This is a genomic window from Streptococcus sp. ELY_125 (assembly GCF_058314535.1).
Window position 1 is genome coordinate 1 of the sequence record NZ_JBZFUM010000020.1, and the last position, 43739, is coordinate 43739.

General features: G+C 41.5%; 41 protein-coding genes and 6 pseudogenes. 7 read left to right on the forward strand and 40 right to left on the reverse strand.

Annotation, left to right across the window (positions count from 1 at the left end; all coding sequences use genetic code 11):
• Nucleotides 1–113: pseudogene (locus AC4HAL_RS08270) on the forward strand (IS982 family transposase); the annotation flags it as partial.
• A 400-nt stretch (nucleotides 114–513) separates the two neighbouring features.
• Here the strand turns inward: AC4HAL_RS08270 and AC4HAL_RS08275 are convergent.
• The 16 genes and pseudogenes from AC4HAL_RS08275 to AC4HAL_RS08350 form a co-directional block, all read right to left on the reverse strand.
• A pseudogene (locus AC4HAL_RS08275) lies at nucleotides 514–1376 on the reverse strand (XRE/MutR family transcriptional regulator).
• A gap of 316 nt (nucleotides 1377–1692) precedes the next feature.
• Entirely contained in the window at nucleotides 1693–2046 is a 354-nt protein-coding gene (locus AC4HAL_RS08280; RefSeq protein WP_491093771.1) for an arsenate reductase family protein, read from the reverse strand.
• 13 nt (nucleotides 2047–2059) lie between these two features.
• Nucleotides 2060–2554 carry a methylated-DNA--[protein]-cysteine S-methyltransferase gene (locus AC4HAL_RS08285; RefSeq protein WP_491093772.1) on the reverse strand — a complete coding sequence of 165 codons (495 nt, stop codon included), beginning with the start codon at nucleotides 2552–2554 and terminating at the stop codon, nucleotides 2060–2062.
• Nucleotides 2551–2765 (reverse strand): annotated as a pseudogene (locus AC4HAL_RS08290) (DUF6440 family protein). The gene AC4HAL_RS08285 and the pseudogene AC4HAL_RS08290 overlap by 4 nt, the downstream one beginning before the upstream one ends.
• Before the next feature lie 99 nt (nucleotides 2766–2864).
• The gene (locus tag AC4HAL_RS08295) at nucleotides 2865–4046 is read right to left on the reverse strand and encodes a phosphoglycerate dehydrogenase (RefSeq protein WP_491093773.1); all 1182 of its coding nucleotides are present in this window, start codon (nucleotides 4044–4046) and stop codon (nucleotides 2865–2867) included.
• Nucleotides 4047–4078: 32 nt separating this feature from the next.
• A complete protein-coding gene (locus tag AC4HAL_RS08300; protein ID WP_491093774.1) occupies nucleotides 4079–4627 on the reverse strand; it encodes a GNAT family N-acetyltransferase in 549 nt (182 codons plus the stop codon).
• Between the two features lie 26 nt (nucleotides 4628–4653).
• A complete protein-coding gene (gene serC, locus AC4HAL_RS08305) occupies nucleotides 4654–5748 on the reverse strand; it encodes a 3-phosphoserine/phosphohydroxythreonine transaminase (protein ID WP_491093775.1) in 1095 nt (364 codons plus the stop codon).
• Between the two features lie 369 nt (nucleotides 5749–6117).
• A complete protein-coding gene (gene rsmI, locus AC4HAL_RS08310) occupies nucleotides 6118–6981 on the reverse strand; it encodes a 16S rRNA (cytidine(1402)-2'-O)-methyltransferase (RefSeq protein WP_491093776.1) in 864 nt (287 codons plus the stop codon).
• Nucleotides 6982–6984: 3 nt separating this feature from the next.
• Nucleotides 6985–7305, reverse strand: coding sequence for a DNA replication initiation control protein YabA (gene yabA / locus AC4HAL_RS08315; protein WP_447451955.1), 321 nt, complete (start codon nucleotides 7303–7305; stop codon nucleotides 6985–6987).
• Entirely contained in the window at nucleotides 7298–8098 is an 801-nt protein-coding gene (locus AC4HAL_RS08320) for a PSP1 domain-containing protein (RefSeq protein ID WP_491093777.1), read from the reverse strand. Before AC4HAL_RS08320 ends, yabA begins: the two co-directional genes overlap by 8 nt.
• Nucleotides 8095–8958 carry a DNA polymerase III subunit delta' gene (locus AC4HAL_RS08325; RefSeq protein ID WP_491093778.1) on the reverse strand — a complete coding sequence of 288 codons (864 nt, stop codon included), beginning with the start codon at nucleotides 8956–8958 and terminating at the stop codon, nucleotides 8095–8097. The genes AC4HAL_RS08320 and AC4HAL_RS08325 overlap by 4 nt, the downstream gene beginning before the upstream one ends.
• 1 nt (nucleotide 8959) lies before the next feature.
• Nucleotides 8960–9610, reverse strand: coding sequence for a dTMP kinase (gene tmk, locus AC4HAL_RS08330; protein WP_491093779.1), 651 nt, complete (start codon nucleotides 9608–9610; stop codon nucleotides 8960–8962).
• Nucleotides 9611–9691: 81 nt separating this feature from the next.
• A complete protein-coding gene (locus tag AC4HAL_RS08335; RefSeq protein WP_447451951.1) occupies nucleotides 9692–10351 on the reverse strand; it encodes a CBS domain-containing protein in 660 nt (219 codons plus the stop codon).
• 413 nt (nucleotides 10352–10764) lie between these two features.
• A complete protein-coding gene (locus AC4HAL_RS08340; RefSeq protein ID WP_447451950.1) occupies nucleotides 10765–11481 on the reverse strand; it encodes a YebC/PmpR family DNA-binding transcriptional regulator in 717 nt (238 codons plus the stop codon).
• A 468-nt stretch (nucleotides 11482–11949) separates the two neighbouring features.
• Nucleotides 11950–12789: an SDR family oxidoreductase gene (locus AC4HAL_RS08345; RefSeq protein WP_491093780.1), complete on the reverse strand. Its 840-nt coding sequence runs from the start codon at nucleotides 12787–12789 to the stop codon at nucleotides 11950–11952.
• Between the two features lie 213 nt (nucleotides 12790–13002).
• A complete protein-coding gene (locus tag AC4HAL_RS08350) occupies nucleotides 13003–15105 on the reverse strand; it encodes an AAA family ATPase (RefSeq protein ID WP_491093781.1) in 2103 nt (700 codons plus the stop codon).
• An 886-nt stretch (nucleotides 15106–15991) separates the two neighbouring features.
• Here AC4HAL_RS08350 and AC4HAL_RS08355 point away from each other — a divergent pair.
• From AC4HAL_RS08355 to AC4HAL_RS08375, 5 genes are all read left to right on the forward strand, one after another.
• Nucleotides 15992–16831, forward strand: coding sequence for a PRD domain-containing protein (locus tag AC4HAL_RS08355; protein WP_491093782.1), 840 nt, complete (start codon nucleotides 15992–15994; stop codon nucleotides 16829–16831).
• Between the two features lie 26 nt (nucleotides 16832–16857).
• A complete protein-coding gene (locus AC4HAL_RS08360; RefSeq protein ID WP_491093783.1) occupies nucleotides 16858–18447 on the forward strand; it encodes an alpha-glucoside-specific PTS transporter subunit IIBC in 1590 nt (529 codons plus the stop codon).
• A gap of 10 nt (nucleotides 18448–18457) precedes the next feature.
• Nucleotides 18458–20140 (forward strand): alpha-glucosidase, encoded by a 1683-nt coding sequence (locus AC4HAL_RS08365; protein ID WP_491093784.1) that lies wholly within the window; start codon nucleotides 18458–18460, stop codon nucleotides 20138–20140.
• An 11-nt stretch (nucleotides 20141–20151) separates the two neighbouring features.
• Nucleotides 20152–21513 (forward strand): SLC45 family MFS transporter, encoded by a 1362-nt coding sequence (locus AC4HAL_RS08370; protein ID WP_491093785.1) that lies wholly within the window; start codon nucleotides 20152–20154, stop codon nucleotides 21511–21513.
• 430 nt (nucleotides 21514–21943) lie between these two features.
• Nucleotides 21944–24814, forward strand: coding sequence for a KxYKxGKxW signal peptide domain-containing protein (locus AC4HAL_RS08375; protein WP_491093786.1), 2871 nt, complete (start codon nucleotides 21944–21946; stop codon nucleotides 24812–24814).
• Between the two features lie 471 nt (nucleotides 24815–25285).
• Here AC4HAL_RS08375 and AC4HAL_RS08380 read toward each other — a convergent pair.
• The 24 genes and pseudogenes from AC4HAL_RS08380 to gatC form a co-directional block, all read right to left on the reverse strand.
• Nucleotides 25286–26001, reverse strand: a pseudogene (locus tag AC4HAL_RS08380) (MerR family transcriptional regulator).
• A gap of 207 nt (nucleotides 26002–26208) precedes the next feature.
• Nucleotides 26209–26463: a Txe/YoeB family addiction module toxin gene (locus AC4HAL_RS08385; RefSeq protein WP_491093787.1), complete on the reverse strand. Its 255-nt coding sequence runs from the start codon at nucleotides 26461–26463 to the stop codon at nucleotides 26209–26211.
• A gap of 2 nt (nucleotides 26464–26465) precedes the next feature.
• A complete protein-coding gene (locus AC4HAL_RS08390) occupies nucleotides 26466–26720 on the reverse strand; it encodes a type II toxin-antitoxin system Phd/YefM family antitoxin (RefSeq protein ID WP_165329227.1) in 255 nt (84 codons plus the stop codon).
• Nucleotides 26721–26981: 261 nt separating this feature from the next.
• Nucleotides 26982–27350 carry a PH domain-containing protein gene (locus tag AC4HAL_RS08395; protein WP_491093788.1) on the reverse strand — a complete coding sequence of 123 codons (369 nt, stop codon included), beginning with the start codon at nucleotides 27348–27350 and terminating at the stop codon, nucleotides 26982–26984.
• A gap of 83 nt (nucleotides 27351–27433) precedes the next feature.
• On the reverse strand, nucleotides 27434–28531 hold the full coding sequence (locus tag AC4HAL_RS08400; RefSeq protein ID WP_491093789.1) for a nucleotidyltransferase: 1098 nt from the start codon (nucleotides 28529–28531) through the stop codon (nucleotides 27434–27436).
• A 420-nt stretch (nucleotides 28532–28951) separates the two neighbouring features.
• A pseudogene (locus AC4HAL_RS08405) lies at nucleotides 28952–29161 on the reverse strand (hypothetical protein); the annotation flags it as partial.
• Between the two features lie 69 nt (nucleotides 29162–29230).
• Nucleotides 29231–29968, reverse strand: a complete 738-nt coding sequence (locus AC4HAL_RS08410) for a class I SAM-dependent DNA methyltransferase (protein WP_491093790.1) — start codon at nucleotides 29966–29968, stop codon at nucleotides 29231–29233.
• Between the two features lie 47 nt (nucleotides 29969–30015).
• Nucleotides 30016–30369 (reverse strand): ribosome silencing factor, encoded by a 354-nt coding sequence (rsfS, locus tag AC4HAL_RS08415; protein ID WP_491093791.1) that lies wholly within the window; start codon nucleotides 30367–30369, stop codon nucleotides 30016–30018.
• A 15-nt stretch (nucleotides 30370–30384) separates the two neighbouring features.
• Nucleotides 30385–30891, reverse strand: a complete 507-nt coding sequence (locus AC4HAL_RS08420) for a cysteine hydrolase family protein (protein ID WP_491093807.1) — start codon at nucleotides 30889–30891, stop codon at nucleotides 30385–30387.
• Nucleotides 30892–31488, reverse strand: coding sequence for a bis(5'-nucleosyl)-tetraphosphatase (symmetrical) YqeK (gene yqeK, locus AC4HAL_RS08425; RefSeq protein WP_491093792.1), 597 nt, complete (start codon nucleotides 31486–31488; stop codon nucleotides 30892–30894).
• Nucleotides 31488–32120, reverse strand: coding sequence for a nicotinate-nucleotide adenylyltransferase (locus AC4HAL_RS08430; RefSeq protein WP_491093793.1), 633 nt, complete (start codon nucleotides 32118–32120; stop codon nucleotides 31488–31490). Before AC4HAL_RS08430 ends, yqeK begins: the two co-directional genes overlap by 1 nt.
• 163 nt (nucleotides 32121–32283) lie before the next feature.
• Entirely contained in the window at nucleotides 32284–32592 is a 309-nt protein-coding gene (gene yhbY, locus AC4HAL_RS08435) for a ribosome assembly RNA-binding protein YhbY (protein WP_491093794.1), read from the reverse strand.
• 23 nt (nucleotides 32593–32615) lie between these two features.
• On the reverse strand, nucleotides 32616–33737 hold the full coding sequence (yqeH, locus tag AC4HAL_RS08440) for a ribosome biogenesis GTPase YqeH (RefSeq protein WP_491093795.1): 1122 nt from the start codon (nucleotides 33735–33737) through the stop codon (nucleotides 32616–32618).
• Nucleotides 33737–34264, reverse strand: a complete 528-nt coding sequence (locus AC4HAL_RS08445) for a YqeG family HAD IIIA-type phosphatase (RefSeq protein WP_491093796.1) — start codon at nucleotides 34262–34264, stop codon at nucleotides 33737–33739. Before AC4HAL_RS08445 ends, yqeH begins: the two co-directional genes overlap by 1 nt.
• Before the next feature lie 152 nt (nucleotides 34265–34416).
• A complete protein-coding gene (locus AC4HAL_RS08450) occupies nucleotides 34417–35079 on the reverse strand; it encodes a DUF4230 domain-containing protein (RefSeq protein WP_491093797.1) in 663 nt (220 codons plus the stop codon).
• A gap of 143 nt (nucleotides 35080–35222) precedes the next feature.
• Nucleotides 35223–35972, reverse strand: a complete 750-nt coding sequence (locus AC4HAL_RS08455; RefSeq protein WP_491093798.1) for an immunity protein — start codon at nucleotides 35970–35972, stop codon at nucleotides 35223–35225.
• Nucleotides 35973–36104: 132 nt separating this feature from the next.
• Nucleotides 36105–36977: a DUF3114 domain-containing protein gene (locus AC4HAL_RS08460; RefSeq protein WP_491093799.1), complete on the reverse strand. Its 873-nt coding sequence runs from the start codon at nucleotides 36975–36977 to the stop codon at nucleotides 36105–36107.
• Between the two features lie 37 nt (nucleotides 36978–37014).
• A complete protein-coding gene (locus AC4HAL_RS08465; protein ID WP_491093800.1) occupies nucleotides 37015–37413 on the reverse strand; it encodes a hypothetical protein in 399 nt (132 codons plus the stop codon).
• Nucleotides 37406–38062: a TetR/AcrR family transcriptional regulator gene (locus AC4HAL_RS08470; protein ID WP_491093801.1), complete on the reverse strand. Its 657-nt coding sequence runs from the start codon at nucleotides 38060–38062 to the stop codon at nucleotides 37406–37408. The genes AC4HAL_RS08465 and AC4HAL_RS08470 overlap by 8 nt, the downstream gene beginning before the upstream one ends.
• A 236-nt stretch (nucleotides 38063–38298) precedes the next feature.
• A complete protein-coding gene (locus AC4HAL_RS08475) occupies nucleotides 38299–39414 on the reverse strand; it encodes a 5-methyltetrahydropteroyltriglutamate--homocysteine S-methyltransferase (protein WP_491093802.1) in 1116 nt (371 codons plus the stop codon).
• 139 nt (nucleotides 39415–39553) lie between these two features.
• Entirely contained in the window at nucleotides 39554–39772 is a 219-nt protein-coding gene (locus AC4HAL_RS08480; protein WP_491093803.1) for a hypothetical protein, read from the reverse strand.
• A gap of 219 nt (nucleotides 39773–39991) precedes the next feature.
• The gene (gatB, locus tag AC4HAL_RS08485) at nucleotides 39992–41434 is read right to left on the reverse strand and encodes an Asp-tRNA(Asn)/Glu-tRNA(Gln) amidotransferase subunit GatB (RefSeq protein ID WP_491093804.1); all 1443 of its coding nucleotides are present in this window, start codon (nucleotides 41432–41434) and stop codon (nucleotides 39992–39994) included.
• The gene (gatA, locus tag AC4HAL_RS08490; RefSeq protein ID WP_491093805.1) at nucleotides 41434–42900 is read right to left on the reverse strand and encodes an Asp-tRNA(Asn)/Glu-tRNA(Gln) amidotransferase subunit GatA; all 1467 of its coding nucleotides are present in this window, start codon (nucleotides 42898–42900) and stop codon (nucleotides 41434–41436) included. Before gatA ends, gatB begins: the two co-directional genes overlap by 1 nt.
• Nucleotides 42900–43202, reverse strand: a complete 303-nt coding sequence (gene gatC / locus AC4HAL_RS08495; RefSeq protein WP_165208940.1) for an Asp-tRNA(Asn)/Glu-tRNA(Gln) amidotransferase subunit GatC — start codon at nucleotides 43200–43202, stop codon at nucleotides 42900–42902. The genes gatA and gatC overlap by 1 nt, the downstream gene beginning before the upstream one ends.
• Before the next feature lie 131 nt (nucleotides 43203–43333).
• Here gatC and AC4HAL_RS08500 point away from each other — a divergent pair.
• Nucleotides 43334–43618 (forward strand): annotated as a pseudogene (locus AC4HAL_RS08500) (TraX family protein); the annotation flags it as partial.
• Nucleotides 43619–43739 lie beyond the last annotated feature (121 nt).

Consider the following 43739-nt stretch of genomic DNA (forward strand, 5'->3'; position numbering starts at 1 on the left):
CAGTTTTATGTTCTGAGTTTGATATCGAAAGACCATTGGTGAGAAGCTTAAAAGGTCTAGAACTATGGTTAGAGCAGGCAATCTTTACCTATAACTTAAGATTTTTTAACTAGCACCACGGGTAAAATTATCACCGTAGTATTGACTTTTAGCTAGCATAAATCAGTAGCCACAGTAAATAAGATGTATGTAAGATATCTAAACTAAATACCTTACAGCGTTATCTTACCATCACATTTTACGATTATTGAAAATTCGCAAATTTGATTTTATTTTTTTGAAAATTTTCATATTTACGAATTTTCTGTTTTGCTTACATTTGACAGTAAAATAAACGTGGAAGGAGGTTGAGGTTCCCTATGCTAAAAAGAATTATTTATTTCGCCATTTGCTTGCCATTTTTGCTTTTGCCATTGTTGTAATTAGCTATATGGTAAAATACTTTACTTTAAATTCTCCCAAAAGAAAGGCATCGACTACCTCAGTAGTTCGGTGCCTTTTATCATTCTTAGATTAACTTTTCATCATAATTTGTTCCAAATTAGTTCTTAAAAACATAGCTAGTGTAGGATTATCCAGCTGCTCAACTAGCTTAATATAGTCTTCAATATCCGATAAACCTGTACCTTTGCCATTCAGGTAAGCCATCACCTTTTTAAAAAATTTAAGAGAATCCTTGCGAACATGTCCTGATAAGTAAGCATATTTTCAAGCTTTTCAACAAAATATCGGGCATGGTAAAAACTATGATGCTCAATTAAAATTAAAATAAGATTTATTAATACCAGCTCAGCCCGTTTTTTATGCTCTGGAAGCTCCCTGTATAATTTATCTCGCTCCACAAAAGCTTTACCTAGGAAAACTAAATCGTCATCAGATATAATAAATAGAGTATTACCAAAAAGATAGAGTTCGTACTCCGTCCATTCCTCAATAGCATAGAGATAAGAAGTTAGAAACTCTTTTTCTTCAGTCGTAATTTCAAAGCTCGAATCGAGACTATAAACTGCCGCCTTAATAACAAGTTTATTAAGGCGATTATAAACATTATAAGTCTCTGTATCTCGGTAGTCTTTCAATATTTTCTTTAAACCCTCGACATCCTTTTTAGCCTGAAGTTCTACTAGTTTCCTACCAATCTTAAATAAACTATTTTCCTGATATTGGGTCAAAGCATAACTAAACTCTGAAAAAGTCATATGGATCCCCTGAATAGCTAAAATAAGCTTATCAGCTGCCAGCATGGTCTGACCGTTTTCAAACTTGGATAGCTGAGAAACCGATAGATTATCCCTTGCCACATCTTTCAGCTTCAGTCCTCTGGCCATTCTAAGTTCTTTATAGAGTTCACCAAGTTCAAGTGATTTACCTAACATTTAATCCCTCCTTAAACAAAATCTCACGATCATAGTAACGTAATTTTCAAATTGATCACTAACACTTTGCCTTAGTCAGCACAATAAATTATGAATTAGCAATGATTCTGCACTTTCTAATTTCTGACTAACTATAATGTCGCAACCAACTTACAAATTTACTTTCTCCAATAGCCAATTTTGTCATTACACTGACAAATCTATTATACCTATTTTTTAACTTTCTGATTATCTATGTCGTGAATGGTTGTTATTTTGTCGTGAACGGTTATTTTTTAGAAAAAACGGCCTCAAAAACAGAAGCAGTTTAGATATACTATAGATTCAAATCTATGTAAGGGGTTCGGTACCCGATTTGCAAGACTGTATTATCCTTAACCAGCATAGGCCGCTTAATCAGCATACCATCGGCTGCTAGTAAATCAGCGGCTTCCGACAGACTGATTTTATCAATCTTGTCCTTCAAATTAAGTGCTCGGTAAGATTGTCCTGAGGTGTTGAAAAATTTTTTGATAGCCACGCCGCTGGTACTAATCCATTCCCTAAGCACCTCAGCCTTGGGCGGTTCTTGCTTGATGTCAATAGATTCATAGTCCACACCTAGCTCATCAAGTTCTTTTTTAGCTCGTTTACAGGTTGAACATTTGGGATATTCATAGAAAGTAAGCATGATTTCCTCTTTTCTAGTAATTCGTTTGTAACTGGACACCTTCATGCTCTAAGAGCCAGATTTTACGTTCTAAACCTCCTGCATAGCCTGTCAGCTGGCCCTGACTGCCTAAGACACGATGGCAAGGTATAAAGATACTGATAGGATTTTTGCCAACAGCAGAACCAACAGCTCGAGCAGACCGACAGTTGAGAATTTTGGCAATCCGACCATAGGTCATGGTGGAGCCGGCAGGGATTGTGGTCAAGACCTGCCAGACCTGCTTCTGAAAAGCTGTACCCTGAGGAGCCAGAAAGTCAGCAACTGGCGGATTTTGACCAGCAAAATAAGTATCCAGCCAAACCTTAGCCTGCTCAAGAACAGAATTAGCCTTGAAGGTTAAATCAGTCTCTTCAAAACCTTTTTCACAGTATTTCTGACCGAGAAACCAAGCTCCTAAAAGAGTTCGGTCATCAGCAATCAAAGAAATGGGGCCCAAAGGAGACTGATAGATTTGTTTATAAATCATAATTCTCCATTTCGCCACTTTTCATTGATTTTTGGGCTGCCAGCAAAGGCATTAAACTGCCGCCAGAAACACCAGCAACAACAAAAAGATATTCTATACCTGTATACAGAATACCCGCTCCATAAATACCCTGTGCCTTAGGCGTAAAATTAAGTGCATAAGACTGCTCTCCTAGTGATTTCTGATAGTCTTTTAAATCTCTTTTATCCATGAGATCCTCCTAGCTGATAGTCAGTAGTCTTATTGTACCAAATTATAGAAAAAAACAATGCCTTCAAAGAGACACTGCTTTTGACGAAAGAACATGGTTTCACTTATGAGCCTTAATCAAGCGTACCTTGATGATATTGTCACTGGATTCAAAGGCCGCCACGAGAGCATTAATTTTATCTTTATCGGTTTCATCCAGATCCAGCAAGGTATAGGCAAAATCCCCCTTGGAACGGTTGAGAATATTAGCGATATTGATGTTGGCATCAGAAACTGCGGTCGAGATACGAGCCACAATATTGGGAACATTGCGGTTAATCAAAGTAATGCGGTAAGGAGCCTCGAGAGCCTGGTGCATATTGGGAAAATTAACCGAATTGGTGATTTCGCCAGTTTCCATAAACTGATGGATTTCCTGACTGGCCATGACAGCACAGTTGAGCTCTGCTTCCTCTGTTGAACCACCAACATGGGGAAAGACAGTTATTCCCTTCTTATTAAGCAACTCCTCTGTTCCAAAGTCCGTAATATAACGTTTAACTACACCTGTTTCAATAGCTTCAAAAAGAGCTTGATTGTTGACTAATTCTCCACGGGCAAAATTAATAATCGTTGTCCCCTTTTTCATAAGAGCAAAAGCCTCAGTACTGAAGGTTTCACGCGTTGCATCCGTCAACGGAACATGAATTGTAATGTAATCAGAGTTAGCAAAGATCTCCTTCAAATCCTGAACCCGCTTGACATGATGAGAGATATTCCACGCTGCCTCAATAGATACATAAGGATCGTAACCCAAAACAGACATGCCTAAGCGCCTGGCATCATTAGCAATACGGGCACCGATAGCTCCCAGACCGATAACACCCAGTGTCTTGCCCCGAATCTCAGTACCGGTAAATTGTTTTTTACCAGCTTCAATCTGTTTAGGGACATCAGCACCTGAAAGCCCATTAACCCAAGCGTTAGCAGCAATGTAATCACGCGCCGATAACAGAATAGATGCCGTCACAGCCTCCTTCACCGCATTGGCATTAGCACCAGGGGTATTAAAGACAACGATTCCCTGTTCCGTGGCAATATCAATAGGGATATTATTGGTTCCGGCACCTGCACGCGCAATTGCCTTAAGATTGCTCGGGAATACTGCATCATGAAGATTTTGGCTGCGGATAATATAGGCATCTGGATTTTCCGATAAATCACCATCTATTTGGAACTGATTGCCCAACTCTTGTAGTCCTACTTGATTGATATTATTAAAAGTTTTAACACTATAAACCATACATTCACTTCCTTACTGCTTTAATATTTCTTTTAAAGACTATGGTAATCGGCTTCATCTACCTCTTGGTAAAAGCCTTTTTCAGTTTTCCGCTTAATCTTCTGATAGGCCAAACGCTCACCCTCAAAGGTAACCTTTCCACAGTAGATGTAGCCTAGTTTTTCTAAAACATGACGCATTGCTAAATTTTTCTCATGTGTATCACAGCGAAAATCTGGCCCATCATACCCCTCAATTAATCCCTGCAAAAATGTCTGAGCTAAACCACGGCCGCGAACTTTAGCCGATACCGCAATGCGATGAAAGGTGATGTAGCGGTGATTATTGTGCGCCCAATGCCCGTCATAAATTGCATCATAAGCTGGTTCGCGGCCATCAATAACCGCAGCATATGCCACTATTTCTCCTTCTTCAAGACCGACCCAAGCCTGACCTTGAAGAATATCATTAAAAATATCAGCCTCTTGGGGATAAGCGCCTTGCCATTGATCACTGCCAGACTCCGCTAAGTAACGTCTAGCATCGTCAATAATAGTCATAATCTGGGATACTTCATTGGGAAAAGCTAAACGAATATTCATTGGATTCTCTCCTTTTGGGGATATTTTTATGCATTTTCAGCTTCAAATTTTTTCATAAAATCGATTAAGTCAAGAACACCTTGGAGCGGAAAAGCATTATAAAGGCTGGCCCGCATGCCACCAACGCTACGATGTCCTTTAATATTTTTAAAGCCTAGTTTATCGGCTTCAGCCACAAATTTAGCATCCAAATCTTTACTTGGTGTCACAAATGGAATATTAGTCACTGAGCGCTCAGCAATACGTTTCACTGGGCTAGTATAAAATGATGACTGATCTATGAAATCATAGAGGAGACCGGATTTTTCACGGTTAATCTCCACCATTTTATCAACACCACCAATAGTGTTTTTGACCCATTCAAAGACAAGTTTTGAAATGTAAATACTGTAAGCAGGTGGCGTATTGTACAGAGACCCTGCTTCCGCCTGAATACGATAATCCAGCATAGCAGATAATTGAGGCTGATCATTTAAGAAATCCTCTCGAATAATTACCACAGTAACACCTGCTGGTCCAATATTTTTTTGAGCGCCAGCATAAATCAAGGCAAAGTCCTCTACATTATAGCGAGCTGCCAAAATATTGGAGGACATATCTGCTACAATTGGAACACCATTAGTATCCGGCAGATCATAGATAGACGTCCCTTCAATCGTATTGTTCGTTGTGATGTGAACATAAGCTGCAGTCTCATCAATACTAGCTGGATCAAAGTCAGGAATGTGGTCATAAGTTGTATTTTCAGACGAAGCTAGTAAAAGGGGTTCAAAAGGAATTGTTTTAGCAAGTTTAACAGCTTCATTATAGGCCTTCTTCCCCCATGAGCCAGCTACTAAATAGTAAGCCTTTTTACCCTGTGCTAGGTTAAGCGGCAGCATTGAAAATTGCAGGGAGGCTCCCCCTTGCAAAAACATAACTTTGTAGTTATCAGGAATAGCCATCAATTCGCGCAGCAACTTCTCTGTGTCTTTAATAATCTTGTCGAATTCTGGAGAACGGTGGGACATCTCTAGTACCGACATACCGGAACCTTGATAATCAAGCATCTCATCACGCGCCTGTTCCAAAACTGGTTTTGGTAAGGTAGCAGGCCCTGCCGAAAAATTATAAACCGTCATAACGATACCTCCAAAATAAAGTTGGAAATATTATAGCACAATTATCTGAATTTTGTAATTTTTATCACAATATAGTGGTAAAAGTTTCTTAATAACCGAACCTTTTGGCATAAAGCCATTATTATAATCAGATTTTTAGGTAAATACATTTCCACCTTATCGGCACCTCAGCTATAATTTTGATAATGCACCGTAATCCTGATGGCTTCCTCCCCCTTCAAAATAGCAGACCCAGCTAAACCCTTCCAAACCATAGCTGATCAGCAGTATCAGCTGACTAAAGCTCAAAAAGATCACCTTACAGTTGACAAAGAGCCAAAAAAGAGGATCGCTTGATCCTCTCCCAGACGCTTAATGGTGGCTTCTGTTCTACAAATCATGGTAGATATTATAGACTTCCTGACGGTTGAGCTGATACTCTTTCGTGATTTCTTTGATAGCCTTATTAGGTTTCATACCACCAGCGACCAAATTGGCGACTAAAGCCTTAATATCCAAATCTTGTGCTTCAATAGCTACAGGTAAATTTTCATTACCAGCAACAATCAAGAGGCACTCTCCCTTAAGCGGATTTAATGCTATATAAGCTAACAGTTCAGAAATTTTTCCTCGCTGATATTCCTCATACAGCTTGGTCAGCTCTCTAACCAAAACAACCTGACGATCCCCATATACTTTCTGCATATTAGTCAGGGTATCAACTACCCGATAGGGCGACTCATAGAAAATCTGGGTTTCAGGATAGGCCACCTTTTCATGAAAGAAGGCTTCCTGCTGCCCCCTCTTGCGAGGCAGAAAACCGTAAAAGACATGAGGCTGGGGAGCTAGGCCACTGGCAATCAAACCAGTAATGCCCGCTGACGCTCCCGGCAAAGCAATGACAGGAATATCCTTATCAATCGCAGCCCGCACCAAGTCATGGCCTGGATCAGAAATACTAGGCAGGCCAGCATCAGAAACTTGAGCCAGAGACTTGCCAGATAAGAGTAACTCAGTCAAATCGGCAATTTTCTCATGGGCGTTATGTTCATGAAATGAAATCTGCCTTGTTTCAATTCCAAAATGCTTGAGCAAAAGACCAGTATTTCTGGTGTCTTCGGCACAAATACAATCCACATCCTTAAGCACCTGCACAGCACGATAGGTCATATCCTGTAAATTGCCAATAGGGGTGGGGACTAGATAGAGACTTCCCTTCCCAGTATCCGTCTTAAAGCTTTTTTGTACCTGCATGTTTTATTCCCTATTCAGCAATTCCATACAGAAGAGGCAGTCCTCATTATTATCACGGCGTTTACCATAATCATTATTGCAAACATGAAAACCATCTTCATAGATAGATTCTAAATTACCTCGCCCCTGCACAGATGACTTTACTGGTACTTCTGGCTCCATATCGGACAAGCGCTCTCTCAATTTCGCATTCTCCAATCGTAACTGCGAATTTTCCTCCATGATTTCATGAAGTTTTTTCTTCATTAATTCAACTTGGGCAAAATTTTCCATAAGGTTATTGGAGACATCCTCAAAAGCTTTAAAAAGCTCTCTTTTATCCATATAGACTAATTTCCTCCAAACTATAGGTCAACAAACTGGCCTTATCTTCAAAACGTACCTTAATGGTCTCTGCAAAAACATCCATACCAGCGACGATCCCCATTCCTTCTTGCGTTTTAACTCTACTGCCATAATCTGGAAATTTTTGCCTAGCTTCCTGATAAAAAGAATCCTCAAAGCTGAGACAACAGAGGAGACGGCCGCAAAGTCCCGTTGTCTTACCGGTATTGAGAGATAAGTTCTGATTTTTCACCATCTTAATAGACACGGGCGGAAAATCGCCTAAAAAGGTCGAGCAGCACAGGGGCCGACCACAGGGACCTAGTCCACCATATATTTTAGCTTCCTCACGTGTATTGATCTGACGAAGTTCAATACGCGCTCGAAAATAGCCAGCTAAATCCTTGAGCAACTGACGAAAATCGACGCGCTTTTCTGCCGTAAAAGAGATGAACACATGGCTGCGATCCAGCGGAAATGCGATTCTGACTAGCTTCATATCCAACTGGCGCTGGGCAATCATCTCCTTAACAAAAGAAAAATTCTCACGAGCAAAAGCTCGATTAGCCTCATGCCGCTCAATATCTTGAGGCCGAGCCAGCCCTAAGACCCTGTCCATCTGAGCTGGCAGTGTTTCACTGGCCAAGCTAACATTAGGGCGAACCACACACGCTAAGCGGTCTCCCTTTTGCAATCGAATAACGACCAGATCATCTTTCTTATACTGCTGGTCGGGCAAAACATAAGAAAGAGCCTCATTCTCTTCATATTTGATCCCTATTACTTCTGTCATCTTAACACCATATATTCTAAAGCATTTTGAAAGCTAACATTGCTTAGCCACATCTGCCTAGCCTGATAAACCTTAGTAGCAGCTTCTGGGTTCCTATCCTTAGCTAGTAATACTAGCATAATTTTAAAAGCTAGATCTTGCTCAAACTTCTCCCCAGCCACACTAGCAATATGAGTAGCCTGCAAAAAAGATTGCTCAGGAGACTTTAATAAACTGCCGACAAATCTATCCAGACTGCGCCATATATCATCAAATTTCCCCATATCTGCCAAAGCCTCAGCCATCTCTTCATCCTCAGCTACAGCTGCAATCAAACTGGCCTTGTCCTTTAAAAGTCCCTGACTTTCTAGTTTTTGTTGAAGATAAGCCTCATTTTTAGAAAAACGAAAAATCTGGCACCTACTCTTAATAGTAGGTAAAACTTTGCTGTCATCGGATGTTAAGAGAAACATATAAGAGGACGACTGGGGCTCCTCAATAAACTTAAGCAAGCTATTAGCTGCATTAGTATGCATCTTATCCGCATCGCGAATGATAAAAACCTGCGTTTGACCTTCAAAACCAGAGCGCGAAAAATCGCGTAACAGCTCCCTGACGGTATCCGTCTTAATCACATTTCCTTGCGGTTCTATCACCTTGACATCTGAAAAATCCCTCTCGGCAATCAAGCGACATTCACGACAGCTGCCGCAAGGTAAATAATCCTGTTTATTTTCGCAAAATTGGCTTTGAGCCAGAAAAAGTGCCATCTCAAAACTGCCAAAATTTCCAGAAAAGAGATAAGCATGGCTGAGCTTACCCTGACGCAAAATGTGATGAAATTCCTGAAAAATCTTAGGCTGCAACTCTGGTAAATTCATACTATCCTGCAAGCTCCTTGATAATAACTCGCACTGCATCAGCAACAACATCTGCTAATGGCTGACTGGCATCAACAACTTTAATGCGTTCGGGATTAGACTCAGCTAAATCCAAATAGCCTTGGCGCACTCGCTGATGCAACTCTAATTTTTCCAAATCTAAACGGTTGACCTCACGTAGATCAGCAGCTTCAATACGAGCTAGACCAAGTTCCGAAGGAACATCGAAAAGCAGGGTTAAATCAGGCTTAGTATTCTCAATGGCATAGTCATTAAGCCAAGTAACATCGCTGACTGACAGGCCGCGACCATAGCCCTGATAAGCCACCGAACTGTCTATAAACCGATCAACCAAGACAAGCTTACCTTCACTCAAAGCTGGCAGGACTTTCTCAATAAGATGCTGACGCCGAGCAGCAATATAAAGCAAAAGCTCTGTTTTTTTATCCATTGCCGTATTAGCAACATCAAGGATAACCTCACGAATGCTTTCAGCTATTGCAACACCACCAGGTTCACGGGTGGTCACTACCTCGTACCCCTTAGCTTCTAAAAGGGGGACTAACTGTTCAAGAACGCTGGTTTTACCAGCACCATCAGGTCCTTCCAGAGTGACCAATCGGCCTGTTTTATCCGTTTTTACATTTTTCATACTAAACTTATTTTACCAAAAAACTGGCAAGATTTCTCCCACCAGTCATGAAAATTTAAGATGGCTTTCCTGCCATTTCAGTTAAAATAACACCTTAGCTTTCGTTTCTTGAATATCGTCAACAAGCAGGCCAGCCGCTTCTAATTTGGCTTTGAGTGCAGCAACATCGGTCTTGCCATCGAGCTGTATTTCATTAACAACCTTACCATCCTTAGCACCTGCAAGCACTGTTCGACGAATGTTAAGACCTTCCTTGGCAATAGTGCTGACGATTTTTTCCAAAATACCGACGCTATCATCAGCTAGAATGCGCACCCGTATCCCTTCTTCTCCATAACCAGATACTTCAAGGAAGGTTCGAAAGATATCTTTATCAGTGATAATCCCTGAAACAACTCCATTCTCTTCGACCGGAAGGACACCAACCTTATGAGTCATCATGATATAAATAGCATCTTCTACACTGGCAAATGGCGAAACGCTCACTACATCCTTAATCATAATATCTTTAATTTTAGTCTTATTGAGCAGGTAGTTCATCTCATAGATCGATAAACTAGTCGCTTTTGACGGACTAGCTTCTGCCATAGTGCCCTCTGTCACCAAACCTACAAGTTTATCATTTTCAATGACCGGTAAACGGCGAAGCCCTTGTTCACGCATAACATCTGCAGCATGAGCTACTGTTGTATCAGGCGAAATATAGACGACCTTGCGCGTCATAAAATCTTTAACAGCCATAGTTGATCATCCTCACTTATTTTTTCTTAGCCTCATTATAACATTTTTTGATAACGGTTTCATCTTTTTTCAGCAAAAAAATCAGCTAGTTTACAGCAATTGACCTAGTTTACTAAGCTACCCTGCGCCATAGGAATTTTATATAAAGTCGAACCAGCACTGTGTCCCTTAGAGACTGAACACATGATTAATACTGCCTTAAGCAAAAAATAAATCACCTCAAAAAACAGAATTTTGAGATGACCCCTAATGAACTGTGCAAGAGTAAGACTTCTTGGTCTAGCCAACAAGTCTTACTCCCAACCACTGCGTCAAGAGTTTATTTCAAAAGAGGAATACTGGACGAGTTTTTGTCCAGACTCCTTTGCTATCAAGTGCGAAGCACTTAGATAACAAGCCTCTGTCGCATCTTATTACATATCAAGGACATTATGGTAGACTTTTTGCACGTCATCATCGTCCTCAAGAGCATCAATCAAACCTTCAAAAACATCAAGATCTTCACCTGAAAGCTCAACCTCTGATTGGGGAATCATTTCCAACTCAGTTACTTGGAACTCATCAGTACCATTAGCACGGAGAGCTTCCATTCCCTTATGAAGATCTGTCGGCGCTGTATAAACTGTGATGCTGCCATCTTCTGCCTCAACATCATCCACATCAACATCCGCTTCAAGTAACTGCTCGAAAACGCTGTCCGCATCGTCTCCTTTAAAGACAATAACCCCCTTGCGGTCAAACATGTAAGCTACTGAACCAGAGGCCCCCATGTTCCCGCCATTTTTACCAAAAGCAGCACGGACATTAGCCGCTGTACGATTAACATTTGAAGTGAGGGTATCAACAATAATCATCGAACCATTCGGGCCAAATCCCTCGTAACGACCTTCAACGAAGGTTTCATCGGTATTTCCTTTAGCCTTGTCGATAGCCTTATCAATAACGTGTTTTGGCACCTGCGCTTGCTTCGCACGCTCCAAAACAAACTTCAAAGCCGAATTTGATTCTGGATCAGGATCTCCCTGCTTAGCAGCTGCATAGATTTCAACGCCAAATTTAGCATAAATTTTTGAATTGGCTCCATCTTTAGCTGTCTTTTTAGCAACAATATTAGCCCATTTACGTCCCATGGGTTTCACCTCTTCATTTTCGATTTTTAAGAATGATAACATTCTGCATAACGTCCCCATTATAGCACGTTAGCTGGATTTCGTAAAATAGGAATTTTATATCTAAAAGTCAAAATTTTCAGTTCTTTTTCAGTTCTTTTTCAGTTCTCAAAGAGCATCAGTATCTCTTAATCAGCCTACAATCAGTTACTGATTTTGTACTCGGTAACTATAAAATTAAGAAAACTAGGGAGTGTTAGATTTTTATCCGTACTGCCTAAGTATTCTTTCTCAGTCTCTGGAATACCTCTATTATAATCCTCCACAAAGTCCCTCCAAGCAGTCACGTAGTAGTCGCCGTATAAACTTAAAAATATATATTCTTCCCCCCTCTTCCCAGTTTACATCGAGCTGTCTACCATTTTTCTCAATGCTAATCATCCCTTTTTCTTACAGCTAAACATCACCGTCAGTACGTTGAGTTCTAAGTTATTTATACGTTTTCAAGAAAGCCTGCAAAGTGGTGGCTGGCTGCCCCAAAACTCGCTCGACATCATTGGAAACACCTGCTTGCTCTCCTTTAGCAATGGCTGTATAAGTAGACACCCAAGCATCATATTCCCAGTCCTCTGCCGGCCAAGCTTTACGAGATTCATAGGCTTCTTCCACTGTTTCAGGGACATAAGCAACCTGCCAACCAAGCTCTTGACCGATCACATCTGCTATTTCTTGGATTGACAATTCTTCCGGACCAGTCATATCCAAAATTTGATTTTCCCAACTGCGAGGATCTTCTAAAATTTTAGCAACAACCTGAGCAACGTCAGATCGTATTACTGCAGATACCTTTCCTTGACCAGCCGGTCCCTTGATTTCATGATATTCCTTTGCCAAGTCGACAAAGAAATCCATATAAAAATTATCACGAATAAAGGTGTAAGTAAACCCTTTTTCCTTGATATAGTTTTCTGTTGCTGCATGCGTTTGAGCAAGTGTAAAGGTAGCCTGCAAATCAGCATGGTAAAAAGAAGTATAGATAATATGCCTAACACCCGCTGCTTTAGCACTATCAATAAAAGCTTTGTGCTCCTCTAAACGTGTTGGACTTTCTGAAGCCGATACCATAAAAAGTACATCGCTCCCCCTCAAAGCCTCAATGGCTTCCCTAGAATACTCATAGCTTGCCTGATAGACTGATACTCCCGCTGTCCGCGGAGCTCTCTCAGGCCGACGAGCCAGATAACGGATTTTTAAAGATTTGCCGTCTAATGCTTGGGCAACCAACCCTCCCAGATGACCTGTAACTCCTGTTAATGCAATAACTGTCATGATGTCCTCCTAGTTTTTCTTCATTATAGCACAGTAAGACTGTTCCAGCTGACTTATAATTCAGCAAAAAGTTCCCTAGTAGAAATCGAGCCTGCCGAAAAAGCACCCCAATCATTAGAGCTTTAATCTAACTTTTGAGGTGCCAATCATCGGTTCACATTTTAGTTTGATTTTTTGGGGTGTCATTCAACTAGTAGGGGTAAACAGCCAGACCTAAGCTGCTTCGATCAACAGTTCGCCATCTACCATATCGGCCTTAAGTGCTTTAACATCAAGGTGATCAAGATAGAAGTCTGTTACCTTATCACGAATTTGGCCTTCAATAACCCGACGCAGAGGCCGAGCCCCCATGGCTTCATCGTAACCTTCCTCAATCAGGTAGGCCTTGGCTGCTTCGCTCACTTCTAGTGTAATATTCTTTTTGGCTAGAGTACGATTGACTTCATCCAGCATAAGATCAACGATTTCTTTCAAATCTTCTTTCGAGAGGTGAGAGAACTCAATAACACCGTTGAAACGGTTGAGAAATTCTGGACGGAAGAATGGGGCCAATTTATCGCGCAGACTGAGTTCTTTACCATCCTCTTCTGAGGCAGCCCCAAAGCTATAACCAGCATTAGAGGTTGCGATAATAACCGTATTTTTGAAGTTGACGGTATTACCCTGACCATCAGTCAGACGGCCATCATCCAATACTTGCAAGAGCAGAGTAATGACTTGTGGATCAGCCTTTTCAATTTCATCGAGAAGGATAATGGAGTAGGGATTGCGGCGCACGCGCTCCGTCAAAGTATTAGAGTTATCATCGTAGCCGACATAGCCTGCTGTTGTCCCAATCAACTTAGAGACTGCTGTACGATCGCTGTATTCAGACATATCCAGACGAATGACGGCATCCTTGGTGCCAAACATATCCAAAGCCAATTGCTTAGCCAACTCAGTCTTACCGACACCAGTAGGTCCGACAAAAAGGAAGCTACCGATTGGGCGATTGCCTTCATCAAAACCAGCACGGTTTCGGCGAATGGCCTTACTAACAGCCTGCACCGCTTCATCTTGGCCGATGACTTTACCTTTCAGCCTTTGCCCCATTTCCTTGAGCCGTTCAATATCGGAAGCTCCCATTTGGGAAACAGGAATACCGGTCATACGTTCAACAGCCTGAGCTACATCGTTAATAGTAGCTACAACCTTTTGGTTTTCAGTATGGTTGTCAATTTGTTTTTGCAACTCATCAATCTTAACCTTTTCAGCCAAGGCTGCTTCATAGTCTTCCTTATCAGCTGCGGCTTGTTGGCGATCACGTGCCTTGGCAATATCTGCTTCCAAAGTCTTGACATCAGTCACTGGATGCTGGGCAGCCAAGTGGGCGGCTGTAACATCGACCAAATCAATAGCCTTATCAGGTAGAGCTCTCTGGGGCATGTACTGAATAGAATAATCGACAGCAGCCTTTAAAACTAAATCAGGTAATTCCACATTGTGATGCTGTTCGTAGAGAGGCTTAATCCCTTTTAAGATGGCTAAAGTATCTTCAGCCGAAGGGGCATTAACTTTGACTTCATTGAAACGACGAGCTAGCGCTGCATTTTTTAGAATCGTATTGCGGTATTCATCTTGGGTCGTTGCCCCAATAACAGTCAATTCCCCGCGTGAAAGGGCTGGTTTAATAATATCAGCCAATCCCTTTGAACCTTGACCATCACCAGTACTGCCTGCTCCTAGAATTTGGTGGATTTCATCAAAGAAAAGAATAACATTACCAGCACTCTTAACTTCATCCATCAGCTTTTGAATGTTTTCCTCAAAGGCTCCGCGATATTGAGTTCCAGCTTCCAAGCCAGAAATATCAATAGAAATGATCTCCTTATTCTTAATCGAGGCAGGAACATCGCCATTCACAATAGCCTGAGCTAAACCTTCGACAACAGCTGTTTTACCAACACCGGCGTCACCCACTAGGACGGGGTTATTTTTGGTACGGCGAGCGAGAATTTCTGCTGTATCTTGAATTTCCTGATTCCGACCAATGACAGGATCTAGCTGACCTTTGCGGGCTTCTTCCGTTAAGTTGCGACCTAATTTAGCCAAGATGCCATCCTGCTTTAACTGACCTTTGCCAGCTTGGGGGGATCCTTCTTGCACCGCTTCTTGATTAGGTAAGTGACCCGTTTGACGGAAATAAGCAAACTCCTCAGGACTAACCTCGCGTCCATTGATGCGGTAACGACGGGTTTCTGAATTAAAACCACCCATATTTCCCATCAGTTGGTTAAAAATATCATCCATGTTATTGAATTCAAAATTGTTGTTCATAATCTTACCTCTCTTCTTACAAATACTCAGTCACCAAGTGACTCAAAAATCAAATGCTTGCTTAACTAATGCTTCCTTTCATTTTTAAGCAATGAGCTTCAGCAAACCTTCTCCAGCCCATTGAACTCCGCAGGGATACAGACCTGTGCAGATATATGACACTAAACCACTAGACAACTCAAAGAATTAGGAAAGGATGACAAATCATTCTTATTTCTTTCTGCTGAACCCTAGGATCGGTCAAATACCATATCTTAAGTTTGACTATCACTGACCTTTCGTCGGAAAATTTTTGCCAGGCATCTAAGCTTCAAATAGCTATCGAAAACACTGACCTTTACTGACTATTTATCAAAAAATAAAATGCCTCTAAGACCGACAAGTAATGATAATCTTTAGCAAGGGCTCCTTTCATCCCTGTGACTCTAGTATACATCATTGATCAGCAAAGGTCAATAGTTTTTTTGACTTTTGCTGACCTTTTTGTGATCACTACAAAAACAGATAAAGTAAAATTTGACTTTTGGAAGCCCCTTTCTAAAAATCAAACCACTATGCCATTGTTCCAAATTGAAATACCAACATTTATGCTAATAATTAGCCACTATCAATTTCCCAGCAAAGTTGCTAAATCTTATTTGCTTAACCTTATAGTTTCTTTAATTTCTCTATTGACAATACTTTAGAAATCCATTATACTGGCACTGTAAACGTTATCATATTATAAGGATTGTTACTCAGCTCTTTGAGGCATTACCGTTTCTTCCTATTTTTGGAGGAGAGGTGTGCCTTGAAGAGTTTTTTGATGTTATAAAATTCAGAAGTTGCAGAACAATCCAACAGAAATAATCTTGTATTTTATAAGAGGCTAAATGGGAGGGCTGGCATGAAAGTCGTTAAAAAACTTAATAATAATGTTGCAGTCTGTATTGATGACAACGGCGAGCAGCTCGTTGCCTTCGGCAAGGGCCTAGGTTTTCCAAAAATGCCTTACGAACTGACTGATCTCAGCAAAATTTCAACGACCTTTTACAATCTAGATATCAAATACCTGCAGCTGTTAAAAGAGATCCCTACAGAAATATTTGACGTCTCAGAAAACATTGTCCACCAAGCAAAAGCTAGAATCAGAAACTCCTTTAACCGCAATCTGATTTTTACTTTAGCAGACCATATCAATTTTGCCATTCAAAGAGGCCAGCATTACAGTGAACTCCAGTTGCCTTTTACCTACGAAATCGAACAGTTTTACCCAGAAGAAACTGCTTTAGGTCATTTTGCAGTTGATCTGATTAAACAGGAGTTGGGGATTGAACTACCAAATACAGAAATTGCTGCAATTGCCATGCACCTTATTAATTCCCAATTGGAATCTAAAGAAAACATCACAGATATTGATGGACATAGTGATGGTTATCTGATTAATCAAATAACTATCATATTGGAACAAGAGTTTGACACCCATATCAATACCAAAAGTTTTGAATACAACCGTTTTGTGATGCACCTTCGCTATTACCTCAAACGAATCAAGAATAATGAGCAGGTCAGTCAGGGAGACTTCCGTTCATTCATAGATACTATCAGAGAGAAGGAACCTGAGGTTTATATCTGTACCAAACGTATTATTGGTTTTTTGGAAGACAGACTTGAAAAAATTTGTACTGACGATGAAATTTTCTATTTAATGATCTATATCAAGCGTATGGCTAGCCGGATACAATAGCTATACACAAAACAAGGAGGTTAAAAATGTTAAATAAATTACAGCGTTTTGGCGGGGCTATGATTGCCCCAGTCATGCTCTTTTCCTTTTTCGGTCTAGTCATTGGACTTGCCCTCCTATTCTCAAATCAGGTCATTATGGGAAACATTGCAGCCCCTAATACCACATGGACCAAATTTTGGATGGTTATAGCAGCAGGTGCTTGGACTCCTTTCCTTCAGCTACCTATTTTATTTGTCGTCGGTCTTCCAATCAGCCTAGCCAAAAAAAATGCTGCCCGCGCGGTAATGGAAGCCTTGGTTATCTACCTTGTTTTCAATTACTTTATCAATGAAATCTTAACACTATGGCCAGATTCCTTTGGCGTTCACATGACAAACAAGGTTACAGATGGATCTGGACTGGCTTCTGTTGCAGGAATCGTAACCTTGGACACTGGCATGTTGGGCTCCTTAATGGTGTCAGGAGTTGCAGTGTATTTACACAACCGCTATTACGACAAGGTCCTGCCTGAAATCCTCTCCATTTTTAGCGGTTCGGTATTTATCGTCAGTATCGGTTTCTTTGTGATGATACCTCTAGCTCTGGTAACATGCTTCGTTTGGCCTTTTTTACAAGATGGGATAAAAAATATGCAGGGGTTCTTTGTCCATTCAGGGAATCTGGGAGTGTTTATTTACGAGCTCCTGCAAAAATTGCTTATCCCAACCGGTTTGCACCATTTCGTTTATGCCCCATTTGCCTATGATGACGCTGTTGTAAAAGGAGGAATGTCGGCCTACTGGGCATCGCATATTTCTAACTTTCAAACCGACTCGGCCACCCTTAAAGAACTCTATCCCATTGGTGGTTTCGCCCTGTCAGGTATGTCCAAAGTATTCGGAACTCTAGGATTGGCGTTAGCACTTATCAAAACAGCCTATAAGGAGAAAAAGAAACAGACGATTGCTATTGTTGCGCCAGCTGCCCTAACAGCTATTTTAACAGGGATTACAGAGCCAATTGAATTTACTTTCTTATTCGCTGCTCCCGCCTTATGGTTTGTTCACGCTGGTTTAGATGCCATTTTAGCCACGGTCTCCTACTATTTCGGAGTCGTGGGAGACTTTGGCGGCGGCTTAATTAACTGGTTGGGACTGGATTGGTTGCCCTTGTGGAAATTTCACAGTGCAACCTATCTGACGCAGATTCTGATCGGTCTGGTAGCCACGGCGGTCTGGTACTTTGTTTTTACTTTTATGATCTTAAAATTTGACCTAAAAACACCGGGGCGAGAGAGCAGTGACCAAGCACCACAGTTATATGAAAAGAAAAAACAAGAAAATGCGACAAATTCGACATTAGAGCTGTCCAAGAATGCTTCTAGATTTGAACGACAAGCTTTTCGATACTTAGAACTAGTTGGCGGAAAAAATAACATTATTGACATTACTAACTGTACAACTAGACTACGGCTAACGGTAAAAGATTCAAGTATTGTAGCCAATGAGGCTGCTTTCAAAGAAGCTGGTGCTGCTGGTATCATTAATAATTCCAAAGGAGGCATTCAAATTATTGTTGGTTTAAACGTCCCCCAGATACGGGAAGCTTTTGAATATTTTATCCAAAAAAGTTAGGAGTTTAATTATGGAAAACAAACACTGGTGGAACAAGGCTGTCATTTATCAAATCTATCCTAAAAGTTTTGCAGATAGCAATAATGATGGTATCGGCGATCTTCAGGGAATTATCAACAAATTATCCTATTTGAAAAAGTTAGGAGTTGATATCCTCTGGCTCAGTCCAATTTATCAGTCACCTCAAGTTGATAATGGTTATGATATTTCTGATTACAGAGCCATTAACCCTGATTTTGGAACTATGGCAGATTTTGATGAATTGATTGCTAAGGCTCACGCTCTAAATCTTAAAATCATGATGGATCTGGTCGTTAATCACACATCAGACCAGCACCTATGGTTCCAAGAAGCTAAGAATAATCCCAGCAGTAAATACAGAGATTACTATATTTGGCGCGATGGTAAAAATAACAAAGAACCCACAAATTGGGGAGGTTTTTTCGGGGGATCTGCTTGGACATACGACCAAAAATCTCGGCAGTACTATCTTCACTTATTTGCTCCTGAACAGCCCGATTTAAATTGGGAAAATACCGAAGTCAGGGAATCAATTTATGACATGATGAATTGGTGGGCAGCTAAAGGAGTTGATGGCTTTAGGATGGATGTCATCAATTATATCTCTAAACCAGAGATCTTCTCTGATGGTGAAAAATTAGAACATGAATGGTATGCCAATTCAGAACCAATCATGGCCAACGGTCATAAGATTCATCACTTTCTCCAAGAAATGAACCGCGAGGTGATGAGTCATTATCGGATGGTCACCGTCGGAGAAACACCGGGGGTAACACCGGAAGAAGCTTTAAAATATGCTAGTCTTGATAGTAAAGAATTAAATATGGTTTTTCAATTTGAGCATATGGGACTAGATAGCAATGATAATCCTGTTTTGGGACGTTGGAGCAATAAAAAAACCAGTCTTAAAGATCTTAGAGATAATCTTACAAAATGGCAGCAAAAACTGGCAGGAAAAGCTTGGAACTCACTCTATTGGAATAACCACGACCAGCCCCGAGTCGTCTCCCGTTTTGGTGATGACTCAACAGAAGAATATCGAGTTCTCAGTGCTAAAATGTTAGCAACCATGCTCCACTTTATGCAAGGTACCCCGTTTATTTTCGAAGGAGAAGAGATTGGTATGCCTAATGCTAACTTTACCGATATCGATGATTATGAAGATCTTGATTCTATCAATCCCTACCACCAATTTGTCGATGAACAGCACTTAGTTGATGAGGAAACAATGATGACCTATATCGCAGCCCACTCTAGGGATAATGCTAGAACACCGATGCCGTGGAATAGTACTAAAAACGGAGGTTTTTCTGACCATGACCCTTGGTTTAAACTCAATCCAAGCTTTACAACGATCAATGTTGAGCAAGCCCTAGCAGATCCCCATTCAATTTTTTACTACTATCAACAGCTCATTCGTTTACGGCACACCCTGCCAGTTATAACAGATGGCCATTATTCGCTTGTGGAAGGCAACACAGATGATGATCAAGTATACGCTTATTACCGAAAAAACAATCAAACAACCTTGCTCGTCATTCTAAACTATACTAAAGAAACCTTGGTACGACAATACGATATTCCAGCTAATGCCAAACTGCTGATTAGCAATTATCCGGATGATCAAGGAAATAGCTTGCGTGCCTATGAAGCTAAAGTTTATCAATTTTAAGGAGGCCTAAAATGGCAGATTCAAAAAAATTAAAAAACGACAGCGTGGGAGTTGATACAGGCATGCCTGATCTCCCCATCAAAACTATTCTTGCAATAACCTTTGGCTATCTAGGTATCAACATGGCTTTCTCCATCCAAGGAGCGCAGATGAGCAGAATCACTCAAACTGTGGGAGCCAACCCAAATAGCTTAGGGTTCTTCTTCCTTCTACCCCCTCTAACAGGAATGATTGTCCAACCGATACTCGGAAAGTACTCAGATCGGACATGGACCAAACGATTCGGTAGACGAATGATTTACCTCCTTGTCGCAGCACCTCTTGCTGCCCTAATCATAGGCTTATTACCGTTTTCTGGGCACTTCGGTTTGACTTACGGTTCTGTAGGAGCACTGGTCTATGCTGCTTCTGCTATTGCTCTCATGGATATTTTGAGCAACGTTTGCATGGCTCCATTTCGGATGATTGTCGGCGATATGGTCAACAATAAACAAAAAAATTTCGCCTGGGCTTGGCAACAAGTCTTTGCTTACACAGGAGGAATTATCGCTGCCTTGCTTCCCTTCATTTTTACCCAAATTGGAATGGCTAATACGGCTCCAAAAGGTGAAGTCCCGCCTACTGTCATCTGGGCTTATCTTATTAGTGCAGCTGTCTTGCTAATTTGCAGTCTCATTACCGTTTTTAATGTTAAAGAATACGACCCAGAAACTTACGCTAAATATCAAGGTTTAGATGTAAGTAAAGAAACTGAAAAACAACCAGGAATCCTTGAACTCTTTATCAAAGCCCCCCGTGCCTTCTGGGAAATCTCCATCGTTCAATTCTTCTCTTGGATCGGTGTCATGTACACTTGGACGTATGCTACCGGTGCCATGGCTAAGAATATTTGGCATACCACAGACCCCACATCAGCTGGTTTCCAAGCTGCCGGTAACTGGTACGGCGTCATGTCAGCCGTCCTCAGCGTTGTTGCCTTGATTTGGGCACTTGCTTATTCCAAGGCTAAGGCTGGCAGCCGAAAAAAATGGTATTCTTTCGGTTTAGCTATGAATGTTATTGGTATCACAATGGTAGCCCTTACTGGTAATAAATGGATCGCTTTGGCTGCATTTTTATTCTATGGTATCGGTAACTTTACGATCAATGCTATCCCCTACTCCCTGTTGACTTCTTCTTTGAACGGCACCAACAAGGGTGCTTACATCGGACTTTTAAACGTCGCCATCTGTTTCCCTCAAATTGTCGGTTCTCTGCTTAGTTTTTGGATTTATCCGCTATTGGGGAATCAACAATCACACATGATGATTTTAGGGGCAGTTGCAACGGCAATCGCAGCTATCCTCGTTGCTATTATCCACGAAGGCAAATAACTGATAGCAATCACTACCTCTGCTTATCTGTTGCCTTAAAAGTAACAGAATTCCTTGGCAAAATAACCACGGCCACCCGTCAAAAGGGTGGTTTGTTTGCCTCACGGTGGACTAAAGTTTCATAACATAAAAACGTAATATCTGCTGTAGGAGAACATGAAAACCAAATCTTTTTCTATAAAAAATAAAAGACTGGCTATAGCCATGGGGTGCTGAATATTATAAGTAATTTTAAGAACCAGCCCCATCGTAAAGTGCACAGATATCAGCTTTGATATAGACTGATTTTTTCAACATTTCTAATAAAATTTAGTTTTATTAGTGTTGTATCTCAAAAATTACAATTAATTATCTTTTCTAAGATGGCAAAGAATAGCTGTAAAATTATGCTAAAATGAAGAAAAATTATTTTAAAGTGAGGGTATTTTCTATGGAAAATCAAAAACGCTTCAAACTGCATAAAGTCAAAAAACACTGGGTGACTATCGCGGTAACCGCAACAGCTGCTACAGCACTTTTTGCGGCTGGCAGTCAAGCCAGCGCTGACCAAGTGGCACCAGCTCCTCAAGAACAGGCAGCTGCTCAGCAAAATACCCCAGCTAATCAGGCTGGTGTCCCAAAAGCAGAACAGGCACCTGTTGTCCAAGAAGCTCCAGCTGCCCAACAAAAATCAGCCCAAGGCACCCCTGAAGTAGCCTCTGGTCAAGATGGATCAGGCGGTGATCAAGGACAAGCTGAAGAAGCTAAGCAAACGGCTGAACAAAACGACAAGGCAGCTGATAATCAAGATATCCAAGCTAACAATAAACAAGTCGATGCCCAAAATGGCCAAGCAGCTGAGAAGCAAGAGACACCAGCCAACAATCAGGCGGCTCAGCCTGCTGAGTTAACCATCCAAGCACCAAACAACAGCCAAGCGGCTAATTCATTCAACGAAGAAAACGGTCAGTGGTACTTCCTCGATGCCAATAAACAAAAGGTGTCTGGCTGGCAGACTATCAACGGTCAAAAACTGTACTTCGACAAAAATGGTAACCAAGCTAAAGGTAACATTGCTGAGAACAATGGCAAAACCTATTATCTTGATAAGGACAGCGGACAAGTCATTACTGAAAAGTTTGGGGTTACCCCTGATTCTAAGACCTATTACTTTGCTGAAGACGGCAGTCGACTAGAAGTCACTGGTTTACATCAAGTTAATGGGAGAACCTATTATTTCAACAATGATTTCAGTATTACCGATAGCAATGGTTTCACTGGCTGGCAGACCATCGATAACAAACAAGTTTACTTCAATAAGGGCTACCAAGTAAAAGATGGCTTTGCGGACATTGACGGGAAGACTTACTATTTTGATGAAAACGGTAATGTAAACCGCACAGGTGGACTCAAAAAAGTTCAGAGTTCCCGTTACTACTTCGACAGCCAAGATGGTGCACTCTTTAAGAAGCAATTTGTCCCTCACATTGATGAAGACTCAGGACAACTCGTTTACTACTATGCTGACGAAAACGGACGATTAGTTTATGGTTATCAGACGATTGACGGTCTGAATTACTACTTTAAACAAGACGGCCGTCAGCTCAAAGGAATCGGTTATGATAAGTATGGAAAAGCTATCGTCACAGATAAAGATACAGGTATTATCCTAGAAGGAGAAGCAGCCAGAACAGCTCAGTACCGTGACCAAGTCAGCAGAACCTTCACCAAAGGCCAGTCTGATATTATCTATTATGATGAAAACGGCAATACTGTCAGCAACCGTTTTGTCTATGATAAAGACTATCCAGCTAACATCAAACGAAGTGCCCATCAAACAGGCTGGCTCTATATTGGAGAAGATGGCAAAGCCGTCAAAGGCGATCAGCTTATCGACGGCGTGCTCTATCACTTTGACAAAAAGTACGGCGGACAATATAAAAATACCGTCTATCACCAGCAAGAACAAGGTTTAGACGGTAGTGCTGCCGGCTACTACTATCTTGACAGCAATGGCCGTCCTGTAAAAAATGCCTTTATTCAAGTGAATACCGAAGACTATCAGGGCTATTACTATGCTAACGAAGATGGACAACTGGCTGAAGGCTGGAAAACCATTGATGGTAAAACCTACTACTTCGCTAAACCAGAAGACACAACATACTATTATGATCACCGGACTAGATTTGGACAGATTAAGGGGCAAATGCTGATCATTGATGGTGCCAAATATTACTTTGACCCAAATACGGGTGAACTGGTGAAAAATAAAACAGTCACTATTGATAAAAACAATAATCCTTCAATGCCTCTGGGATATCCGAAGATAGAGACGGTAACTGTTGATGGAAAAGATTACACCCTAGGACAGGATGGCAAAGCCCAAGAAAGCTACGGTTTTATTACCAAGGAAGATGGCAAAACTTACTATCAACTGGAAGATGGTAACTATGCCAAGGGCTTGACCGTTATCGATCATAAAAATTATTATTTCGATAAAGAAACAGGGGAAATGGTAAAAAATAAAATTATTTTGGACGAAGACCACGCTCTCTACGGTTTCCAAGGTAGTCGCTATTACAGCACCTATTACTTTGGTAAAGATGGCTATGGGGTTGGAGGTTTCCAAACCATCGATGGCAAACGCTATTACTTTGGAGCTGGCGGTCAATCCGTTTCCAGCAATTATCCACGCCCTATCTATGTAGGAGATGATCTTTACTATATCAAGGATGACCAAGTTGTCACAGACACCCTAGCACCTTATAATCTCGCATCATTTGGCTATAATCCATCTTATAATAATCAGGTTGGCTACTTTGGTGCTGATGGTAAACTGCAACAGGGCTGGTATGAAAAAGATGGCAAAACCTACTATACTGTAGAACCCGAAAATGCAAGCATCTATCAGCCGTCATACACACGCGCAAACGGAGTTCAAGGCGTTGATCAGGATATTTATGGCTTTGATAAAGAAAACGGAGAACTCAAGCCAAGCGGCTGGTATCAAGCATACCCAGATCGAAATGAGTGGCGCTATTTGGATAGCGATGGAAAAGTCCTAACCGGCTGGCAGGTGATTGATGGCAAAACCTACTACTTCAGTCTTGGTCATATCGATAAAGGAGTCGGTGAAGAATATAAGCGCCAGCAATTTACAAACAGTATTGGCATCCAAGTCAAAGGGAAATTGATTGATATAGATGGCAATCAGTACTACTTCGACCCCGACTCTGGTGAACTTTGGACCAATCGAACATTGGATTATGAAGGGCACACCTACCAACTTGACGATAAGGGGAAGGCTACTTTAATTCATTAATCCTCACGAAAAAGAAAAGAGGCTGAGACAAAAGTTCTCAGCCTTATTTATTTGGTCAATTTTATTTGCTAGGCACAGTGGTTGGGAGTAAAACTTGTTGGCTGTGCCAGCTTAGTCTTACCCCTGCACAGTTCATTAGGTGCTTTAGCACCAATGAACCACTGCTGGTTGGATAGCCTTATCTTGGAGCGCCTGAAAATAAGAATATGCCCCCTTAAACAGTTCACTGGACTGTTTAACTACTCTACAAGTGATAGCTCCAACAGTTTGGGGAACTGTTGGAGGTTATCTAATATCATGAACTTTGTTCATCATATTTCCGGTCTCCCAGATCTTTGGAGCTATGCGGAGGTGGTAGTGAAACGGTCTGGCAGATCGTTTCAGGTCGAACGCCTAGAAATAAAAGAGCGGAGAGAAATCAAATTCTTGAAATGATTAATTTCTGTCCCACTCTCCTTTTTTATATACTCACTATAGGCAATACCGTTCAATAGCACGGCTAACAAAATCAGCAGTCCCTGCTTCGCCGGCTTGATCAATGGTTTGACTGAAACGATTATCAGTCGCATACATCTTCCCAAGTCCGGCTAAGATTTCTGGGCTACAAGGGTAGAAATGCTCTGAGATATAAGCCTGCAGGAGCTTAACTTGGGCTTGAACCTTGTCATCAGCAGCCTCCAAATCTTTCAGGCGTCCAAACTCAGCCATGATAGTCAACATCTCATCAGTCACTTGGGCAAAAGCTTCCTTATCCGTCTTGGCCTCAAAAGTTTGGTAAGCCTGAGTGTCACCCCAGCGCTCCTTGGCCTCAGTCTCAAGGGCTTGCAGCTGAGACTTATCATAAGCGGTAAATGTCATTTTATCTCCTCCTTCTTGCAGACGACAAGCATGCGCCAAAACGCCTTCCAAGTGTGCCTTCTTGGCCTCCAAAAGGGCTATCTGCTTGGTCAAAGCTACCTTACGGTCATAACTCGGACTGTCCACAATCTTCTTAATGGTTTTGAGAGGAAATTCCAGCTCCCGAAACAGCAAGATTTCCTGAAGGCGCTCTATCGCCTCATGATCATAATAGCGATAGCCATTCTCAGCCACCTGACTGGGCTTGAGCAGATCGATCTCATCATAATAATGCAGCGTGTGCGCACACTGACACCCGACAGCTGACTCATCTCCTTAACGGTCTTCATAGGAACCTCCTCTCTACTGAGGATACTAAGCTCTTACACTCCAAGATCTTAACAAGCCCGACAAAAGTAATCAAACACTTAGAAAGACTTAGCTATGTTCACAGAAGTGTAGGCTCTGTTCACCTCAACTATGAGTATAGACCATGACGTGACGTGAGGGTCAAGAGGGAAGAAGGAAAAATCTCCAAAAAAATTTGGAGATTAGATTTAGTAATGATCTCGTAGTGAAATGAAAGTGACACCATCATCTTCAATTAGATAAACGAGACGATTTTCAGCATCAATTCGTCTTGACCATGCTCCTTGATAGTCGTACCTTAAGGGTTCAGGCTTACCGATTCCTTCAAAAGGAGAACGTTGAACATCTTTTAAAATCCTATTAATGCGCTTGAGTGTCTTTTTATCCTGATTCTGCCAATAACAGTAATCTCTCCACGCAGAATCTGTAAATTTCATAGGCATAACTAATCCTCAATCTCATGAACTTCAACCTGACCCGCTCTTGCTTGAGCAAGCCCTTCAATAATCTTATCCGAAAGATATTTATTTTGTGAAATTCGAAGGGTCTCCTGAATACTGTCCCACTCACTTTTTGAAAGAACAACGATATCTTCATCAGGATTTTTATTAACAACTATAAGCGGTTCAAATTCATTATTGACCTTTTTCATATAGTCTTTGAGATTATTACGAAAAGTTGAATAAACGACTGCTTCCATGATAAAACCTCACTAATTCCTAATATTTAACCACAGTATAAAATAAAAGAAAAAACTTGTCAATAAATTGTACAAGTTTTCATATGTAAATCTTTAAGAAACCAAATCTATAAACTTAACCACCATCATTGATAAGGTAATTTGTTCTCTCACCACAAAATGGTTTATACTAAATCCCAAATGAGCTTTACGCTTCATAATATTGATATAAATCAATCGAAGCCTCTAAATAAGTTTCTATACGATAAAATGTAATAAAAATTAATTTAGCAAAGCCTCAGCTAAAATTTTATCAAATCTCCGAATATCAACACCTTTTTTCAAATTAATTTTGATATGTCCTGCACGTGTCCATAGTTCAACTTCTGAGTTAAAGTCCAATAGACCTGCATTCTCTGTAGACCACAGATTTATAGATGAATAGGGTAAAGAATAAATTTCAACCTTTTTACCAGTTAATCCTTGAGCATCACGGACAATTAAACGTTTATTTGTAAAAATTGCAATATCTCTGATTGTTTTGTAAGCAGCATAAGGTATTTCACCAGTCACAAGAGATGACGAAACATCTTCTGGAATTTGACATTCTGAAACAAAAGTCCACTCAAGTAAATTATTAATTAGTTCCATTATATTTCTCCTAATTCTTAAGGTTTACTATGTCAGTGTAGCTTTTTATACTTAAATATTTACTAATTAATCAGAAAACCAACTTAATCATTAGAATTTCTCACCGGCACCCGTCCCCAGTTTTGTTCCTGAATATCTGAGCCGCCTAGTTGATAGGCTTTGTCAGCTTGCTGGGTCATAGCATCCCACGGTTTAGCACCGATACGAGTGATAATCTCCACGGATTTTTTCACGGACTTGAGGTGTTGCTGGCCCTTTGGCGTGAAGCCTAGCACATGGACAACATTTGGCAGGACAGATTCCCTAGCATTGACGAGGATATAAGTTAGAATCCGTCGCACGCGCGCCTTGGTGTAGCGTTTTGTCGCCACCTTATCAACCAAATCATCAAAATCAACCGCCGTCTTAATAGACTCTTTGATTCGGCTAACCAGCTCCTCATTGACCTGAAAAATAGCAGTCAAATCAAGATTTGTCAGGATTTGATACTTGAGCAAGGAAAAATAATCTGTCCAGCTGACCGTAGTTGCCCGCTCCAACAGCTGAAGGCTAGGCATAGTTTGCTCTAAAAATTCTTGATCCCCCAGATGTTTACGAATAGCAGTGGCTGAGGCAATTTGCTCTCGCTTGCTGTCGGAATGATAGCCTGCTCCAATACGCGAAATAGGCGTTAGTTTGATACCATAGGCTGCGCAAGCCTTGGCATAACTGAGTCCCAGAATATGATTGGGCGTATTTCCAGAAAAATCTACACCTGCAAACCTTTCCCACATTTTCTGGGTCTTCTGAGGATAAGACAGACTGTCAGGTAACTGGGAAAGAAAGGTCTCCATCTCAGTCCCCCTAGCTGCATAAGTATCTGAAATAGCTTGGTAATCCAGAGCTTCCTCGGTTCCAAAGACCAGCTGATCAATGCCCAATCGTGCCAATATATCCACAGCACCGCTAGCAAAATAATCAGCTGACTGAACCGACACCAAAAAAGGAAGCTCAACGACTAAGTCAGCACCGTTTTCTAAGGCCATCTGCGCCCTTGTCCACTTATCCACAAGGGCAGGCTCACCCCGCTGGACAAAATTACCAGACATAGCTATGATCTTGACACCTTCTACTTGATCGAGCAGATATTTGTGCCCATTGTGAAAAGGATTGAATTCAGCGATGATGCCAGTTGTGGTCATGGGGTTCCCTCCATTTTAGCCTAAAAGCCAGCTATCTAAAAAACAATAAGAAGATAGATCAACTATCAAAATAATAGCTGATAAAAAGATAATTCCTGTGACACCATATCTGATAGGTTGCCGATATCTTTTATAGAAAGCATTAAATTTATCAATAAAGACATGATGTTTGTTGCACATAACAGCTAAAATCAGCAAGAAGAGCGGACTTTGGCTGATAAATACCCAGAGAAAATTGTAAAGCAGCGATAAGAAAGTATCATTTACTTGACCGGACAAAGCTAGCACGGCTAAAAAAGTTGGATCCACGATGGCTGTATAAATCATGAAGACCGCTGCTGCATAGATTCCCTTACTGCTCTTTGGGCTATTTTGACGGTCCAGATCTTCTACTGCCAGCAGACGTTTGACTCCCCAAGCTATTAAGACAGCAATAAGCACCAAATAAATCCAAACCCATACTCTATCAGGAAGTTGACCAAGGACTTGCGCTAGATTCGATATCTCATTACCCAGTATGAGTGATAAAATGAAACCCAGCAAAGCCGTACCAAAAAGGACTAAACCACCAAAAAGATAGACTTTTTTAAGGGATAAACCCACTGCCTGCATGGTCATCAGCAATATCATGCCAACAGGATCAATGCCCGCTAGCGCCAAGCCTATGACAAAAGCCAAATTCTTCATAACTGTTCCTTCCTACTTCGCACACACAAAGAACCATCTTTTGCTTGTTTCTGTCGGCTCTTTATCTTCAAAGTCAGCATAGACCTTGACCGTTTTAAAACCAGCTTGTTCCAATAATATATCGTAGGTGAGAAGTTCGTAGGTTCGCTCTTCATGAACTTCGTCAAAGCGTGTAAAGCGTCCATCCTCATCTTGAATGAAGAAAGTCAGCTCATGGACCACTGAATGTGGAACTTCATCTTCGTAGCTGTCCCAGACCATAGCAAAATCTTCCGCATTTTCATGGTAAGCGTAGCTAGGGAAAACCTCATCTGTCTGATAGGTAGAATGCACATCAAAGATAAAGACTCCACCATCATTGAGATGCTGGTAAACCTGCGCAAAAACATCACCCACATCTACCTCATCTTCCATGTAGCAGATAGAGTCCGAATAGCAGGTCACCATATCAAAGGTTCCGACAGGCGATAAATCCAGCATATTGCCCTGCACAAAAGGAATGTCTAAGTGCGCTGCCTCGGCACGTTTGCAGGCCAAGTTCAGCATCTCTTCACTTAAGTCCAGCCCTGTCACATCGAATCCTGCCTGCTTAAAACGAATGGACTGAATCCCCGTCCCACAAGCCAACTCTAGGAGTTTGGCATTTTTTGTTTTTGGAAAATGGCGCAGCGAAAAGTCCGTCCATTGATCATAAAGTGAATCGTCCATGATACTGTCATAGACTCTCGCAAAAGTTTCATAAGTTGTCATATCTCTTATCCCTATTCTAAAAAAGCAGTCTCAGCGACTGCTCATTATTATCCAAGATAGGCCGTCACATCCACCAGTGGTGCTTCGTGCCAGAGTTTTTCCAGATTATAGTGGTCGCGTGCTTCTTCGGTAAAGATATGGACGACCACATCATTGAGATCAAGGAGAACCCAACCGGTCTTGCTATCCCCTTCAATGTGACTAACATCACCGCCTGCTTCTTTAACCTTCTCACGGATATTATCCGAAACAGCTTCCAACTGACGGCTGTTCATAGCACTCATGATGGCGAAATAATCTGTCAAACTGCTTAAACCAGCTAAATCAAGAACAACAATATCTTCAGCCCGCTTTTCATCAGCAGCTTTAACAACCAATTCTAAAAGTTCGTCTTTAGTCATTAATCTTTATTTCCTTTAATTAAATAGTCTCTCCAGAGGCAAAACCTGAGCAAAGCGGTCATGCCAAATCGTCTCATAGTAGTCAATCAAGATATTTGCTGGGATATCTGATGTCCCAAAGGTCGTCGTACCATGTTCCACCACAGCAACTTCATAACCCATCTCAAAAGCCACCTTGACCGTCGTATCGATGCAGTGATCAGTTGCCATCCCTACAATAATCAACCGCTCCACACCCTTGTTTGCTAAATAAGCCCGCAAGCCTGTCTCTTTAAAAGCCGAATTGTAGGCTTTATCAATAATCAACTCATTTGCTTGGGGTGCTACTGAATCAGATATCTTCCAATCACTGCTGCCCATTGGCAACTCATCATCATGATGGCAGACATAAATCACCTCAATTTGACGAGCACGCGCTTGTTTTATGGCTTGCCCTACAGTTTCCAAGAAAAGCGACACTTGATAAGGCTGCTCCTTAATTAATCCAGTCTGGACATCTACAACCAATAAAGCTGTCACTATCTAGGTCTCCTTCAAATAATTGACATAAGCATTGTAGGTTTCAATAGTCTGTGGATAGATGGGCATAGCTTGGTGGGCCAAATGCTCAATGGTATGGGCCGTTTCATAGGCGACAGCCTTATCCAAGGATACCTCAGCCAGTCGACGCGCTTCCTCAACACCTAGAAAATGACGATTGTCCTCGATATAATCAGCCACATAGACAATCTTATCTAAGACTGTCATAACCCTGCTTCCTGTCGTATGATCTGCAATGGCAGCTAGGATTTCAGAATCTGTTACTCCTAGATCTTCTTGGATCTTATAAATACCAACCTTGCCATGCCAAATATTATTGCCCCAGTTTTTCAAGTCTGGATCCAGACCATACTTGTCAATCAGATCCAGAAACTCCTCATCAGAGAGCTCCTTGGCATAGTCATGGAGTAGACCAGCGAGTCCAGCTTTTTCAGGCGAATAATGATTGAGCTCTGCCAAATGTCTGGCAGCTGCTTCGACCCCCAAACAGTGCTGAAACCGCTTATCACTCAGCGTCATTTTCATTTGCTCCAGCAGGCGGTCTCTGTCGTAACCATGTCTTAAAAATTCTTCATACATCAGCGATAGAGCCCCGCTTTCTTGATATAGGCTAAAACTGACTGAGGCACCATAAAATTGGGAGTATGGCCAGTCTTAATCAAATCGCGCACATCCGATGATGAAATATCCATTAGGGGCACATCAACCCAGATGACAGGATAGGACGTTCCAACTTTATACTTGGGACGTTGAACCCCAACAAACTGCACCAGCTCAACCAGCTCGTCAATGCGATGCCACTTGGGCAGGTATTCCACCATATCCGCCCCAATGATAAAGTAATAATCGGTATCAGGATTGTTTTCTGTCAGGTACTTCATCGTATCATAAGTGTAACTAATGCCTTGACGCTCCAGCTCAATCGTCTCAATATCCAAACCTTCGATACCATTGATAGCCAGCATAAGCATATTGAGACGGTGCTGCTCAGCAATGGTCTCCTTTTTATCAATGTGAGGAGGAATAAATTCCGGCATCAGAAAAACTTCATCCAAGCATAACTGCTGACGAACCTGATCAGCAACAAGCAGATGAGCATTATGAACAGGGTTAAAATTGCCGCCTAAAATCCCAACCTGCTTACGTCCAGTTTCCTCAACATTTGCCTCCAATTCTACCTTGGTAAATGGCGTTACTAAATCAAGTGCCATAGACTTCTCCTCATGCTTTACGTATCAACTCTTTTAGCTCCCATTATAGCATAAATAGGACAAAAGAAAAAGCCGACAAAGCGGCTGGTAAAAAGCGACAAGAGGGCTTTTCAAGGGGATTAACAAGTGTCACATTTCCTACAACATTATAAGAAACTTAAGCTCAGAGCTCCTTTACCTTCTGTGATAATTTGCGGTTTTCCTTCTTAGCAGACTGCTTATAAAGGGTAAGAACACGACCCGTTTTAGCAACAGAATCCGCCCCAATTTCTTCTTCTAAAATTTCAGCAACCTCATGAATGGTCTCATCAGTGTTTTGCAATAGCTTTATCTTGATAAGCTCACGTGCATCTAGGGCATTGCGGACGCTGGTTTTAATCTGGTCATTAAGGCCGTTCTTGCCAATCTGCACAATGGGTTTCATAGCGTGTGCCTGAGCATTTAAAAAGGCACGTTGTTTTGATGTAAGCATATGTATTCCTTCTATTTCATTTTTTAAATTAGGGCCTTGCGGATAACCACACCGACCCCGTCCGGTGCCCAGGCAGCTACCTTAACAGGCTGACCACTGCTTGCCTTAACACGAATCCAGCCGAGACCTGAGTAGACGATATCGATCTTGTCCGTAATCGTGAACTCATGGCGGACAAGAGCAGGAAACTCAGCTAAGTCTTTAGCATGCGGTGGTACCAGAAGATCGCCTTGATGCTTATCATAAAAGTCATCTGCTCCAGCCAACTTAGTCCGATGCAAGTCAAGATTATTATCAAAATAAGCGGTAAAACCTTGTTTATCTCCCTTAATAAAATCAAAACGAGCCAAACCTCCTAAAAATAGGGTCTGTTCAGGATTAAGCTGGTAGGTTTTAGGTTTGATTTCTTTTTTAGGGCTGACATACTTGAGATCCTTGGCACTGAGATAGTGAGCCATTTGATGGCGGTGAATAATCCCCGGTGTGTCGAAGATATAGCTGCCATCATCCAGAGGAATCTCAATCTTATCCAGTGTTGTTCCAGGAAAGCGTGATGTCGTAATCACATTTTTATCCCCAGTAATCTCACTAATCACGGCATTGATTAAGGTGGATTTACCGACATTGGTCACACCGACAACATAGACATCACGGCCAGCACGAAGCTCCTCAATCCGCTCAATTAATTCCTTGATAGCATAATGATTCTGGGCACTGGTCAACAGGACATCAACTGGCCGCAGACCTTCTTCGTGAGCACGCTCGCGCAGCCACTGAGTAACCTTGCTATCTTTAACAGATTTAGGTAGAATATCTTTTTTGTTCCCCACTAAGAGGACATCGTTACCAGATACAAAGCGACTGAGACCCGGAATAACAGAGCCGTTAAAGTCAAAAATATCTACAACATTGACAACCAATGCCTGACTATCGCCAACTTCATGCAGTAAGGTCAGAAATTCATCATCACTAATATGGACATCGACGATATCATTGTAGTGGCGCAGGCGAAAACAGCGCTGACAATAAAGATCACTGTCGCTTTCTGTCGCCTTCTCAACACTGGAGCGGGGGGTATAGCCAGCAGCTTCCTTATTCTCGCTTTGAATCTTGGCTCCACAGCCAATACAGAGTAATTCTTCCATTAAATTTCCTTTTTATAAATAATATCACCGTATTTCTTAGCAATCTTTCGCATCACACGGCGCTCTCTGGCACGATTAAACTTGGTATTCCAAGCATCCGATCTTACCAATGGCTTGACTAAAATAGAGCGAATACCCGCTCGATGACAAGCCCTAATATCTGTCATTAGCTGATCACCAACCATGACAACCTCATCGCGATCAAAGCTATAGCGTTCAATCGCCTTGTCAATACCACGAGTAAAGGGCTTCATAGCACGGCTGACAAAATCCACATGGAAAGGTTCAACCGCACGCTGAACGCGTTCAAATTTATTATTGGAGACGACGACCACTGGTATTCCAGCCTCTGTCATATCATCCAACCACTCCCGCAGCTCCGGTGTCCCATCAGGATTATTCCAAGCAATCAAGGTATTATCCAAATCCACCAGTACCGCAGAAATTCCATGCTTACGCAGGCTTTCAGGTGTCAAATCATAAACAGCTTCCACCGCAAAGGTGGGTATATAATCTTCAATACTCACAGCTTTCTCCAAAATATGATAGTAACTTTTATTATAGCATAATTTCAGCCAAGATAGAGAGGCCAACAGAATAACTGACTTCAAAAAATCCTCCTAAAATTAGCCTTATTCGCCAATCTCAAGGAGGATAGTATCTCTCTATGAATCAGAAATTACTTTTGGAAAACAAAAGTAACCTTTGCCTTCTTATCAATAGAAGTAATAATTTGCTGATAATATTCTTTAGCTGAATCTTTGACAAGACTCTGGTAACGTTTCAAATACTCTTCCTGCTCCTTATTAGAAAGGCTGTCTGTCACAAGCTTTCCAGTATCGATATCCTTGGTTGAATAGCTAAGCAGTCCACCAGAAGTATTATAAAGTTGATAAGGGTGTTCCTCTGCTAGTTCAAAACCGATAACTTCAAACTTAGGAATACTAACAGTGTAATGAGAATCTTCCTTTTCATCCACCCGCACTCCTTTTTTTATTCCAAACTTGGCTTGGTAGTTAAGAATAATCACCGCTTCTTTCTCTGAAAACGGGATATCCAAATCTGTAAAAAGAACTTTTGTCGTTTCCTTTGAAGTCACTATTTTTTGAATACCAACATTGAGAAAAGCCACCTGATTAACCTTTTCCAAAGAAGTAACAGAAGTATAAGAAGTCTGACTAGGTTCTGACTGCTGTGAAGCCTTGATACGACCATACGTATAGAAACCAAGTGAAACAGCTACGACAAGCCCCAAAATCAATAGACTTCTCCAGCGCGGAACCTTCTGCTTTAAGAACTTTCCCACCTGCTTAAAAGGAGAAAATCGTTTAAGTAATACCATATTAGTCTCTCCTAATAACTAGAGCTAGGTAAAATATCCCAGAAACAATCATGACCGTACCAATCCAAGGATTTAGAGCAAGCAAAATAATGCCAACAAGGAGAAATAGAATAGGTAAAGCTAGTTTGTTCATAAATTTTGACCTATCTTTCTAATTTAACAATAACGGGATTCCCATCAACTGAAAATGATGGTTCAATTTCCAATTCCAAATCACCATCACTAGTGACGCCAAAATGCTGGGTGGCTCCTTGGTATGAACGTCCTGATGAAATAGTCTCAAACGTATTGTCATTTGGATAAGTCTCCATTTTTTCTCCCCCAGCATAGAGATTCAACTCACTACCAACAGGATAGTCTTCATCTGAAAGATTGGTTATATCATAAGTAACTTTCAATACTTTTTCTGGATTACTATCATCATATCTATTCCTTACATCAGTCCATTCGACTGATGTAATAATTTCTAATTCATCATCAAAAGTGATTTTATCTCCAACTGCATAGATTTTCTTTTTCTCTTTACCTATCTTAGAATTTTTAATTTTATTCTTTTTCTGCCTTTTATCCTCTTTTTTCACCACAGATACCGATTTTGAAGAACTTGTTAATGAATTCTTAATAGAACTAGCTATTGAATCTGTATAGATAATTTGGCTAATCAAAACGATTAGAAAAGCTATGACCGCTATCCCTACTGAAATTAATGATAACCAATTCTTGTTTTTACGGTTAATAATTAGAGCTATAACTCCCAAAATAAAAGCAATAATCGCTAGAATGGCAGAAGCATTATTGACAAATGGTATCCATGATGTGACTAAAGCAATCCCTCCCATAACTAAAGCAATAATAGCAGTAACCTTTCTTTCTTCATTCTTTATTGGTTGCATCTCTCTACCTCTCTCATTTTTTAATTTTACAAAACTATTATATATATATATATCGTATGTCAATAGTGTTACAGAAAGTCTTACAGAAAAACTCGGCAGAGATTTCAGCAAACAAAAAAGCCAGCTTACTGACTATTTTCTCTTATACTCTCGCTTAAATGACTTTTTGCGCAGCTTAATAAGGCGGGCTAAAGATTGACCATCCTTGGCAAATCCCCCTTGTCTATTATAAAAACTGCGCTCAAAGTCCGCTACCTTGCGCTCTTTCCAAAAACGAGCTAGGCGGATTTTTCCAGCTTGATTGGGCGATTTAAAAGGTTTCACTATCGCTTTTCTAAAAATAGGATCGTGCGCTCTTATTGGTTCAACATCCAAACGAACATGACTCCACGGAGTATTGCCATAGTTGAAGCTAGCACCGTTAACAATTCCATTAATATTAACTTTATCCGCATCTAGTTCGTTAAGAAAATACCCCTGACTATCTAGGATAAACTCCGTGCGAAGCTGAAGTAAAATCTTTATATTATAGGATTCCCGATGATCAGGAAAAGCAAATGCCTCCTGCTTAGACTGACGCTTATTGTGTAGGCGGGCATTGTCAAAAATATTGGGGCGCAGGCGATTAACTTTTAGGTAGGTTATCAAAGCCGCTTGATCGGTCATTCCAGATTGACGATAGTACCGGCGAACATACTGAGCCTGCTGAGATGAAATGACATAGCGCAGCTGATGCAAGCGGCGATTAAAACTCGTTTTTTCCGTAAATAAACGTTCCTTCATCGCCCGACGAACCAAACGTGCTAAATCTTTCCAAAAATTATCATGTGGCGCTAAGTCATCAGCAAACCGAGAGACCAAACGACGATTCTCCTCTAAATCCCCCGACAGCTCCTCAGGCATGCCTGCGCTGTCCAAGAGATAGTGCAAGGCTTCATGCGCCATCTTTTCTGTTTTTATCTGCTCCCAGTACTGGTAAAAGACTGGCGACCCAATTTTATCCATATTACTCTCCTTTATATGATTATTACTAAGAGGCTTATCAATCTGCCTCTTCTTTTCGATGGTGCTTTCGCTTTTCTAGCCGCCAACCAAGGATCCAGGCCAAAACAAGCAGATAGTTCTCAACGGCTCCAATAAGGTTAATGTACTGGGACGGTTCCTGAATAAAGCCCACTAAGTGATTGCTTCCAATGCCAAGACCACCAATAATGAGTCCCAATAAAACAGCCTTCAGGTAAAACCAATCATATTTCATCAGCACAGCCATTAATATAATAACAACTGCTATATCCCAAAATGCTATTTCTCTCTGCCAACCACGAGAAATACCGTAAGCGGACTGGCTGCCCATGAAATTCGGAGCCAAAAGCTGCAATAGACTAGCACAGGACATAGCAGCAATAACGAAAACAAATACAACCTTCAGAAACTTATTCATCTGATTTTCCCTTCTTTTCATAGATATCCGCCATCCTCTCTTTAATCTGCTGGCGGTTTTTGGCAGACAATATAGGAACACCACTTAGTTCTAACCAATGAAACAGGTAGTCAATTTTGGAAGAAAAGGAATAGTCCACCCCCGTAAGAACTGGATCAAACCAAATATCAGCTAAGATAAGAAAAACGCTGGCAGTTTCATCGGGATAGGAGCAATCAAACTCTCCCTGCTGGTTGCCCTGCTGAATCATATCACTTACGTAAGGTACCAACACTTGAATTGTATTTCTGAGCGTAAATAACAAGCCAAAGGGAACTTTTTCAGCCCAGTTAATATGAGACATATCCTGCAAGGAATCCTTTTGAAGTAAAAAATCCACTAAATGGCTAAAACGCTGACTGACCGAAATATCCTTATCAGCGCATAGCTTAGATAAATACTGAGTCACTTCAGCAACTTCAGCTTTCATAATTTCTTGTAAAATAGCCTCTTTGCCGGCAAAGTGATGGTAGACAGCCCCTTTTGATAAATCTGCACTTTTAATAATGTCAGCCATGGTCGTTGTCTGGTAACCCTGCTTAGCAAATAGAGGGAGGGCCGTTTTTAGGATCAATTCTTTTGTTCGCAGGGATTTTTCTTCTTGTTTCAATAGACTCTATCCTCTCTATCAAAAAAACAGACCAACAGTCTGTTTTTGATTATAAGGATAAGAGCTCTGTTTGTCAAGAAAATGAGAAAGAAATAGATTTTTATCACAAATCGTTTTCCGCTCTTTGCTCTTTAATTTTAAGAAAAATATCCACTAAAGCATCCTTCACGGATTCAAAATAGCTTTCTTATCTACCTGTAATTAACATATGATAAAGGCATGGCCACCAAATAGAGCTATCCCCAAACCTCATCAATAATCTCTTTAACAAGAGCCAGCTTGTTCCACTGATCTTCTTCTGTGATGAGATTGCCTTCTTGGGTTGAGGCGAAGCCACACTGGGTTGCCAGCCAGAGTTGTTCCAACGGCAGAATCTCCTGAGCTTGACGAATGCGCTTGATAACAGCCTCTTTATCCTCTAGTTTTCCTTCTTTTGTGGTAATCAAGCCAAGGACAGCAACCTTGTTAGGGTCCTTAAATGCCGCCAAAGGTTCAAATCCACCAGACCGCTCATTATCATATTCAAGGAAATAAGCTGTCGCCCGTTCGCGACCAAAGAGTGTCTCAGCCACTGCTGTGTAAGGTCCTGTTGTCGCATAGGTTGACTGGTAATTTCCACGGCAGACATGAGTATTAATTTGGAGGTCTTCTGGAAGATTTTCCAAGGCCTTATTATTGATATAAAGCAAACCTTCACGAATAGTATCCTTATCAATCTTACCATCCGTTACGGTCTTATAAAACTCATCATCCATGATAATCCCCCAGGTACAATCATCCAGCTGAACCGTGCGTGCACCTTCTTCGTAAAAAGCAAGGATAGCATCGTGATAGGCTGCAGCCAAATCGTCAATCAAGTCTTGCTGATTAGGATAGACAGCTAAGGCCTTTTGGATATTAGTGCCGCGTTGCAGCTCAACCAAGCACTGGGATGGTGCGGGAATGCTGATTTTAGCCTCTACGCCGTGCTCATCAGCCAGTTTTTTCAAAAACTGATAGTGCTTGATGAAGGGATGGTATTCCTTGGTAAAACCAATTTTACCAGTAACGATAGCCGAATCATCGTTAGTTTCTACCTCTTGGAAGGCCAACCCTTCTCCATACTGGTAGCGCTCAATGCCATCAAAGCCCCAGAAAAAATCCACATGCCAGTTGGCACGACGAAATTCCCCATCGGTTACTTTTTCAAGACCGGCAGCAACCTGTTTATCGACCAAATCCGTAATCAGCCGGTCTTCAACTGCGGTCAAGTCTGCTTCCGAAATCTTACCAGCTTCAAAAGCTGCACGTGCTTCCTTCAATTCAGTTGGCCTTAGGAAAGACCCCACATGTTCAAAATATTTTTTAGTCATTAGTCTTACCCCTTTATCGAATATGCTTCTATTGTATCAGAGAGCGATATAACTGTAAAATATATATTTTATATATTATTAAATAGCTTAAAACTATACCTCTGTCCGAATAGCTTCCCTAGAATCGCTCTAGTAATGCTCAATCCGGTTCTAAAACAAGCAGATAGGTTTTCCCCTTTCTCTGAAGATAGCGGACGCGATAACGACCAGAAAGGTACTGTAAGCGCCCTAGATAGGTAATTCTACTTCGATTCAAGGCTCTAACAACACCGTAGGGATTGCGGTCTGTTACAAAACGGTAATCCATAAAGCTTAAGAAATGACGATAGACAATAATGCCTCTTATACCTCGACTCATTTCAGCTACTTCCTTTCCCTGTAGGATTAGTTCTTGTCCCTCCCGTCTCACTCGCCAACTCCAATACCAACGATGAAGATTTATGGGAAGTAAGCATAACCAAATTAGATTATAAAAACATAGAAAAAAGAATAAGGTAACAAAAATAGACGACACATTTTTCTCCTTTAGCAAAATAAAAATGAACTACCAGCCTGTGAGGCTAGTAGTCCCGATTTGTTACTCCTCTTTCAGTTTTTGTAACTCTTGAGCCAAGAGCTTGAGAGCCACCTGTGGATTGGCCTGACCTTTAGTAGCTTTCATAAGGAAGCCTGTAAAAGCTTTATCAGCATTGCGTTTACCGGATTTGAAATCAGCAACGGCTGCTTCATTATCGGCAAAGACTTGGTGGATAATCGGAATCAAGACGTCTGGATTAGAGATTTGCACCAGTCCGGCTTTTTCCACATAATCACGCGCACCACCGCCATTTTTCGCCAAATGAACAAAGACCTTTTTGGCAATTTTCGATGAAATGGTACTATCTTCGATCAAGCTCAGCATTTCCACCAGATTTTCTGGTGTCAGATTAATGTGCTCTATGGTCTTAGCTTCGCTATTGAGGAATTGGGCTACTTCACCTTGGAGCCAATTGGAAACCTGCTTGGCGTCGCCGCCTAGACCAACAGCTTTTTCAAAGAAATCTGATGTCGCCTTAGTCGCTGTCAATTGACTAGCATCATAATCCGTCAGACCCAATTCATTCACATAGCGGGCTCGGCGGTCTTTGGCAAATTCAGGCAGGCTGCCCCGCATGTCCTCAATCCAATCATCAGAAATCTCAAAGATTGGCAGATCGGGCTCTGGGAAGTAACGGTAATCGGCCGAACCCTCTTTAACCCGCATAAGAATCGTTTGTTTCCCTGCTTCATCATAACGACGCGTTTCTTGTTGAATCACACCACCGGAACGCAGGATTTTGGCCTGACGCTCAACCTCATATTCCAAGCCCTTGCGGACATTACTGAAGGAGTTGAGATTTTTTAGCTCTGTCTTGGTACCAAATTCTTCTTGACCGTAAGGACGCAGGGAAATATTGGCATCAACCCGCATGGAGCCTTCTTCCATCTTGACATCAGAAATACCGGTATACTGGATAATTTCCTTTAAAGCTGTCAAATAAGCATAAGCCTCTTCAGGAGAGCGCATATCAGCCTCAGAAACAATCTCAATCAAAGGGACACCCTGACGGTTGAGGTCAACGTAGGAATAACCATCATCAGCGTGAGTATTCTTACCAGCATCTTCTTCCAAGTGCGCCCGTTCAATACGAATTTTCTTTGTCGAACCATCATCCAGCTGCGCTTCCAGCCAGCCATTATAGCCGATTGGTTCATCAAATTGCGAAATTTGATAGGCTTTTGGATTATCAGGATAGAAATAATTCTTGCGGTCAAAGTGCATGGTCTGGTGGATATCCATGTTGAGCGCCAAAGCAGCTTTTATTCCCGCCTCAATAACACCCTTATTCATAACCGGCAAAACACCGGGGAAGGACCAATCGATGATATTAGTATTGGCATTGGGATTCTCACCAAAATGAGCCGATGATGGTGAGAAAATTTTTGAATTGGTATTTAATTCCACATGGACTTCCAGCCCAATAATGGTTTCAAAGTTCATTAGTTCTCACCTCCAAAAATTGCTGGCTGCTGCTTATGGTAGTCAGTCACTGCTTCAAAAGCAGAGGCTGCTTGATAGATAGTTTCCTCACCATATTTAGGACCAATTAATTGCAATCCAACTGGCAAACCTTCCACAAAGCCTGACGGAATCGAAATTCCTGGCAGCCCAGCTAGATTGACTGGAATGGTCAAAAGGTCAGCCAGATACATGGCAACAGGGTCGTGATTGAGCGTATCCAAACCGAAAGCTACCTGCGGTGCTGTAGGACCAAGGATAAGGTCATAATTGGCAAAGACCTTCTCAAAATCTTGGATAATCAGACTGCGTACCTGACCTGCCTTTTTAAAGTAGGCATCATAATAACCAGACGACAGACTGAAGGTCCCCAGCATGATACGGCGTTTAACTTCATCACCAAAGCCTTGGCTGCGAGTCTTGACATAGATATCCTCTAGAGATTCGGCACCTTCTGCTCGGAAGCCGTAGCGAATCCCATCGAAGCGTTGCAGGTTGGAGGACGCTTCTGAAGAAGCAATGATGTAATAAACCGCCACACCATACTTGGAATGGGGCAGACTAACCTCTTCAACAACGGCTCCCAGTTTTTCAAACTGCTTAGCTGCTGCTAGAATATTTTCTCTAATTTGTGGATCAATACCTTCGCCCAAGTATTCCTTAGGCAGGGCAATTTTCATCCCCTTGATGTCTTGCCCAATCTTACTGGTATAATCAGCAATCCGAACAGGAGCAGAGGTGGAATCTTTCTTGTCCTCGCTGGCAATAGCATTTAACAGTTGGGCATTTTCCTTGACTGTTGGCGCAAAGGGACCAATCTGATCCAGCGAGCTGCCAAAGGCAATCAGGCCAAAACGGGACACCGTACCGTAAGTTGGCTTAAGACCGACAACACCATTGAAGGCTGCTGGTTGACGGATGGAACCACCCGTATCAGATCCCAGTGACAGACGAACCTGACCAGAAGCTACTGCTGTCGCTGAACCACCAGATGAACCACCAGGGACCTTGCTTTGATCCCAAGCATTTTTAGTTTTCTTGAAGTAGGAAGTTTCGGTTGAGCCACCCATAGCAAACTCGTCCATATTGGTCTTACCAACAATGATCATACCTTTTCCATAGGCATTTTGAACAGCTGTCGCATCAAAGATGGGTTCATAATTGTAGAGCATTTTCGATGCAGCAGTTGTTAAAATACCCTTAGTCGAGATATTATCCTTAACCGCTAAAGGAATTCCTGAAAGGACATTATCCGCATCAATTCCTTCTTCATCTATAGTCTGAGCTTGCTCTAGAGCTGCCTCTTCTGCTACCGTGATAAAAGAGCCAACAGCCGCCTCACGCGCCTTGATATCCTCGAGTGTCGCCTCAGTCAGTTCAGTCGCAGAAATTTCTTTTTTGACCAGAAGGTCGTGTAATTCTTCAATTGTTTTATGATTAAAAGACATCAGGCATCTCCTCCGTCATCTAAGATCGCCGGTACCTTGATATAGTAATCTTTCGACTCCGGTACATTTTTAAAGAGCTGATCGCGATCAGTTCCTTCTTCAGCCACATCAGGGCGAATAACTGTCTTGCGGTCAGCCATGGTTGTTGTAATAGGCACACCAGTCGTATCAACTTCATTCAACAGCTCAACCATGTCGACAATTTTGGTCAAGGTAGTCGCAAATTCAGCCGTTTCTTCATCTGAGAAGGACAACTTTGACAAGGCCGCTACATGGCGAACTTCTTCTTCAGAAATTTTCATCCATTTTTCTCCTATAAGCATTACATAGTCTTCAAAATTATATCACACTTTTAAAGATAAAAACATTCTTTCAAAATTGTAAGGGCAGGGCTTCATTATTTTGGTACACTGATATTAAGGAGGAAGATGCCATGAAAACACTAAAAGGATGGAATACTAATCAGCTTAAATACATCGCCCTGACTTTTATGGTAATGGATTCTGCATTTTTTGCCTTCCCTGGCTTGCCAAGCTGGCTGCATCTCATGACACGATTTGTTGCTCCTGTCTTTGCTTATTTAACACTGGAAGGTTTCTTTCATACCAGAAATCGGCAAAAACATTTGCTTCGATTGTGGGTGGCTGCCATTCTCATGCAGCTGGGTGACTTCCTATCTTTGCTGCTCCTAGGATCTAAGCACCAGATCGTAGATAACCCGTGGTGCTAGTTTATTTTTTAGTTCACAAAAAAGTCCATTTGGATTATGCTGTTAGTGATCAAACGAACAGGAGTTATCCAAATGAACCACTTACATTATACCGCTAAACATCATCACT

Excerpts from the sequence above, each read along its gene's own strand:
- AC4HAL_RS08280 (WP_491093771.1), bottom strand. The coding sequence starts at position 2,046 with ATGCTTACTTTCTATGAATATCCCAAATGTTCAACCTGTAAACGAGCT.
- AC4HAL_RS08285 (WP_491093772.1), bottom strand. The coding sequence starts at position 2,554 with ATGATTTATAAACAAATCTATCAGTCTCCTTTGGGCCCCATTTCTTTG.
- AC4HAL_RS08295 (WP_491093773.1), bottom strand. The coding sequence starts at position 4,046 with ATGGTTTATAGTGTTAAAACTTTTAATAATATCAATCAAGTAGGACTA.
- AC4HAL_RS08300 (WP_491093774.1), bottom strand. The coding sequence starts at position 4,627 with ATGAATATTCGTTTAGCTTTTCCCAATGAAGTATCCCAGATTATGACT.
- serC (WP_491093775.1), bottom strand. The coding sequence starts at position 5,748 with ATGACGGTTTATAATTTTTCGGCAGGGCCTGCTACCTTACCAAAACCA.
- rsmI (WP_491093776.1), bottom strand. The coding sequence starts at position 6,981 with ATGCAGGTACAAAAAAGCTTTAAGACGGATACTGGGAAGGGAAGTCTC.
- yabA (WP_447451955.1), bottom strand. The coding sequence starts at position 7,305 with ATGGATAAAAGAGAGCTTTTTAAAGCTTTTGAGGATGTCTCCAATAAC.
- AC4HAL_RS08320 (WP_491093777.1), bottom strand. The coding sequence starts at position 8,098 with ATGACAGAAGTAATAGGGATCAAATATGAAGAGAATGAGGCTCTTTCT.
- AC4HAL_RS08325 (WP_491093778.1), bottom strand. The coding sequence starts at position 8,958 with ATGAATTTACCAGAGTTGCAGCCTAAGATTTTTCAGGAATTTCATCAC.
- tmk (WP_491093779.1), bottom strand. The coding sequence starts at position 9,610 with ATGAAAAATGTAAAAACGGATAAAACAGGCCGATTGGTCACTCTGGAA.
- AC4HAL_RS08335 (WP_447451951.1), bottom strand. The coding sequence starts at position 10,351 with ATGGCTGTTAAAGATTTTATGACGCGCAAGGTCGTCTATATTTCGCCT.
- AC4HAL_RS08340 (WP_447451950.1), bottom strand. The coding sequence starts at position 11,481 with ATGGGACGTAAATGGGCTAATATTGTTGCTAAAAAGACAGCTAAAGAT.
- AC4HAL_RS08345 (WP_491093780.1), bottom strand. The coding sequence starts at position 12,789 with ATGACAGTTATTGCATTAACAGGAGTTACAGGTCATCTGGGAGGGTTG.
- AC4HAL_RS08350 (WP_491093781.1), bottom strand. The coding sequence starts at position 15,105 with ATGAACAACAATTTTGAATTCAATAACATGGATGATATTTTTAACCAA.
- AC4HAL_RS08355 (WP_491093782.1), top strand. The coding sequence starts at position 15,992 with ATGAAAGTCGTTAAAAAACTTAATAATAATGTTGCAGTCTGTATTGAT.
- AC4HAL_RS08360 (WP_491093783.1), top strand. The coding sequence starts at position 16,858 with ATGTTAAATAAATTACAGCGTTTTGGCGGGGCTATGATTGCCCCAGTC.
- AC4HAL_RS08365 (WP_491093784.1), top strand. The coding sequence starts at position 18,458 with ATGGAAAACAAACACTGGTGGAACAAGGCTGTCATTTATCAAATCTAT.
- AC4HAL_RS08370 (WP_491093785.1), top strand. The coding sequence starts at position 20,152 with ATGGCAGATTCAAAAAAATTAAAAAACGACAGCGTGGGAGTTGATACA.
- AC4HAL_RS08375 (WP_491093786.1), top strand. The coding sequence starts at position 21,944 with ATGGAAAATCAAAAACGCTTCAAACTGCATAAAGTCAAAAAACACTGG.
- AC4HAL_RS08385 (WP_491093787.1), bottom strand. The coding sequence starts at position 26,463 with ATGCCTATGAAATTTACAGATTCTGCGTGGAGAGATTACTGTTATTGG.
- AC4HAL_RS08390 (WP_165329227.1), bottom strand. The coding sequence starts at position 26,720 with ATGGAAGCAGTCGTTTATTCAACTTTTCGTAATAATCTCAAAGACTAT.
- AC4HAL_RS08395 (WP_491093788.1), bottom strand. The coding sequence starts at position 27,350 with ATGGAACTAATTAATAATTTACTTGAGTGGACTTTTGTTTCAGAATGT.
- AC4HAL_RS08400 (WP_491093789.1), bottom strand. The coding sequence starts at position 28,531 with ATGACCACAACTGGCATCATCGCTGAATTCAATCCTTTTCACAATGGG.
- AC4HAL_RS08410 (WP_491093790.1), bottom strand. The coding sequence starts at position 29,968 with ATGACAACTTATGAAACTTTTGCGAGAGTCTATGACAGTATCATGGAC.
- rsfS (WP_491093791.1), bottom strand. The coding sequence starts at position 30,369 with ATGACTAAAGACGAACTTTTAGAATTGGTTGTTAAAGCTGCTGATGAA.
- yqeK (WP_491093792.1), bottom strand. The coding sequence starts at position 31,488 with ATGTATGAAGAATTTTTAAGACATGGTTACGACAGAGACCGCCTGCTG.
- AC4HAL_RS08430 (WP_491093793.1), bottom strand. The coding sequence starts at position 32,120 with ATGGCACTTGATTTAGTAACGCCATTTACCAAGGTAGAATTGGAGGCA.
- yhbY (WP_491093794.1), bottom strand. The coding sequence starts at position 32,592 with ATGCTTACATCAAAACAACGTGCCTTTTTAAATGCTCAGGCACACGCT.
- yqeH (WP_491093795.1), bottom strand. The coding sequence starts at position 33,737 with ATGGAAGAATTACTCTGTATTGGCTGTGGAGCCAAGATTCAAAGCGAG.
- AC4HAL_RS08450 (WP_491093797.1), bottom strand. The coding sequence starts at position 35,079 with ATGGTATTACTTAAACGATTTTCTCCTTTTAAGCAGGTGGGAAAGTTC.
- AC4HAL_RS08455 (WP_491093798.1), bottom strand. The coding sequence starts at position 35,972 with ATGCAACCAATAAAGAATGAAGAAAGAAAGGTTACTGCTATTATTGCT.
- AC4HAL_RS08460 (WP_491093799.1), bottom strand. The coding sequence starts at position 36,977 with ATGGATAAAATTGGGTCGCCAGTCTTTTACCAGTACTGGGAGCAGATA.
- AC4HAL_RS08465 (WP_491093800.1), bottom strand. The coding sequence starts at position 37,413 with ATGAATAAGTTTCTGAAGGTTGTATTTGTTTTCGTTATTGCTGCTATG.
- AC4HAL_RS08475 (WP_491093802.1), bottom strand. The coding sequence starts at position 39,414 with ATGACTAAAAAATATTTTGAACATGTGGGGTCTTTCCTAAGGCCAACT.
- AC4HAL_RS08480 (WP_491093803.1), bottom strand. The coding sequence starts at position 39,772 with ATGAGTCGAGGTATAAGAGGCATTATTGTCTATCGTCATTTCTTAAGC.
- gatB (WP_491093804.1), bottom strand. The coding sequence starts at position 41,434 with ATGAACTTTGAAACCATTATTGGGCTGGAAGTCCATGTGGAATTAAAT.
- gatA (WP_491093805.1), bottom strand. The coding sequence starts at position 42,900 with ATGTCTTTTAATCATAAAACAATTGAAGAATTACACGACCTTCTGGTC.
- gatC (WP_165208940.1), bottom strand. The coding sequence starts at position 43,202 with ATGAAAATTTCTGAAGAAGAAGTTCGCCATGTAGCGGCCTTGTCAAAG.